This window comes from Lysinibacillus sp. NPDC093216 (genome assembly GCF_050280325.1).
In the GTDB taxonomy this organism is placed as follows: Bacteria; Bacillota; Bacilli; order Bacillales_A; family Planococcaceae; genus Lysinibacillus.
This window is the reverse complement of record NZ_JBNNVB010000015.1, coordinates 1-56,391: the sequence shown is the minus strand read 5'-3', so window position 1 is coordinate 56,391 and position 56,391 is coordinate 1. Positions and strand designations below refer to the sequence as shown.

Here is a 56,391-nt window from a genome sequence, read left to right as displayed (position 1 = left end):
ATGTCCCTGCCATTATACGATCACCAACTGCTAATTGATGTTTTCTAGCAAATCTTTCTGTAATGATCACTCCATTTTTCAAATCTCCTTTAACAGCATCAATCTTTTTTAATTGGACGTATTTTTCAACATCAATGGCCTCGAAGTTACTACCTTCTTCCCAGCCATTTTCGCCTTCAATCGTTATCCAAGGTGCTTCACTTCGTGCATAGGCATAGGCCACACTCGGCAATGCCTCAATTTCTTTTATTAGATCCGGTGTAATGGTTGGGTCATTTAATTCATTATCAATTTTAATCGATGTTTCATATTGAGAGTTAATATACTCATAGGAGCTTTGCTGAACTGATTTAAATAAAGAGCTGCCGAAAATTAAAATGACCATTAAGCCGATAATGCTAAGTATAATCGGCATATTTCTTCGTACTTGTGGCATAAGCTGCTGACACGCTAAGTATGCTTCTTTGCCGAGCACAGTACGAATAGGCTTCAATGAAAATTTAAATAATGCTGTAAAGAGGTATGGCATCAGATAAAGGAAGATTCCACTGACGAGTAATGTGCCTATTAAAATCATAAGTGCACCTTGTCCACTATTTTTTCCGATTTTATAAGCATTTAAAAACAAGAATAGGGATATGAACGCAACGCCACTCACAATAATCGATTTCCATTTTGTCCATCGTAAACTTAAATTTTCATTCTCTGTTGCGATTTGTAAAGGTAATAGACTTGAGCTTTTATGAACTTGCCACTGTGTGATTAGCTGGAGCAATAAAAAACTTACAATAGCAATCGCCAATACAAAGATCATCGGTAAATCAGTTTTTGCATCTGGCATTTTCATCAAACTAATGAGCTGTGGTAACCAACTTTTTATTATCAATAAACTGACCGCTGTCCCAAGAAATACGCCAACGCCAATGATTGTAGATAATTGCAATTGTACAATGCGTCCTACTTGCTTGGTAGAGGCGCCAAGTGCACGAAATACCATAAGCTGTTCTTTAATTTTGTAAAATAATAGCTGGAACGTTGATAGCAGTAAAACACTTGAAATAAGTAATATAAAGAATGAAAGTACAACCATAAAAATGATTAATGCTTGTAAATTTCTCTTAAATTCATCATAGTCACTCATGACATCTACACGTAATGTTTCATCAAGTTGTTTCAAATCTGTACCAACTGAGGTAGCCATATTATCTTCCGTTTTAATGAGTGCAAACATACCGGCCGTTTGTGCATTACTATTATTCATCCAAGTTTTCAACTCATCATTTTGCATAAGGATAAAATTAGGACTATCTGTGCCTTTAAGGGGTGAAAGGATTTCTTGTATCGTAAAGCTACCTGTATTTGCTTCAACAGTATCTCCAATCGTTTTATTGAAAGTAACGTTTAGCGTATCACCGACCTCTTTGTGGAAAAGACGTGCCACATTTTCAGTAATCACAACTTCGTTAGGGCCAAGATCGACATTAAAATGATAGCGGCTTTTCACTAAGTCGTCGTTTTCCACACCAACTGTATAAAATGATGTATTTTTCTCATTTTCAACATTAGTTTGAGCTAGTGACACACTCGAAACTTTTGTAACACCAGGCATTGCTTCGAAATTTTCGATTTGCTGTGAAGTTAACAGCCTATTTTGATCGGGGTTATAGCCGACCATTAAATCCATTTCGCCATATAATGCTTGTATGTCTTCTTTCATTTGACTATGGGCATTCCATATGTAAACACTCATTGTCATGACAAGGCAAATGGAAATGGTAATAATACTAATACTCGTTAATACATTGGCCCATGCTGCACGAAATAGCTTCAGAGCAATGGTACGCATCGTAAACATTACACATCACCTCTAGTAATCAGCTTGAACTTCGCTAAAATACAATCTAAATCCTCCGCTGTTTGCGTATTTTGATAGGAATCCACAATGGCACCATCATGGAAAAATAATACACGATTTGCATAAGTCGCAACATAAGGGTCATGTGTCACGAGTAACATGGTTTGATTCATAGTTTTTTGCAAGTCTACTAACAGCCCTAAAATTTCATCAGTCGTATTCACATCCAATGCACCAGTCGGCTCATCTGCCAGCAATATTGGTGGGTTTGCAATAATAGCGCGGGCTATGGCTACTCGTTGCTTTTGACCACCAGAAAGCTCATTTGGTCGATGATTTGCCCAGGCAGCAATATTTAGCTTTTCCATCATTTGCTGTACGCGTCCTTTGATGTCTTTACTTGGTACATCATTGAGGATAAGAGGGAGCGCAATATTATCTTCAACTGATAAATCCTTCAACAGATGGAATGATTGGAAGATAAAGCCGATATTCTCTTTGCGGAATTTCGATGCTTTTGGCTCTTGATAAATATCATGCGCTTCCTTTCCAAATAAGAATAACGCTCCTTCAGTCGGTTCATCGATGGCGCTAATCATATTGAGCAGTGTACTTTTACCAGAACCGCTCGTCCCCATAATGGCCACCATTTCACCTTGATAAACCGTACAATGGATATTTTTCAAAGCATTGACCGTATGATGCTTTTGTTGAAAGATTTTTGACATCCCTTCGATGCGTAACACTTCTGTTAAACGTCCTTCGGGGATCGGAATCGCATTAATAACTCCTTTCAACGGATTGAACCCATTCATCTATATATGCCCCCTTTAATTGTTGTCGTAAAGCTTGTAAGCCTCGGCGAATATGCGTTTTCACAGTGCCCTCAGGACATTGTAAAATCGCTGCAATATCTTTTACCGAGTAGTCTTGATAAAAACGTAATAGTAAAACCGTTTTGTATTTTTCCTCTAGCTCGCAGAGAGAATGCCATAGATCAAGTTCTTCTTCGATATATGTAGGTGAAGTACTATTGAGATCCTCTAATGTATGTGGTTCAACAAGCTGTACCGAGTTTTTCTTGGCAAGATAGGTTTTACAGCAATTTATAATAATACGCGTTAACCAGGTAGAAAAATATTGAGGGTCGTTTAATTTAGGTAAGCCCTCATATGCACGGATAATGGTCTGTTGAAAAACTTCTACGGCGTCATTTTCATTTTGGACATAAACATAAGCCATTCGATATAACTTATGTTGCTCCTGCTCAATAAGCTGATAAAAAGCTTGCTCATCTCCGTTTTGTGCTAACTGTACCAATGATTCTTGCTTTGTAGTAATGAAAAACGCCTCCTTCCGACTATTAGACTTGGCAAACTATCATTTCGATTCAACTTTTTTTATTTTATGGGAATTTAATGGGTCATTTCCGAAAACAGGAGATTACTTTTGTTAAAGACTATACAATGCATATCAGTTGATCTTCGTTCTTGGCGACTCCTTGGGGATTAGCGATAGGGCAAGAAGGCTAAACCTGTGATAACGCTTTCGTGACCAACATCGTGTTAGCCCAAGACCCTGGAGCGAAGCGTGTGTTTTCTGTGCAAAAGGCGTATAGCTAACGTAGCAGCAACAAAGTTTTATCTGTGCGAAAGCGCTCAGTAGGAACGGGAATCAACCCTATGTTATGGTGTTGTTCCAATTTAATAGATAAAGTCCAATTTATGGTTAAAGATTAATTTATTGCTATAATAACATTAATAGAGTGGGATTTATGGAAGTTCATGGAAAGTAAACTAAAATAACTAATAAGCTTGTTTTAAGGAGGAAATAAAGATGAAGAAAAAGCCTATTTATGTGGAGCTGGATATACGAGCACCTATCGACGAGGCTTGGAATTATACCCAAAACCCTAAGCTGCATGAGCAATGGGATTTACGTTTTACTTCTATTACATATATCGATAAAAAATCTCCTGAAGAACCTCAGCGCTTTACCTATGAAACGAAGGTGATGCCAGGCATAGCAGTTAGTGGCTGGGGTGAGAGTAAAGGAGAGCATCATAAAAAAGATGGTACGAAAACATCCTCGTTACATTTTGGTACACCCCAAAAAATATCTCCAATTGCAGAGGGGAAAGGGTACTGGCGATATATTCCTAATGACCAGGGGCTCACATTTTTAACCCAGTATGACTATGATGTTCGCTACGGGAAACTAGGGAAATTATTTGATGCTGTGTTTCGTCCCGTAATGGGCTGGGCAACAGCTCTTAGTTTCGATGTTTTAAAAAGATGGCTTGAAAAAGGAGAAAATCCTTTTTCTCAGTATCGTCGCTTCTTTTTAACTATGCTCATTAGTGTGCTTTTTTGTTTTGTGTGGTTGTACCACGGTCTTGTACCGAAAATCATCGTACAACATCCTACTGAGGTGATGATGATTGAGAAATTACTAGGCGGGGCTTATAGTCAGTTGAATGGATCAAGTAACACTAGCCAAATAGTAAACTGGATTGGACTTGCGGAGATAATCTTTGCACTGTGTTGGCTATTGCCTCGAGGAAAGCGTTTATTGTTTGGTGTGCAAATAGTGTTATTTCCGTTTTTAACATTGGGTGCCGTTCTAGCAGATAAAACGATTGCTACTGCTCCGTTTAATCCTGTAACACTTAATGTAGCATTGTGGGTATTGTCCATTATCGGGTTGATTCTAAGTAAAGATATGCCTAGTGCCAAAAGCTGTAAACGAAAGCGAGGAGAAACAACATGACGATTTATCAAACTTTATTGGGAGAGGACTTTACTCGACTCCATCCGATGCTGCAGAAGCGTTATATGTTACCTGTAGATCAGCCTTTTTATGCTACTGGCGTAATGCATAAAATTGAATCTGGTACAAAGTGGCTGCGTCCTTTTTATGCGATAGCTACCAAAACTAAATTCCTGTTTCCTGAATCAGGCGACGGTGTTCCATTCTCAATTTGTAATACTTGTCGAGTATTACCAAGTGGAGAACTTGAAGTGTTATGGGAGCGTACTTTCAATTTTTCAACCAGAACTAGACATTTCGATGCGAGAATGACGATTGATCCAGTCCGAAAAATAGTCAAGGATTACTTAGGATCACCAGCTCTTTTTTATTCAGATTTACATTTTGCAGTGACACGGGAGGGGAGATTAATCATTCGTTCTGGTGTCCAACGGTTTGTAGTTTCCAAAATGGAATGTCCAATACCAAAAATATTAGAGGGGCGTGTAATCGTCGAGGAAGGATTTGATGACAAAAGGAATGTGTTTACGATTCATGTGTCCATCCATAATCCATTGATAGGGAGGCTGATGATGTATGCTGGTGAATTTACGCAACAATCTATGTAGTCCTGTCCTAATAGTAGGGCTTATGCTGTCGGTCGTTTGTTATTTGTTTAGCCCGCAGCCTGGATATATGTTGCTACTCACAGTTGCACAGCTGATCTTTGTTCCTGCGATGGTGAAAATGGTCATTTCCTTTAACAAAGCCGGTGATGCTATTATTGTCGCGATGATGCTTGTGATTACGATGCTACATTGGTGCTCTGAAGGTTGGATAGCCATCGTTCTCGTACTTATTTATGTTCTTTATACGGCGTTTATAGCTATACAAGGTGTGAAGCGATTTTTACAACGAGGCTTTACAAACATGGCGGAGATATCGATTGATGTGGGACTTATTTATATATTGATCGGTGGACTATGGTTTTTTGCTTTTATCGCAAACATCGATACAGGTTTTTCATCGTTAATAACGTGGTTAACAGCCATCCATTTTCATTACTCAGCTTGTTTATTAGCTATTTCTATAGGTCTTTTTGGGCGAATACATAATAGTAGATGGTACAATGCAGTCGTTATTATTTTATTGACAGGCCCACTTCTTGTTGCAATTGGTATAACGTTCTCTACAATAATAGAAATTATTTCAGTGACACTTTATATCGCTGCGATTTACAGTTTATTTTTCCTTGCTCTAAAAACGAAACTTCCTCGTGGACAAGGTTTACTGTTACGCATTTCCTATGGGTCTCTATGTATTACGATATTATGGTCGTTTATATATGCATTTGGATATGTAGGGATACCAGAAATGCTAAAATTCCATGGATTTATGAATGGTATTTTCTTCGGTAGTGTAGGGGTGCTGGCTTGGGCTATAGCTATTCCGGAAACTAAATTTCAACCATTTCATTTTCCAGTTAGCCAAATTAGGGGGAAATTGCGAGAACGAAAAGACCCGCACCCTGGTTTAGTCGATGCGCTTAGTGATTTTGTGGATACGACAAAGCTGCCACACATCATTCCACATTTTTATGAAGAAACCAATCAGTATCGTTTAATGGCATCTGTAAAGTGGAAAAGCTGGTTTAAACCGTTTGCTTTGATTTATCAAGGCTTAAGTCGCTTCATGCAACAGCTGAATTTACCCTTCTCCAGTAAGCAAATTGAGATGACAGGAATGGTTGTTAAAGTAGATGAGCTGCGCGATGGACGTCCAGCTCCACGTGCATGGATTCGTAAAATAGACAAACAAACAACCTTTGTCGCAATCTATTCAAAGCATACAACAGGACAAACCACCTATATGAATATTGCACTTCCACTGCCTTTCTCAACAATGATTGGGGTGTTACATTTACATGAAGATAATGGTGCTTTATATTTAACGAGTAATTACGATGGGGATGCTGGGATTTATTTAGCCATTAACCGTTTTTTATTTCAATTACCTTTACAGGAGCATTTTAAGATAAAGGCAGAAGATGAAACAACACTAACGGCTGTGCACAAGATGCGTATTTTCGGACTTCCCTTTTTAGAAATAAACTATCAAATAACAAGAAAATAGATCCTTATTGAAGGAATCTGCCTATCTTTACTAGAAGGTCATATAGACATAATAATAAAGGGGTGATTCGTTGCGATTAACTAAAGGGATTTCAGGTTTTGATGCAGGACATCTAATTGAACAGGATATGCGATCTTTCCAGTCGATGGTTTATCATTTAGTTACAAGTGAACAACGAGCAAAAGCTATCCAATTTATTGATCAGCCTCATTTTGTTTATATGCAAGCGGTGATTCAACTGGAAGATGAACGTTTGACGATACTTCATCATAGGCTGATGCCTTATATTGCGTTTGCTAAGTTTGATGAAGAGTTAATATTCCGATTTTTAACAAAATCTCCATTACACAAATATTTTCCGATGCGTAAATGCCTTCCTGCCGATACACTAAACACATTGTTGACGCAGGATAAGGAGTTGCACAGTTTATCTGAAGTGGAATGGAAATACATTTCACGCTTTGATAGTAAAACAATCGGAGATGTTATGTTTAATTATTGGGATTAATATTTAAATAGAAGGAACAGCTTACTTTTGAGGCTGTTCTTTTTGTGTGTCAAAAGTCCTGTTTGGTTTTTTTGGGGGTAGTCCGTCTGTCTGAAAATTTTGGCTTTAATAATCCGCTGAAAATTACATGAAAATCACCTAGTTATTTCATTTAATCTAGGGAAAATTCCAAATCAATCCAAACTTGGCTCGAGAGTGTTAAATTACTAATGGTGTGCAAATTATAACAATGCACATTAGATTGCATTTGGAAAGTAAGGAGAATTTGAAATGAATTTTAAATCAATAAGTAAGAGAATCGTTTTTTCCTTCAGCATTGTAGTAGCAGTAGTGGTTTTATATATTGGTTACAATTTTTATGCAGTCAACCAAAGCAACAGCGCAACGGAACAAATTATTGATGAAGAAATGCAATTATTAATTACAGATTATGAGGAAGCTCAGACGATAGGGCTAAGAATTGCAGCAGCTAGAGGGTATGTACTTTCTGGTGATGAAAAGTATAAGAAAATTTTTGAAGATAATGTCAAGCATGCTGATGACAATGAGAAACTACGTTTAGCAATATCAGAGACAGGTGATTTCAACAAATTTGCGGAAATGGCTAAAGAATGGAGCAGTTATGTTGAAAAAGAAGTATTTACTGTTTATGACCAAGGCCAAATTGAACAAGCAACAAAAAATTTAGCAACTATGAGTGATAAGGCTACGGAAATACGTGAAGGCTTTGAGGGGTTAGCAGAGCATCGTAAGCAATTGATTAATGCGACTGGTGCAGACATTGTCAGTGCAGGCGAGACTAAGCAGCTTACAGGAATAATCGTAGGTGTTGTGATTGTTATCATTGCTATCGTGATTGCATTATTAAGTGCTCGAATCATTTCTAGACCAATCATCGCTGTGACAAAACGTATGCAACGAATTACTGAAGGTGATTTAAGTGAGCCTGCACTTGTTGTGAAATCAAAAGATGAAGTAGGACGGCTTACAGAAGCGACTAATTCGATGTCCGATATTTTGAACCGTTTATTAAAGCAAATTCAAACCGTGTCTAATGATGTAGCTGCGCATAGTGAGGAGCTCATGCAATCAGCAACAGAGGTGAAAACTGGTACGGAACAAATTGTCGACACAGTCACTGAAATCGCGAGTGGCACAGAAGTGCAGGCAAGTAATGCATCAGATGTAGCTACAACAATGACAGAATTTACGTTGAAGATAACAGATGTCAATAATAGCAGTACGGATGTTCAGCAATATTCCCAAAATGTTATGGCTTTAACGAAAGAGGGCCAAAATTTAATGGACGCATCCACAGAGCAAATGACATCTATTCATCATATTGTGAAGGATGCAGTTTGTAAGGTGGACGAACTAAGTAAACAAACTCAGGACATTTCAAAAATCGTGGCAGTGATACAGGGTATTGCTGCACAAACGAATTTACTGGCACTTAATGCAGCGATCGAAGCGGCGCGAGCTGGGGAGAATGGTAAAGGATTTGCGGTCGTTGCAGATGAGGTTCGTAAACTCGCTGAACAAGTAGCAGTCTCAGTTGACGATATCACGGATATTGTACAAAAAATCCAAAAAGAATCGAACATGGTGACATCTTCACTGGAAAACGGCTATGAAGAAGTTGAAAAAGGTACAAATCAAATTACATCTACAAACGAAACATTCGGCCACATTGCAGAGGCAGTGTACTCGATGTCAACAAACATTGATAGCATGACGACAAAGCTAGAAGACGTAGTACAAAACACTGTCAATATTAATAAATCAGTGGACGAAATAGCTGCTGTATCAGAGCAATCCGCTGCAGGCATACAGCAAACTTCCGCAACGATCGAACAAGCAGCCAGCTCGATGGATGAAATCAAAAACAGTTCATCCAATTTAGCGGAAATGGCAGAGAGTTTAAACGACCTTGTTAGGAAATTTAAATTGTAATTTTGGACATGTATTTAATGCAGAATCATAATTAGACAGTAAATGCTCCATCGAAAATTAAGAATCAGTTAAACCAGCAATTGACGAGAAAAACGTTTAATTGCTGGTTTTTTATTGTTTGGTTTAGAAGGATGAAATAGAAGATATATGTATTGTCATCGCTCTAAATAAAAACCGGTTGTAAATTATTTGTACAAAATTGAATAATAGGAAGTTCAATGGGGATATAAATAAAAGAAAACCGACAATAGGAGTGTAGAGATGGCGACACTTGTTGTAAAGAGAAGTATTATGCACCGTTACCAAAGTATTGGGCAGGCGATTCAAGTGGCAGAGCCGGGGGATTTCATTGAAATCCGGGATGGGATATATGAAGAAAGCTTCGAAATTTCCAAAAGGCTGACACTTTATGGAGTGGGGAATGTGATCATTAAAGGTGGCGTATTTATCCGCTATCAGACACTTGTAAATATGCGAAACCTGCGTTTTACTCAAGGGAAGGGAATTTACGTAAAGGGCGATTTACAGCTAGAAAACTGTATTATTGAGCAACAAATGGTACAGGCACAAGTGACCGTAAGCTTCGGTAGTTTAATGATGAAAAATGTTGATATTTTAGCAAGCCCAATCAATCATTTTGGCCTAAATATCGATAATGGCTCAAGCGTTATTCTAGTGGATACAACGATCCAGCATCATGTTAAAGCTCAAATTAATGTGCAAAATAGTGAAATCGCATTGACTAATTGCATGCTGTTAGAAGGGCGAACGAATGGCATTTATGCAATACGGGATGTAAAAATGGAGCTTGTGGATTGTGAAATTCATGGACATAAAAAGGCACAAATTGTAGCAGCCTCCAGTACAATTTCAATGACCAATACACTTATTCACCAAGGGCAAGATGTAGGGGTGCAAGTTTTCGATAGCTCGAAACTAACGATGGATGGCTGTGAAATCAAACATCATCAAGACACGCAACTGGTTGTTCATCAAAGTGAGTTGTTGGTGACAGATTCTATCTTGACTGATGGTGTAGGGAATGGGCTTTATCTTGGTGAGAAATCTAAGGCGAAATTGTATGATTGTAAGTTCCATCGACATGTCAAGTCGCAGTTGTTAATTGAAAATAGTAAAGCGGAGTTTCGTACATGTAGCATAGATAAGGGAAAGGCGACAGGCGTTACGATTGTCAACGAAGCCGATGTATCGATGACTGAGTGTGATCTCCAAGAACACCCCCAATTTCACTTTATTATCGACTCAAGCGGGTTAAAGCTCAATCAGTGCAAGATCCGATTTGGGCAGGCAGGTGGTATTTATGGCAATGATCACGCCAAGATTACGCTGCACAACACAATAATTCAAGAGCTTCACAGTCATCATATTTATATAAACAATGCTCGACTATTTACTGATAATTGTACTTTTGATCACATTAGCGGAAATGCGATTACTTGTATTGATGCTATTTTTGAAGTTGTGAATAGTGAATTTAACAACTGTTATGATGGCCCATATGCAATAGTATGGTCTGATAAATCAATGGGGCGTATTGAGCATTGTACGATTGATAAAGCAGATCGTCCATTTTTAGCGATGTCCAATCAATCTTTACTTGAAATGGTGTACACAGATCTAACTGCTGTAAAAATACCTGCTATTGTACAGGGGAAGAGTCAGTTATTTATCGAAGGGTACACTAACGAGACAATATGGAAGACTGATGCAACGTCGAGAATAGTTAATTTGCCAGTCAATACTAGTGATCAGACAAAGAACGTAATATTAAATAAAGTAGATATAGTTGATATCCGAAAATTGGATGTAAAATTACGAATACCAATTGAAAATTTACAAAAATTTAACAAAAATATTTTGAAGAATAATATTAATAAAACAATGTAATAACCGAATAATAAAGTAGGATAAGTAGTTTCAATTATTTTGAAATTACTTTTTTCATGAGTTAAAAGTACTGTGATAACGGATAGTAATGTATGATTAAGATAAAAAAATATTAAAAAATGAGTATTATATTTGTTGTCTATATTCATTCAATTATACTTTCATATTTAGAAATTTAACCTGTGCCGCAGAATGTGAAAATTCGACAAAAGGGATTGTTATTTTTATAATAGAATTAAGTGAATACCAAAAATCGTTACATATACTTCATTAAAAATTATTATTGAATAATAATGATTTTTTATAGAGGTTGGAATTTTATTAAAATAAAGTAAAATTTGGATTAATTAAGTCCATATGTTATCCTGAAAATAGGTCATAAAATGGCTGTATTAGTTAATTGTTTAAGAAACTTGAGTAATGATTGTGAAATAATGAATGGATGAACTGGAGGTGAAAAAAGTATGTTTGGGCTTTCGAAAGAAGAAATTATGTTATTGCTTGAGAAGGTAGGATTAGAAGAAAAACAAAAAAATGCAATAGCGAACATCATGCATCTTAACAATAAGCGAATAGAGCAACAACTTGCATTTATTATCGACCTAGTAATTGATGAACGCGAAAGAAATATTTCAAACAATACATATTTAAATTAAAAATGACTTAGAAAAAGAAATTTAACTTTTTGACAAATTACATATTATTTAGTATCCAAAATAAAAGGATTTTTAAGGTTTGTGCTCTATATAGATCCTTCATATATTGAAAAAATATAAATCACAAGTGTGTAAAGAAAAGCACTTGTGATTTTTTTTTTTTTTTAAAACAACTGTATACATTTTAGGGTTTAATTGGTTATATAGTTGAGTTAACTACGAAATGGATATCCAAAAGTTGGTGAAGTATGAATAATGAGTGGGAGCGTCTATTGCTAGCGCATGCAGAAGTCGTTTTCAAATATTTGATAAAAATAGGGGCTACAAAAGAAGATGCAGAGGACGTAGTGCAAGAAGCAATCATTAAAACAATTGAATGTCTGTCTACAATTCGACATGATAATTTACGAGCTTGGTTATTTAAGGTCGCCCTTAATCGTTACTATACGTTGTATAACAAGCAAAAGCGCACAACATTAATTGGTGATGATGAAATTGAAAAATTAAAAACTGTATTGGATGATGCAGAGCAACATTTTTTACAAAAAGAGAAAAATGCAAAGATTAATGAAGCCTTGTTGGCGCTACAGCCAACATTTCAGCAATTGCTTTTAATGAAATACGATATGGAGTTATCCTATAAAGAAATTGCTACGATTCTAGCGGTGAGTGAGTCGCATGTAAAAACTTATTTACAGCGAGCACGTAAAGCATTTAAAAAACAATGGGAGGCGTTAGAAGATGGACAACCTTTTTAATACAGAACAGATGAAAAAAACAATGAAAAAAGCACAACGTTGTGCAACATGGAAAACAATCATTATTACGTTATGCGTCATCATTGTGACATCGTTTGCTGGGAAATTAGCTAATGATGCAATTACTAGTTTTTTGCAATTCCATGCACAGAATTCCTTTAATACACTACATCAAGTAAAAGGAGCGAATGAGTTTATTGGGACAACGAAGAATTACCCTGGCATTTTAGGCGGTGAAACACATTATAAAACGTTTAAATACATTGAAGGTAAAATCGTTCCTACTGGAGATGACACGTATGGCTACGGTCTTTTTCGAGATGAGATACTTTATGAAGGATCTATTTCTCCTCTTCCATTTGGAAAGAGCGGCAGGGAAGGAGATTTAGATGTTCAGCGTTACAATGAGCTTGGACAGCGCGAAATGTTGTTTTTCTATCCATTTTTAAATTATAAAAAGACACGAAATGATTTAGCGTTGTTGCCTCAAATTAGTGACGATAAAATTATGGAGATTGCTCTATCTTTTGATAAAGGCTACACAGTGCAAGAAGCGCTTGCAAAGCTGCCGAAAAATGTGACTACTTCTTGGTTATGGGTGAAGGATATTAACGAATCAGATGACAATATTGTTAAGATTATCAATAGTGATGGAACAGTTGAGAAAGGGGATTATCTTTTGCGTTCAGAACAAAATGTATATGGTTTTTCACTTTTAAACATGAACGGTGATTTAGAAGAGAACCCAGCTGAGCTATTTGTGCGTGAACTAACTAGTGGAACTAGACAAAAATCAAGTTTACAAGATGAGTATAAACGGTTAGAAAAAGAAATTGGTGGTGCGGATGGTCTATCAGTAAAAGATCTTGTGATATATGGGGCTGTCGTAACTGGAAATACGAAGACACTTTCAAGCTTACAAAATCTTGATTATATTAAAGCATCCTCAATCGGAGTTATAACAGATAAGTATTGACATTTGAATAAGGTCATCCCATAGAAGGATGACCTTGTTTTTACAATTCCTTCGTAAAACAAATAATGCGGTTTGCCTCGGTGAAATCTAATTTAAGATGGACTGCTAAACTTTCGAGATTTTGCATTTCACAATCACTCGCGAATTCTTTACATCCTTTATGTTTAGCCCAATGCTCACAGCTCTCAATAAGCAGCTTTGCAAAGCCTTTCTGTCGATATTGTTTTTTTACGAAGAGCCCTTCTAAATAGCCAACTGGGCTAGAGTGGGTACCTTCAACATAATCTGTTCGGAGTTGACATTGTGCAAAACCGACTGCTTCCTCATCCTCGTAGGCAAGGAAAATCGTAGCGTTTTCAGCATTAATTAGTTGCGTCATCTCCTCACTAAATTCTTCTAACGAATGATTTGGCCAAAGTTGTAGTGCTAATAATGCTGCTGTTTGAGCATCTTCCATAGTGGCTTGTTTAATCATATTGAGTCTCCTTTTTATAAAATGGTAAAAATTGAAACTTTTGATTTTATTAAACGTAAAAAATATAAGATATAAAAATACAGGGAGGTTACTATTTTTGAAGCAAGCGTTAATGATACTTGATATTCAAAGTGATTACTTTAGTGATCAAGCTCGAATGCCTATCGCCAAGCAACAAATTGAGTCAACTATAAATTGCATTAATGACCTGATAAAAAGAGCTGAAAAGTCAAATGTCCCTATCCTCTATATTAGGAATGGATTTGAGCGAATGCAATTACTTTCCAACCTTTTAGGAAAATTCACTGCGTTAAAAGGCAGTAAAGGTGCTGAATTGGATGAATGATTATTAAGATCTAATGGTGTCTGTTTTTCAAAAAAATAAAGCGGACGCAATTATACCGAGGCATAATTGATAAGTAAAAATGACAAGGGGGAAATTTGAAATGACGCTTTTACAACGATTAATTGAGCAAGCTAAAAACCCAAGAGGATTCGTGGGCTCATTGATGTTACGAATTATGAATAAGGCTCATAGTGGTATGAATGCTTGGCTAATGAAATATGAAGCCATAAATGATGGTAATATTGTATTAGATATTGGCTGTGGAGGCGGAAAAACACTTCAATCCTTATCGAAAATTAATCCAAGTGGTAAAATCTATGGTATAGACTTTTCTGTGCAAGCTGTCAAAGACTCTATAAAAACAAATCAAATGGATGTAGCAAATGGAAAAGTGATCGTGACGCAAGCAAGTGTTTCAAGCATTCCGTACACAGATAAGTTTTTCGATACGATTACAGCGTTCCAAACGCATTATTTTTGGCCAGACTTGGCAAATGATGTGAAAGAAGTATTTAGAGTGTTGAAGGACGATGGTAAGTTTATTATAATTTCGGAGCTCTATAAAATTAATTATCATATGAAAGCCTATAAAACAAAACCTGAAATCAAGCAGTTGTTTGAAAGTGTTGGGTTTCAAACCGTTACTATACGGGAAAACACACAAAAAGGATGGCTTTGTATAACAGGGATTAAATGATACATAAAATGGAGGATATAAATGAAAAGATGTGACTGGGTAAAGTTAGATGAACCTTTATATGTTGAGTATCATGACAAGGAATGGGGTATTCCCGTCTATGATGATCAGCATTTATTTGAGATGCTCTGTCTAGAAGGGGCACAAGCTGGACTTAGCTGGTGGACAATTCTACAAAAAAGAGAGGGCTATCGTGCAGTTTTCGATCAATTTGATGCTTCGAAAATCATACTCTATACGGATGACAAGCTACAGGAGCTTCGTCAGGATTCTCGCATCGTTCGTAATAAGCTTAAAATTGCTAGTGTTGTGACGAATGCTCAAGCTTTTCTACGGATACAGGAGAAATATGGATCCTTCTCTGAATATATTTGGGGCTTTGTGGATCATCAGCCGATCATCAATGAATGGTCGTCCATAGCAGATGTACCTGCTACAACAGAAATTAGTGAACGAATGAGCAAGCAATTAAAAAAAGACGGCTTTAAATTTGTTGGAAGTACGATTTGCTATTCATTTATGCAGGCTACTGGGATGGTTAATGATCATGTCGTAGATTGTATTTGTCGCAGTGAGGGTTCAGTTAATGAAAATTGATGAAATTAAGTCACAGCTAGTGAGACAGGCAACAATCTTTAAAACAGGTGGGGTTAGACCTACACATGACATGCTAGAAAGCTGGATTGGCTATGTAGGATGGTCATTACCTGGAGAACAGAGGCCACAAGGGTTTCAGCCATTAGCAACATTATTTTTAAAGGACCTTTCTTTTGTGCCCGTATCACTAAAGCATATTGAGCTACTAACATTATTTATGAATGAAAAAATATTTGATCACCTCATAGAAGATGATTTCAGCCGTTTTTTTGAAATAAGAGCATATACATCTATAGAAGGATTAATCCAGCAAAATTGGCAGCATGACCGTATTCGCGCTTTCCCGCTTATTCCAAAACATATTGATAATGATTATCCGACATGGGATGGAGGAGGGATTCCATCTGATGTGGAGGATGAAATTTTGAGGCTAGAGCACGAGGAGGATTTTGAATACTTCGATGATATCGTAAAGGAAATATACGCTATTCATAAAATAGGTGGCTATCCAGCTTTTTGTCAAAGTGGTCATGATTACGGTGAGGACTTTCCCTTTGTATTACAGATTGCCTCAGACGAGAAGGCAAATTTCAATATCGTCGATAATGGAAATTTCTATTTCTTTTTTAATCCAGAACTAAAAGAATGGCGTGTTCATTGTGATTTTTATTAGCGGTAAAAGTATTTTAGATACATCCGTGATGACATGATTAGGAGGAATAATGATGAGGAGGCAAACTTCCGAAATTAGAAGAGTAAAGAAGGTGAAGAAAATGGAAAACAAAACAGTTATAAAGAGCGGTATTAGTTTTGGCTCCGTATTGGCCATTACTATTTCTTGGAGTGTTAATCATTCGATATTATGGGCAATCATACATGGTTGTTTTAGTTGGTTGTATGTCATCTATTATGCAGCACGCTACTAACATAAACAATGACTAGCATGTGGAATCCATTCAAAGAAGCGGGATGATGTTGAACCTAACGCTGTGCAATTGTTTAGCGATACATTGCATCATATACATACAATAGTGAATGTGTGCTATTCATAACATTTGAGCATTTAGCATAAATAACTAAGTGCTCTTTTTTCGATGAAAAGCTCATATTAAGAAAGATTGCTGACATCTTTCCATGTATCGTAGAAGAAAGGTTGATAGGATGACACATCAAGTGACCGCCACAAGCAATATTGATTTTAATGCTACAGGTGTTGATGAAATATTACAAAATGTAGCTTATATACTATCTACTTTCGTAATATCTTGCCCTTTTTACAGAGATTTTGGTTTAAAACTAGACACTCTTCCACCTTTCCAGCTTGTCAAAAGACGTAACACCGCACGTCTTTTGGAAAGCATTCAACGTTTCGTGCCACGAGCTATAGTAATAGATGTTGATTATGTTGGAGATGCATATGTAGGAAAATTAGAACCTGTTGTGAAAGTCATCGTAAACGAGTAAACGATTAGGGTGAATGTTGTCCCTTTGCCAGGCTATTTAAATGTTAGCCTGGCAAATATTATAAGGATTATTAAACAAATAGTTCATACTGGGCCAGTGGGATTTATTCATTATTTAATATGATTAGCGTATTCTATTAAAAAGATGAAATGGAGAGAAAATATGAGAGGATTAATAAAAGGCCTTTTTATTTTATTTTCCTTGGTGTTAGTAACTGCAGCATTGCTTAAGTATAATCAACCTTCATATGAAAGACCCATTCAAAAAAATCCCGATACAAATTATAGTGAAGAAATTGGTGAAAAATTACAAAGCACGAATTTTACAGAAAAAATTATAGTAGCGTTACGAGCAGCAGGCTATTTTCCAGATAGTATGATTAGCTACTTAATTGAATCTCCAAATAATCAAGTAATGACTATACAATTACATAATCTGGATAAACTTGAAAAGAGTACAGAAAGCGAAATCCAAAATATCGTCAACAGTATTGCAGAAACTAATGATCTTCAACAGTTTCTTGTTAATATCAGACTTACTGATGTTCATTAACCACGCTAAGAGACCTCTAAATAGTTACAAAAAATTTGTATGCTATAATCAAGAAAAGAGGTGATCATAGTGAGGATTTTAGTTTTAGGTGCCACTGGGCGCGTGGGTAGCCATATTGTTTCCCTAGCGTTACGAGATGAACATAGCGTTACAGCTTTAGTTCGTCACCCAAATAAGCTACAAATAAATGATGAAAATTTACATATTGTACAAGGAAATGTTTTAGAAAAACAAGATATAGAAAATGTCATGGCGAATGTTGATATTGTGATGAGTGCATTAAACACAGATGGCACTAATACATTAACTGAAAGTATGCCGCTAATTCTTGATGCAATGGAAAAAGAGCACGTAAAAAGAATTATAACTGTCGGAACGGCTGGTATTCTACAAAGTCGATTGACTCCAAGTATTTTACGTTATCAATCGAGCGAATCCAAAAGAAAAACAACCATTGCGGCAGCGGAACATCATAAAGTTTATCATTTCTTGAAGAACTCTAATACTGATTGGACAATCGTCTGTCCGACATACTTACCCGATGGTGAATATACAGGTAGCTATCGTATCGAACGAGACTTTTTACCGGATGGTGGGGTAGAAATATCTGTAGCAGATACCGCAGAGTTTGCATATCAACAAATTCAGAGTAAGGAATATGTAAAATCACGTGTAGGTATTGCATATTAGATTTTCAAACAAATGCGTAATTAAGTATAAGAAGAGGACAAAAAGAAACTGAAAAAAGGTTGGTAGAACTTTGGAGGCGTTAATCGATAAGGATTAACGCTTTTTTGTTGTAAAGAATTGTTACCTAAAAATGGAAATAAGTAAAAATCAATTAGAATGTTGATTGAACGTAAACTAAAGCTCTAATGGACTCAGTTGTTAAAAAGATGCTAGCTATAGAAAATGACTCATTTTTCGAATAAGAAGGATTCTCAGGGTATTTCTGGAATAAATAAACTGAGATGTGAAATTACATGTAAGGTCCTAAAGTTAGAAAATAGACGAATATTAAAGTAAGGAGTGGATAATATTTCTAATCGTAAAAGAAGTTTGCTTTATATCGTGACTATCTTTTTAATATTTCTTTATTATGGTGTAATTTTATTTTTGTATCTTCAAGATGTAATAGGTGGAATTTCTTTTGTTGCTTTATTATTGATTAATTTTATCATCTTATTAATAGCTCGGATCTTACTGAGAAACAAAATATATAAAAGAAAAATCACGCTCGCTACTTGCATGATGTTCTTGCTGTTTTGCTTCGAATTGCCTCTTATATTTTATGAAGGAACTTCTCATGTCGCATACATATACACTGAGCCATTACATGCCAAAGGTAGTGAAATCTATTTAATAGGCGTAAATAGAGTAGATTTTCAATTAATGGAGAGTATTCAATCTGTTGAAGATCTTTTAAATAAACAGCAAGTTCCTTTTATAGATGTGGATGAAATTACGAATTTTGTTCTGTACAAGAGCAAAAACCAGCAAATATTAAAGTGGCTTCATCTTCAAAAGAATGAAGCAGAGCAAATGAAAGACAACGTTAATCATTATCTAGGTAAAGAAGATGTCCGTATTAATGAATTTTTTAATCAGGATAATATTGGTGGAAATAGTGCTGGGTTAGGGCTAGCACTAACAGGACTCATTATACGAGGCGATTTACAAAACAACGTAGCCATTGCAGTGACTGGGGCAATAAGCGAAACGGGTGACGTCTTACCTATAGGGGTACTAAAAGAAAAAATGCTAATCGCAGAAAAATACGGTTTACCGTTTATGATTATTCCCACTAAAAATGCCGAAGAAGCCGCACAGATTCAAAAGGAACAAAATATCGACATAAAAATTTTGAATGTGACTCATATTGATGAAGCTGTTCAACTAATTAATGAAATGAACGATAAAACTAAATGAATATAAGGCGTCTTATGACGTCTTTTCTTTTTGCCAATAGGCTAAAAAATAAAGTCACCTTCAAAAATGAAAGGTGACCTCCCCAAAAAGATATAGCCGAATCATACATTTTTCTTTGCCATTCCGGTTAATTGTTGATAAATAACATCTTGATAGTTTACGTCTCGCCATAATGTAATAACATCCAATTCTGTGAGTTCTTGAAGGCTGCTTTGTATGAATTCATAAGCGATAAAATAAGCTAAGCGATTAAAACCAAATCGTTTACCTCCATTAATAGAGAACCATTCAAGAAACACTGCTCTTGCATCGAGCGAAGTTACATCGCTTAAAAACTCTTCCATAATTATTTGTTTATTATTTGAAGCAAATGTTAGCCACTCTAAGTCTTCCTCAAATGCAAAATATTCATCTTTCCTCGCACTTACCACCTTTGTAGAAAAATGCGTTGCAATGCCTTCCTGTAAAAGCCAAGTGAATGGGCTCTCCCAGTCTACCATTGCCCAATTAATACCTCTTTTTTCGGATAATAAATGGTGTGAAGCGTGCCCAAACTCATGAGCAATAATAATTTGTAAATGGCGATCTAGAGGGGAAAGTTTCTCTAAGCAAAATGCAATTTCTGGTATGAACTGTCGGTAAGTAAAAGCATTACTGCCATATAAACCTACAATCAGATGTACATCCTTTGTAAATGTAATATCGTACATCTGTTCATAGTCCCTTGCAATATCACGAATAAGCTTAGGCATTTTATCTTTTATTTCAATTAACGCTGAAATCTTTTCCTGGTGCTTTGGAATAGCCATTTTCATTTTTTCATCTACATTATGGCAATGAAATCGAAAGTATTCTTCAAAATGGCTCGCATGCTTTTTATAATAGTTCTTTAAATAATCAATGGTGGGCACATAATTATTGGTAAAATCTGCAACTGTATCATGAATGAACATATTCGTCTCCCTTTTAAGAAATCAGCCCTCAGATAGAACTAAATATCGTTTAACCACATTGTCATATTTCACGATGAAAATATCATCACGTTCTTTTACAGAATAAATCTTTGTACCAATTGGTAAAAGGTTAGCTGCACCATTTTTAAAGTCCTCAGCTTTAGTTGCATTAAATTCTATCTCACCAATATTTTTATCTTCATTGACTTCAAGTTCATCAATCCATTCTATATTGGTTTTTAAAATGTTACCTTTCCATTGAAAAATATCTGCTTTGTTGTCCAATCTTAAAACTTCTGCTGCATCAGGTTTTTTAGATTTAATAGTAGCTACTGTGCCTTTTTCATTACAACCAACTAAAAATAAACTAAACAATACCACAATTAATAAACAGGATTTTTTCTTCAATAAATTTCACTCCCAAATTAATTCGGCTGATACTTACAGTTTAATGGAAAACCTTGAAGAGGTAAATATTACAAATTTCTCAGTTGATTATGTAAAGTAATGGAAAATTAAAGAGAAGGATGATTGACAAATTGTATACATTCGTATACAGTTGAGTTGTGGTTAGAGTGTATACAAATGTATACGATAAAAGGAGGACACTAAATGAAAAGTGAAAAATTTAAGGAATTTAGAGAAGAGGGACATCATCGTGGAGGACGTCATAGAGGAAGAGACGGCTCTCAACAACGTGGAGCTAAAACTTTCCGACGTGGAAGAGCCATTGCTTTTTTAGAAATGATGAATCTAAAGCGTGCAACGATTAAGCAGCAATTAGAACAACCGGAGTTTCAATCTATTCAGCCAATATTAGTGGGTGAATTAAAAGCCATTGATATGGTCATCAATGAGTTCATTCAATTATTTGAATTACACGAAAGCGAAACGATGGCTACATCCGACAGTCAAGAAGATGATGAAAAATCTTTAAATCATGATGAGGAAGGGAATAACCTGAATGAAAATAATTAATCATTACATTGATTCCGTGTTTCATAACGAAGACTCGATTTTAGAGGAGGTCATTATATCTATTGAAGAAAACGGAATGCCCGCCATTTCCGTTTCAGCTTCCTCTGGAAAACTTTTAACAATGCTTGTCTCAATGACAGGAGCTAAAAACATTCTTGAAGTAGGGGCTCTCGGTGGATATAGTGGAATTTGTTTATCTAGAGGGTTCGGCAGTGATGGAACATTAACTTCTCTAGAATTAGAGGAAAAATACGCACAGTTTGCTTACAGTAATTTATCGAAGGCGGGTTTTGGTGAACAAGTTACATATATAACAGGACCTGCATTGCAAAGCCTTGAAAAGCTAGTGCAAAGTAATGAACGATTCGATTTTTTCTTTATCGATGCTGATAAGGATAATTATGAAAACTATTTAAATTACTGTGTACAACTAGCAAATCCCGATGCGATCATAGTTACTGACAATGTGCTTGCTGCAGGAAGTGTGGCAGATCCAACTGCCAAACCAAAACGATATACGGAAATAATGAAGAAATTCAATGAAGCAGTAGCGAATCACCCTCAATTAGAGTCGATTATTATTCCAATTGGTGATGGTATGACACTTTCAAAAGTGAAGAAATAAGCACCATATTGATACGAGAAGGCACTGACGGACGAATACATGTTAGTGCTTTCTTGCTTAAAACTTTTCATAGCCTACATAAATAAATAATTGAGTACCCATCCGGCAATCCCAACTATAATTCCTACAATAATTAAGACAAGTCCATTCTTCTTAGCATGATAATCACTTCTTAAAACGATGCCCTACAAATGGCCATAATACCACAAAATAATTGAAAAAAGAAAAGTGCAAACAAAGCATTTAACCAACCAATTGTTATGAGTAGGGATTTACAGCTTTTTTCAGTTTCCACAAAAATTCCTCTTTTCATCGTTATTTATACATATCATTTTATTGGAAAATTCTGTTTAAGTACATAATTAATTTGGATATTATCAGTTGTATAAAATAGGGGATTCAAGGTAAGTTTCGTGCTTAATTACAAAAAAGACTGAAGTCAAACTTGTTGTTATAAGTTTGATTTCAGTCAGATTTCACATTTAACTATATCGATTTAACTTATCTGAAATGTTTCTAAGTATTTCAGTTTGCTCCTGTGGAAGGGAGGGCAATTTCTCTTGTTACTTCAATCCAAGATGTAATATTGGATAAGGGCGGCCTGAACTATCTGTTGGTTCTTCACTGACAATCGTGAAACCATTTTTTAAATAAAACATCTTTGCATTTTCATTATCTTTATTAACATCAACAGACCTTATATTAAAATCTTTAATGAGTTGTTGTATTATTTGTTTTCCATAACCTTTTCCTATTTCAGTAGGTTCTAAAAACAGCATTTCTAAGTGCTGAATATTGGTACCTGAGAAACCTATCAATTTATTTTCCGCATACCAAAGTCTCACATCAAGATGTGGGAAATACATAGGAATTTCCTGTTTAATGTCTTCCTTATCTTTTAAACTTAAAAAATCGTGGGTTTTGGTAACGGATCTATCCCAAAGATTTATAATAGTTTCATAGTCATTAGTTGTTGCTTGTCTGTTTTTCATAATGTTCTCTCCTTTTTCTTGATTATCAGGCTCCTTTCTATTTTTTATTTGAAGATTTTAATGATGTAACACCAATCAAAATAAATTTTCATTTTCTATGATCCTCTCGATTTAGGGGATTTGTTCTACTTATAATTTATATGTAACAAAAATTGTAACATGTGATACAAGATAAGCGAAATAATAAAAGGGCCACATCAGTGACCCTTAGTACCAAGTCAGGAGGTGTAAGGCTAAGTTAGTTTTTCTCTACTATATATATGATGTTGAAGAAATTAACACTATCAGAAAATCCTAAACTTAACTAATTTTAGTTCCGTTTGGTACAGGCTGATCAGGAGCTAATAAAATCACATCTCCTTCTAAAGGAACTCCGCCAATCACTAAAACTTCAGATTTAAAGCCTGCTACACGACGGGGTGGGAAATTAACGATCGCAACTACTTGCTTATTAACAACTCCTTTTGGCGTATAGCGTTTAGTAATTTGAGCAGAGGATTGCTTGATGCCAATATCTTCTCCAAAATCAATTATCATTTTAATAGCAGGAACCCTTGCTTTCGGAAGCTCTTCCGCTTGGATAACTGTCCCAATTCTAATATCAAGGTTTATAAAGTCTTCTATAGTTGCCATAAAAAATACTCCTTACTTTTCAATTTGTATAAAGTCTTGTAAATTTTTTTCGATGAAAATATTTATTTTTTCTATAGTAGCTGGATAAATGTTTTCGAATATTGCATATAGCGATTCAAATGATGCATGGAGCTCTTTATTTTGATTTAATTCATCTCGAGTGATTGTAAAATTCTCTAATGTAGTAGGGTGATTATGTTGTTTTAGTTCCTGTTCAATATTTTCAAGGAGTAAAAGAAAAGATTCATCATTAAAATACTTAAAACAGGCTTTGAGAGCTGCCCATTTTTTAGACTGTGCCATGAAATAAGCACTCCACCAATAAAATTCGATAAGAGATTTATTAATATGGTTATAATAAACATGAAACATAAATAATGCTCTTTGACCTTCTGTAAGTTCCTCATAAAAACGTTCTTTTACACCGATATTAGTTTCTTCAGACATTCTTACCTTATAAATCTTAATGAGCGGCTCGAAACACCTTTGACTTAAACTGGAGCAATTAAAATCTAAATCCTCTTTCTTTACACTTATTATCAAAATAATCACACTCCTTCCAAATAATATAACATTTTTAGGATTAGAATGTGATACGTTTATTTACATTCATTTTGGATTGTTATTGGTTTTATATACAATTAAAAGAACAAAAATAAAAGCATTTTTTACTTTAAACCTCAAATAATAATGATTAGAAATAGGAGGTGAAAACTTGAGGAAATACTATCTACTGATCGCTTTATGCTTTTTCGGGGTATTTTTATTTTTTGTAAATGAAAAATCTTTTGCAGACAAGGGAAGGAAGTATTACGAAGAGGCAGGACAAATTTTGTGGGATATTAATACGGATGAAAAAGTAATCGCCTTAACCTTTGATGATGGTCCTCATAAAAAGTACACACCTGACATTTTAGATATATTAGACAAGTACAATGCAAAGGCTACATTCTTTATTGTGGGTGAAAATGCAGAAAAAAATCCAGAGCTCGCTTTACGTATACATGAAGAAGGTCACGAACTAGCCATTCACACATATACGCATCCTTTTAGAACGAATGTTTCCAATTTGATGAAAGAAATAAAACAAACACATGCAACAATTTATGGTATTACAGGTTATGTCCCTGTTTTATTTAGACCAGTTGAAGGCCAATACACGGATTCCATGATTGATGCAATAGCAAAAGAAGGGTATAAAGTTGTCATGTGGTCATGGCATTTAGATACATTTGATTGGAAAAGTCCTGGAGAAAAGAAAATTGTCAATACTGTTTTAAAGGGTGCTAAGCCTGGAAGTGTCGTGTTATTTCATGATGGCGGTGGAAATCGTGAGCAAACTGTGAAAGCATTAGAAAAAATCTTACCAAAGCTTGAAGAGCAGGGATATAAATTTGTAACGATTTCTGAGCTACTCGAGATTCAAAAGTTAAGTAATAAGGATGGAAAATAAAAATAGGCAGGGCTCATTTTTTTATGTAATCTGGGCTTTGCTTTTTTGCATTATTGAACCATTTGTATTTATTTTTGGAGAAACAATGTAAAATAAGGATGTTTATGGTTATTTTACTCTTTAATGAGCTGAAATAGTAAATTATGAAAAAGAATGTTTTAGGAATCTACAACAAGGAAAGAGGGCATCAATTATGAATGATTACATTAAAACGATGAGACAAATAATCGGGCATGAAACTCTATTGACTATTGGCTGTGGAGCAATAATTGAAGATGATAGGGGACGTATACTTTTACAAAAAAGGACTGACGGTGATATTTGGGGAATCCCAGGAGGTATCTTGGAAATCGGAGAAACTTTTGAAGAGACCGTTAAAAGGGAAGTCTTTGAAGAAACGAATCTTATTCTGAACGATATAACATTGTTTGGATTATATTCTGGTAAAAAAGGTTTTGCAGAGTACTCAAATGGAGATAAAGTATTTAGTGTTCAAATAATTTTTTACTCAAGCGATTATAAAGGTACTTTACAAATTAATGATGAAAGTAGCGAATTGTACTTTTTATCGAGAGATGAAATACCTTTAAACCTTAATCCTCACCAATCCTCATTTATTAAGGATTGGAGAAATGGTATACCTACACCAATAATAAAATGAAAAAGTTCTTAATCCAATGGGTGCGTTTCCTCTAGAAGTTTTATATAATTAGAAAATACAGTATTTTCAAAAAGGGGTGGGGGATGATGAAACAAATTATTGCATTAGGAGGAGGGGGCTTTTCTATGGAGCCTCATAATCCATTATTAGATACATATATTTTACAGCAATCTAACAAAGCCAATCCAAAGATTTGCTTTATACCTACTGCAAGCGGAGACTCGGAAAATTATATTGCAAAATTTTATTCTTTCTTTAACTCGCAACAATGCATTCCGTCCCACTTATCACTTTTTTCTCCTCCAACTCGAGATTTAGAAAGTTTTATTATGGAAAAAGATATTATTTATGTTGGCGGAGGAAATACTAAAAACCTTTTAGCTTTATGGAAAGAGTGGTCGTTAGATAGCATTTTTAAGACTGCTTGGCAAGAGGGAATCCTATTAACAGGCATTAGTGCTGGTTCAATTTGTTGGTTCGAGGAAGGAATAACAGATTCATTTGGAGGAGAATTAGAGCCGATATCATGTTTAGGTTTTCTCCCAGGAAGTAATTGCCCTCATTATGATGGAGAAATCAATCGAAGACCTGCTTATCATAATTTGGTTAAAGCTAATAAACTCTCATCTGGAATTGCCGCTGATGATGGAGTAGCCGTTCATTTTATCGATCAAGAAATCCATAAAATCGTTAGTTCAAAACCTAATGGTAAAGCATATAAGGTATCCTTGGATAATGATATCAATGAGGTAGAGTTAGCTGTAGAATATTTAGGAAGTATATAACAACTTCGAAAAATAAGCTTTTTCAAGAATCAGATCTTGAAAAGGCTTATTTTCATTCATACGAGAATAAGACGCTTCAGAAGGCACAACATCCGAAACAAGAAACCCACAATCTAAACGGAATAAAGGATCATTGACCAAACGTTTGATTAAATCCTTGATCGTTGGAATACGCTCGACAATACGAATAATCAGTGATTGAATCATCGCACCATAGTTTAGTTCACGTGGGGCACCACGCAATGTCCTTTTTAAAAACAACTGAAAAATCGGTTGTACGTCGAAAGTGGCAAAAATCGCATCGAAACGACGGGAACTTTCCATTTTCAATAATTCTTGGATGTCAAATAGGCTCATTTGTTTTACAATAGTCATAGGGCATTCACCTCATTCAGTATGGTTTAGTTTAGACGCTACCATTATACCGAATTTGGGAAGGTGCCCGTTTTTTATTGTATCGGAACCCCTGATGCTAAAGGGATTAGAATTATGAAATTAACTCAAATAGTAATAATTAATTAGGTTTAAAAAAGACAAGTTTGTGAAGAAATCTACTTAAACTATAGGGGTGCTTTACTTGAAGAACATTGAGTTGCATTAGCAGCCCCTTTTTTTCTTATTGAACTATCGGAGCAGAATAATTCAATAAAGTTTTAGTTTTAGTGGTAAAATATGTTTATAATGGGAGGGATTTAAATGACTAATTTTTTATTACCACTTATGGGAGTTTTTATCGTTATTGCAAATATCATTGGCTTTATATTCTACAAAAAAAAGAAAAATTTATATTCTGCTGCTTTTACAATATTGTTATCAGCAGTTTTCTTTGGGGCAATCGGTGGTGCATTAGCAATATTTATTATTCGTGATGCTTTTGCAGTATTTTACGGAATGCAACTAGCACAATATTTATTATTCAATAGTATCATCGTTTTCATTATTGCAATTTTAGTAACTATAATAAAAAGATATAACAACAGAACAACATAATTCACGACTATATTCAACTAACGGCTGCTTAGTTAAATATTCGATTTTCGAAATATCAAACATAAAAACAGAGTTGATTCTACACATTTTGTAGATTAACTCTGTTTTTATGTTTTAACAGCAACAATCTTTTAGAAAACAGCCTAAAAATAAGAGGCAGATTTAATCTATTTTATCCTAAAATCTCTAGTATAGAAACGGAATAATTCGCCAAGTTTTGGACTGATATTGTTTGTATTGTTCACCAAACAATGTAACAAGAATTCTCTCTTCAATTTTTATACGATACGAATACGCAAGGAAAAATAAAATGATATTTATAATAATGGCAACGAACGAAGATGAAGATATAGCAAATCCTAAAAAGGTCAAAAAAGACCCTAAATAACCAGGGTGGCGAATATATTTATATAGACCGTTTTGAATTAACTTATGTTCCCCCTGCATTCCGACATTCCTACTGTAAAATCTCCCTAAGATTTTCATTGAATAAAATCTTATCCATACACCAACTAGCCCGACAATAACACCAAAAAACAGCAATGAATTAATCTTATTTATTGTAAAGAAATAAATAATCTCTGGAATGGTTAACATCAAGGCTAAAACTACCCCGATAAAAAAACTAGAACCAAGATTTCGTTTTTCTTCTTTAATAGGTGAACTTCTATAAAATTCTAATAATAAGTAAAGAAAAATAGGTAAATATGCTATGAAAAACATGATTCATTTTCCTTTCAATAAAAGTATCTTATGATTAACTCATTATCCCTTCAGAAATATCTAATTGCTCTTCCTTGTTTGATGCTGTCAAAACAAGTTAAAACTAGCCAAAATGCTTATTCAACTAACCTGCTTCGTTCGTTGAATAGCAACCATCCTTATTTATGATATTTGTGTTGGTTATTATTCTTTGTGTGGGTAATCTATTTTAAAAATCCTTTTGGCATAAAAACGTAAAGAAGTACATATACAACTATAAATATTGGCAGTTACTATCTCCAAAGCCAAACACTGTCACTCCTAAAATTGAAAAGAAAATTAAGCAATGATTACAAAAATGAAACAAAGTATGGTAATCAAACGTAAAATAAGGATAGGGGGGATTTGAGGTGAAATATTTACTAATTGGTGTTTTCTTATCACTTTGCGGTGTTTTGATCTCGATGATGCTGTGGGGAATGGAAAAGGTTTATTTAGTTTCAGGCACGGTTGGCTGTATCTTCATTGTCATTTCAATGATTTTTTCAGGGGCCATGGTTAGTGGGGATCGGATGAGAGCAAATTTTGCTACCGAAACAACAGAACATCGGGACGAACGCAATAATATTACTTTACATTCCTTATACATTGCTTTACCAAATATTATTGTAGCGGTTTTATTTTATTATTTAAGTAAATGATATTGAATGGAAAGAAAAGTTGAACAATCTAAAATAAAAGGTCACTCGGACAAAAGTGACCTTTTTGTTTTCACTGTAGTATGTTAGGCTGGTTAGTTATCCTACTATTACTAGGTATTTGATATTTAGTAACAGAGGTTATGGAAATGATTAATTGTGACAATGATAAATAGCATTAACTTTATTCATTATAGATCTGAATAGAATCTAAAGTACTGGAAAAATTAATACATGAATGTTGTACCAACAATAATTAAAAGAATGAATAGAACTACAATTAATGCGAATGCTGAACCATGGCCTCCGCCATGTCCATAGTAACCGCCACCGCAGCCACCGCCGTAGCCGCCGCCGCCATAGCCACCACCGCCATAGCCACCACCGCCATAGCCACCACCGTAACCACCGTAGCCACCGCCACAACAGCTACCAAAATTTCCGCCGTAATATCCCATGAAATATCCCTCCCTTCTACAATCTATAATATGTCTAGGTCTAGAATGGAGGGGAGGTATTCATCTTGGTTTTACTCAGCTTGAATTAAAAATCCGGAAAATTAATGATGAGGAATTACTCAATTTCAAAAAGGGAAAGGGATAGCATGAATAGTGTTCCACGAAATTTTGAAAACTCTGTAAGTAACATTTTTACAGAATAATAAAATTGAAACTATTACAAATGTCAATCGTATAAAATAAGATAGGCTCTAGGAGGTGTTTATACTATGTCGTTTATTGGATGGGCTATTCTAACTTTTTCAATTGTCTGTTATTTACCTTTCTTTATCTGGCTTTCTGCTAGTTATCTAAATAACGGTGATCAATCAAAAAGAAAGAATAATTATTGGTTATTGTTGATGTCAGCTGGATTATTAAATTCTTTGAATACTTTCTTGTTTAAGATTCAAGATACATATTTTTTAGCAGTAACAGTCATGATCATTTTATTATTTAGCCTTTACATGTTTTTCAAAGTTCGGAAAGATAAAAGAAAAGTATCGTTTAGATAAAAGTGGTGGAATGACTAACGAAATGTTTTAGAATTACACATGGCATAAAAATGTTCCCCTTGAAGTAGACAATGTTGTCCGTGTCTAAATTCAAGGGGATATTTTTATAATTTCTATAAAGGTCTTCGTTTTAAAGACTCTTTTTAAAGTGGCTTATTTATAATTTGTTTCCAGACCAAAGTGGCTACTGTTCCTACACATATACCAACCGCATATAAAATGCCACTAATGAGACCCCAAAATTCTAGTCCAAAAGGTAATAGAAAAGTAGCGATACCTACTATGTATGAGAAAACACCAAATAGCTTAGCCAGTTTATCTTTATCACCAATAAAACTATCTTCTTGGTAACCTGCGATGAGCCACAGTTTCTTTTTTACATGGATCAGATAACCCATGAAAATAATAATGAATGCAAGAACAATACAAGTAATATATCCAGCAATCATTTTCGTCACCTCATTTATATTAGTTCTAATAAATATACGAATATAATAAGAAAAGGTTTTCCAAAATATTACTGAAGGTGTCTATAAGATCGCTACAGTCAAATTAAACGATGGAATTACAAAATAATATAAGAGTGACATTAATCTAAAAAAGTCTTCAAGGGGAAGATATGGATATAAAAGCCACAAAGTTATTGTATGTGGAACTTATGTCGGGAAGTACATTGAAGAAAATTCCATCATACAAAATCTGAGATAACTCATTGGATCATGCTTATATTTTTATCAGTACAGTTATGAAAATAACAATGAAAGATAAATAAATAAGGGTCACTCGAACCAAAGTGACCCTAAACCACAAACTAGGAGGTGCAAAGCTAAGTTAGCTTTACACTATTATTAATATGATTTAGTAGCTATGTTTGTATAGTGAAATGCCTGACAATTAGATTTAAAAAATAATAATCTACAGGTACAGTTTCAAAATTTTGTATCAATCATTTTTTCTACAGGCTCTCCTTTTTTATTTTGAGGCAATATAAGTAATAAGCATAGCAGATATAATAAAGTGCTATTAGACTAAAAACCTCCTAACATAAAGTTGCCTATGTATGAAGCTAGTCAAATGCAACTTACAAATATGAAGGCTTGTTACAGATTTTCCGAACGAGAAAGCCCATGCAGGGTGTAGCCCGTCTTTAGACATGGGATGAAAGTGAGGTCAGACAAGAGATAGCTTTTGCTACCTTAATTGTCTGAAAGGGTGTTATACTTCATGTATAGACAAGTAAAAGTCTTTAAAACACGCTCGTTCATTGAAAATTGGATATTGTATATGGTTCGATAGCCTAATTCATGCTATCGGTAAAACAATATGTGTCGTCAAGAAAAAGACGCTAAAACACATCGAACGAAACCAACTATACGCTATGGTAAAAGTAGTGTAGCCCTATCTGCTATATGCACTGGATAGGGAGGGGTAATGGGATACCCCAATCTTGAGAGCTGTTCAAAACAGAAATGGACTGCGAACGCTTAGTTACTCAGGAATCCCACTGACATTAGTCAGCTTGTCCCTTTAGGGGTGGGAGTCTCAATTAAAGCTGCTTGTAATACTATGTGTGCAAACTCATGGTCATTAATTACATAAGGTATTTCTTCCGGCTCAACCCAAATACGCGAAATCGTTTCGTGTTCTCGAAGGAATGGGAGGCACTCTTGAATGTCCATGCTATAAAACATTTGATATCCGATTAAAGGATACTTACTATCAGCATTGAATAAAGGGTTCTCTTCGTGACTGACTTCAATGGCTCCCAAATAATTGATCTGCCCCTTTACATAACCTTCTTCCAATGCCTCTCTGTGGAATGCTTCTTCAGGTGTTTCTCCTTTTTCAATATGTCCACCAGGAAAGTTAAATCCTCGCCCGTCTACATGAACTAACAAAACATTCCCTTGATAAAAACAAACTCCATGTACACTTGTTACTTTGCTGAAATCGTCAATTGTATGATTTTGTAACCATGTCAGTTTAAGATGATGCCCGCTCCAGTTCACATAAGTTTGGTTGTTCATAGGGTACCTCCCTTATTACTAATTCATAAAATCATTCTATTTCTATTTTAGCTAATTGGAAGATTTATGTATATTGATTTTTGTCTCCGGATGCAATTAAACAGTGGCATAATATTATAGTAAAGATAAGAAAAGGGTAGAAAAACAAAAATCATGTATTGAAGCGGAATCTAAGAGTTAATGGATTTCAGCTTGTAAAACTGAACAAAAATACAAAAAGAGTCACATTTAACTAGGTGTGGCTTTTTCTTATGCATCTACTAGCTATGAATAGAAGAGATGGAGGCAATCTTAATGCTATCTAATTAAGGTGCAGCTATAAGCCATATTTGTCATCAACTTTACGCAACGAAAGAGGTGGTACTATGGAAATAACAGATGGTACATGGACATTTGATTCGGAAACGATCGATGAAGCGGCAAAAAAATTGCAACGAGATGAGCAGGAGAGGGAGATGTTAAATGCTTTTGCTCGGTATGCTTACCTTCGTTACAAGCAGATTCGAGATAGTGTAAACCCTCGAAAATGTAAATACATGAGAATTGATCAAGTGCATGAACAATTAAAATCACCAGCCAAACTACGAAAAGTTAGCAGTCTATTCAATATTTCAGAAGAAGAAGTGCTTTACATTGTAGACTTTGTGAAAAAGTATTTGAAGTATGTTAAATAAATCTAAATCTCCCGGTCAAAATTTCAACCGGGAGATTTAGATTTATTAACCTTCAATTCATCACCTTAGCGCGAGATGAATTTTCCTCATGTAGTTCATTAACTCTCGCGAATTATTCTGCTAGATCGTAGATGAGTTTCATCTGTAAATAATTCTAGAAAATTCATTGCGTGCTTTGCTAAATAGCGATCTTTTGACCAAACAATATTCGCTTTTGATTGGATATGGCAATTAGAAAATTGAATGATTCGAATGCCGTGAATTGAAAATTTATCGAGACTCGTTTTTGGTAAAATCGTTACCCCCAAACCTTCACTTATTAAAGAAATAACCATCGCAATATCAATGCACTCACAAATAATATTAGGCTCAAAACCGTGACGTTTGAATTCATCGATTATAATGCGAAACGTACTACAACTACGATGACGATAAAACGAAAGAAACGGTATATCCTTTAAGTCTTCTATTTGAATGGGATTCGGTAAATGCCATTGTGCAGGTGTGGCTAGTACAAACTCCTCTAATTCTAACCCGATTGAAAAGTAATTATCATCTTCTATTGGTTGTTGCAGTATCGCTAAATCGATTTCTTTACTTACAAGACTATTCTTTAAGAAAAATGTATCTCCTTCGATAATTTTGAAACATAAATTAGGGTATCTTTCATGCATCAACTTAATTTTTTCAGGAAGGTAAGATAAACAGGTTTGATCTGCCCCAATTGATAGTACGCCCTTTAACCCTTCTCCAACTTCTTTTATTTCTGAAATTGTATCTTCGAAATTGGCTAATAGTGCTTTGCCTTTTTCATATAAAATCTTTCCTGGTTCAGTGAGCTCTAATACTCTGCCGTTTCGATCTAATAGTTTACAATTTAATTCTTTCTCCATAATTTTTAATTGATTGCTAAGTGGCGGTTGTGCCATATGCAGTCTTTTGGCGGCTTTTGTAATTTGTTTTTCTTCAACAATCGTAATGAAATAATTTAATTGTCTTAAATCCATTAATCTCTCACCCCTATACTTGAAATTAGATAGTTTATGCAATTTGTATACTTAATCTGTATAGTAACATTTTTTCACGTGTTTTCGTTAAAGTTGTTAGATATTTCTGATTTTTTAGTTAAATAATTTAGTAAAACCTAGAATTAGCAAGGGTTTCACTTATTATTGAATGACGTGTTCTTTATGGATTTTATATAACAATTAACGTACGAGTATACCGAAAACATATATATATGAGTTTTTAATGTATATATTTAGTATTTATCATTTATTAAAATACATGTTATTCTTTTGATTAACCAAAATTAGAAAATTCTGCTTAATGTAGCTTTTGATCTCCAAAAATCTATTTTTATCTATTTATTTTAATTATTTTAAAAAAATATAACATTATCAGAGATGTTTATTTTCGTTACTTCGGGGGCTATACATACCGTCATTTTAAAAGGGGATGCGGTTTCTATAGGTATAAAAATTATTAAGGGGTGTAGTGTTTATGAAAAAGACTATATTGTCTCTCTTCCTATTGATGGGGGCACTATTGATGGTGGCTTGTAGTTCATCATCGGATTCGGGGAAAGGTGATGCATCTTCCGCTAGTTCTGGTAGTGAAGCATCAGCAAATTCAATCAAAATAGCTGGAATTTTTTCTGCATCTGGTGGGGCAGCTGCTCTAGGTGAACCAGAAATGCAAACGCTGAAAATGGTAGTCGATCAAAAAAATGCGGATGGGGGAATTAACGGTCGAAAAATTGACTTAGTAACATATGATGATAAATCTGACCAAAATGAAGCCATTCTTTCCATGAAAAAAGCACTAACACAAGACAATGTATCACTCGTTATCGGAGGGACAACAAGTGGTAACTCATTAGCGATGTTACCTTTGGCAGAGCAAAATCAGGTGCCTTACATTTCTGTTGCTGCTAGTAAACAAATTTACATGAATGAAAATGGACAAGCACGCAAATGGGTATTCAAAATGCCGCAAGATGATCAACAAGCTGTGGAGAGGATTTTACAATATTTAAAAGATAATAACTTAACGAAAGTTGCCTGGTTAAACGTTGCAAATTCTTTTGGAACGGGTGGGCATGAAGAATTTGTTAAACACATGGAAAATTACGGTGTGGAATCAGTCATTGAAGATGAATTTGAAGCGACGGTAACAGATGCAAAGCCGTTGTTAACTCGTGTAAAAAAAGCAAACCCTGATGCAATAATTGTATGGGGAACCGTTCAAGAGTCAGCGGTTGTCATTAAAAATATTCGTGAATTAGCACTAGATATACCAGTTCTTGCGAGTCATGGTGTTGCAACGGACCAATTTATCGAAGTAGCAGGTGCTGCAGCAAACGATGTGATATTACCAACGGGTAAATTATTAATTGCGGACAAATTAGAAGATTCAAATCCGCAAAAAGAATTATTAATAGCGTATAACGAAGCTTTCACTGCGAAATACAATAAACCAGCAAGTACATTTGGTGCCTATGCAGCAGATGCTTTCTCGATTGCTACGAAAGCAATTGAAGCAAAAGGTAGTGATAGCGCGGCTCTTCGAGATTACATTGAAAAAGAACTCGGTGAATATGTAGGTTTGACAGGTACTTTTAACATAACTGCGGATAATCATATGGGATTGAGTCCGGATAGTTTTGCAATGGTACGTATTGCTGACGGTAAGTGGACTTTAGAAGATAAATAAAAATAACAGGTTTGTTTATTGGGGAAATATATCATTAATTTAACCGATAAAAGAATTCTTTTGTTGATATTTTGCTTATGTATGCACATTTTTATTTGATTAAAGTGGAAGACATAGGAACCGAGTTGCATGTAGTTGATTGGAGTGGAGGCTGGGCGACTCCTTGGGGATCAGCGATAGGGGAACGAAGGCTAAAACCATTACGTCCTGTGATAACGCCTTCGTGACCAACATCGGTGCTGCTGCCGCTACGTTAGCACTACGCTTTCGCGCAAAAAACATCTGTTGGCCCGAGACCCTGGAGCGAGCATCGCGAGTGAAGCGGCTCATCGGACGCCCCCAGGAAGCTTTGCTCTGCGCGAAAGCGAAGCGTCAGCGGCAAATGTTTTCTGTAGCGAAAGCAAAGCGGCAGCTACAAAGCGCCCAGCCGGAACGGAAATCAACCCCACGGTATGGTGATGAACCTAAGAAGATAAGAATGGTTAATCAACATACCTGCAAAATAATACACATTCAATGAACAGTGGTATCTCTCTATCACTGTTCATTCATTTATGAGCTTAGTAACCTCGAAAAGAATGGAGTGAAAGACTATATGGAAACATTTTCTCAAATGTTGCAATTATTATTTTCAGGTTTAACAATAGGAGCCATTTATGCATTGATTGCGGTTGGCTTTGTCATTATTTATAACGTGACAGGCATCCTTAATTTTGCGCAAGGCGAATTTGCTATGTTTGGTGCGTTAATCAGTATTTCATTGGCGAAAGCTAATCTACCTTTATGGTTAGCTATCATTTTGAGTATCGTCATTGTGGCCGCAATTGGTGCTGTATTTGAACGAACAGCAATTCATACAGCTCGTAAATCTTCCATGACAACGCTAATAATCATTACAATCGGTGTATCGATTGCATTTCGAGGTATTGCGATTTTAATTTGGGGAACACAAGCCCAAACACTACCGCCGTTTACGGATAATACACCTATTCAATTTTTTGAAGCGGTATTACTGCCACAAAATTTGTGGGCGATTGGCCTTTCAATCGTTATTTTAATCGCCATGATGTACTTCTATAACTATACATTTACAGGAAAATCATTAACAGCTTGTGTGATAAATCCATTTGCTGCACGTTTAATGGGCATCAATCCAAATAAAATGTCATTGTTTGCTGTAATTGTAAGTGCGGGTGTGGGAGCTTTAGCGGGTACAGTAATCGCGCCAATTTCCGGTGCATCCTACGATATGGGGATGATCCTTGGCATTAAAGCGTTTGTTGCAGCAGTTGTCGGTGGTTTAACAAATGCCCCAGCGGCAATTGCTGGTGCCTTTCTCATCGGAATTATTGAAGCATTTACAGAGGGATTATGGTCATCTGGTTTAAAAGATTTAGTGAGTTTCTCTTTATTGCTATTAATTTTATTTGTAAAACCAGAAGGTCTATTCGCAAAAGCTTCTGGAAAACGTGTGTAGGGGGTTACTACGATGAACAAAAAGAGCTTAAAGCTCATCTATAATAACAGCTTAGTTGGACCAAGTATTTTTTTTGCTCTACTATTTTGTATCCCGTTAGTTGGATCTAATTATACACTCGCTATTTTTACGATGATTGGCTTTTATGCATTAGTATGTATAGGTTTAACGATGTTAACAGGCTATGCTGGACAAATTTCACTAGGGCATGCGGCCTTTTATGGAATTGGTGCCTACACGTCTGCTTATATGACAGCTACATTAGGGTTATCTCCATGGTTAGCAATATTGGTAGGTGCGCTCATTTCTGCGTTTGTTGCTTTTATCATCGGGATTCCTACTTTTAAGTTGAAAGGCTATTATTTAGCGTTAGCAACTCTAGGGTTTGGCATTATTGTGTATACAGCATTTAAAGAATTAACATCTATTACAGGGGGCTCGAATGGCTTCTTTGGTATACCGGCGATTCAGTTATTCGGCTTTGAATTCGTTACAGATCAAAGTTACTTCTATCTAATTTGGCTATTTGTTTTTATGGCCCTTATTTTCTCACGGAATATTATCCACTCGAGAATTGGGCGTGGTTTACGTTCGATTGAGGGGAGTGAGATTGCAGCAGATGCCGTTGGTGTAAATTTAATGAAATATAAATTACAAATTTTTGTGATAAGTGCTATTTTCACATCTATTTCTGGTTCACTTTTAGCACACTATGTATCATTTATTAATCCGAATTTATTTACAGCCAATACCTCCATTTATTTATTGATAATGGTTATAATCGGTGGATTAAATAATATTTGGGGAGTCATTGTCGGCTCAGCTACTTATGTTCTACTTGGGGAACTATTAAAACATTTTGTACCAGTATTCTTCCCTAATATTGGAGGGGAATTCGAAATCGTTTTCTTTGGTTTATTGCTAGTTTTAACGTTGATTTATATGCCTAATGGTTTAGTTCCTCAATTTCTGAAAATTATCGGGAAGTTTCAGAAGAAAGAGCGCCCTGCACCGATAGCGTTCACAATCGATAGACAAGCTACAGGAGGGGAAGCGAATGACTAATAAAGAGCTTATCTTAAGTGTAGAAAACTTAACGAAAGTATTCGGAGGAGTTGTTGCTGTAGACAATGTATCCTTCACTATTAATAAAGGTGAAATATTCGCAGTTATTGGCCCTAACGGTGCAGGAAAAACAACACTTTTCAATATGATAACAGGGGTATTGCCAAGTTCATCAGGGAATGTTTATTTCCAAGGGAAGCGGTTAACAAGAAAAAAGCCGTATCAGATTGCGCAAGCCGGTGTAACAAGAACATTTCAGAACTTAGAAGTTTTCGATAATATGACCGTGATCGAGAATGTCATGATCGGTGCACATATTACGATGAAAACTAATATTTTAACGGCCGGTTTACGCTTACCGAATGTTGTGAAAGAAGAAGTTTATACGATGGAGAGAGCATTGCAATGTTTAAAAGATGTAGGTATTGCTGAGTTTGCTTATGAAATGTCTGATAAATTACCTTATGGGTGCCAACGACTTCTTGAAATTGCACGCGCAGCGATTTCAAAACCTCAACTCATTTTATTAGATGAACCAATGGCGGGCCTAAACGCTGAGGAATCAAGGCAATTAGTCGATGTCATATTAAAAATGCGCGCAGAGGGAATGACTTTTTTATTCGTCGAGCATGATATGGAAACCGTTATGTCTATTTCAGATCGTTTAGTTGTTGTCGATAACGGGGTTAAGATTGGAGAAGGTACACCAGAAGAGATCTACAAAAATCCAAAGGTTGTAGCAGCGTACTTAGGCGATGATGAAGCGGAAGAAGGTGTTGTCTATGCTTAAAGTTGAAAATTTACATACTTATCACGGGCATTTACATGTTCTTGAAGGTATTGAATTTGAACTAGTAGAAGGAGAGTTATTATCGATTGTCGGATCAAATGGTGCGGGGAAAAGTACGCTCCTCGGTACATTAGCAGGTGTGTATTCACCAAGTGAAGGGAAAATTGAATACAAAGGGTTAGATATTACGAAAGATGGTGTACAAAAGACAGTTGCCAATGGCATATGTTTAGTGCCAGAACGAAGACAGATTTTTTCTTCTTTGTCTGTCAAGGACAATCTGATGCTCGGTGCTTATCACCGTTATAGTCGAGATAAAAAAACTGTGCATCGAGACTATGAGGAAATTGTGGAATTATTTCCTCGACTAAAGCAAATGCTTAATCGCCCGGGTGGTTTACTGTCAGGTGGAGAGCAGCAAATGGTAGCGATTGGGCGAGGTTTAATGGCCAATCCAAAAGTGTTGATGCTTGATGAGCCATCATTAGGACTTGCTCCTCTAATCGTCAAAGACATTATGACTATTTTACGTAGATTGAGTGATGAACGAGGTGTCACGATTATTTTAGTCGAGCAGAATGTGAAAGCTGCATTGAAGGTGGCTGATCGTGCATGCGTTTTAGCCCATGGGAAGATGGCCATTTCAGGTACAGCACAAGAGTTGTTGAATGATCCAAAAATCCAAGAAGCATACTTCGGTAAACCACAGACGACGCCGAAGGATATTATGCAAGTATAAGATAGCATCATCGAGATTCCTCCTTGTTGTAACAATTGAGGGATTTTACGATGTCAAAAAAGATGTGAGCAGCCTATTTAACACAGGTTACTCACATCTTCCTCTTATTCGATGAAATTTTCATTTTTACGATAAACCATCGCCTCCATTGTTGCGCATAATTCATCGTTGCTCCAAACATGGATCTGATACCAAGCTAAACGGCGTGTTTTTTTAACCTCTTTTGCGATAGCTATTAGTTGGTGATCTGCCAAACCTGCGCTCATGTAATGTATGGTATTCGTTACACCAACAGCTGTTTTGCCGTAAGAATTACTAGCGGCTGCAAAGGCATAGTCGGCTAAAGAAAAAATAATACCTCCATGTACAGTCCCGTGTGTATTGAGCATGTGAGGTGTTGGAGAAAGTGTCACTTTTGCAAAGCCTGCTTTTAATTCTACTAATTCCATCCCTAAATAATTTGCAAATGGTTCATTTGATAAAGCTTCAAAAATATCATCATAATATTTCTCGTGTAGTTGTGCCTCAGTTAATGTCAATGTGAATCCCCCTTTGTTTATAAAAATTATTTATACCATTTGTGTATATGTATAATATAGACAAATCATACATACAAATTAAAAACGATTGAAATTAAAATGAAATATAAAATCAATTTAACACCTATTTTTGGGAAAGTAAACGTATTAACGTAGTTTTATAGAATTATTTTGCATTTACGATTTATTTTTGTGTATATTATTTGATTATCTCTTATTAATAGCGAGTTTAAAGGGGATATATGAAAATAGCTTTTTGTGTTTGTGAACAAATAGTATTTAAGCTAAAACGTTCGAAGACGACTAATTAACCAACTTTAATTAGAAATAATAAAATATATTGACAATTCGGACAAATAAGTTTATCTTAATCTTAATTACGAAAATATAACTATCGTAATTTATTTGTTATATAAAGGGAATTGTAATAGCATAAAGGGGGGGCTAGGGAATGTATCATCTAGAAATAGAAACAGCTTCAAGGGGAGAAATGGCAAAGATTCAGCTGGAGCGATTAAAAGCAACAGTAGAAAAAGTGTATAACAATACACCTTTCTATAAGAAACTGTTTGATCAGCTTGGCGTTAAACCAGCTGATATTCAAAGCTTAGAAGATATTCGCAAATTGCCATTTACTAAAAAAGTAAATTTACGTGAGCAATATCCATTTAAACTTTTTGCAGTACCGATGGATGATGTAGTCCGCATTCATGGTTCTTCGGGAACTAGTGGAAAGCCAACAATTGTTGGTTATACAAAAAATGATATCGAGATGTGGTCGGGACTTTTAGCTCGCGCTATTGTTACCGCAGGGGGACGCAAATCAGATATCTTTCATAATGCTTACGGCTATGGTCTATTTACTGGCGGGATGGGTTTACACTACGGAGCCGAAACTTTAGGCGCAGCAGTTGTACCGGTTTCAGGTGGAAATACTGAGCGTCAAATTACATTAATTGAAGATTTTAAACCACGAGGCATCGCAGGGACACCTTCTTATATTTTAACCATAGCTGAAAAGATGGAGGAAATGGGAATCGATCCAGCGACGAACGGGCTTGAATATGGAATTTTTGGTGCAGAGCCTTGGTCAGAGGAAATGCGCCGTGCCATAGAGGATAAATTAAAAATTCGCGCAATGGATATTTATGGTTTAAGTGAAGTGCTAGGTCCTGGCGTATCGATTGAATGCTATGAAGCGCAAGATGGTTTACATATAGCGGAAGATCATTTCTTCGTAGAAGTGATTGATCCAGATACATTAGAACCTGTAGCTGATGGAGAAGATGGAGAATTGGTTATTACTAGTTTAACAAAGGAAGCGCTTCCAATTATTCGTTATCGTACTGGTGATATTACTTCGATTACACGTGAAAAATGTAAATGTGGACGTACAACAATGCGAATGGCACGTGTTAAGGGACGTACAGATGATATGTTAATTATTCGTGGAGTCAATGTTTTTCCATCTGAAATCGAGCGTGAGTTACTGCAAGTAGAAGGGTTGGCACCACACTATCAAATCCATGTATTGAAAAAAGGAAATATGGATGCGATTGAACTACATGTTGAGTTAACGCCGAAATTATACGAAAAAGTAGGAGGTGACCTCAGCCATCCGCTTATACAATTACTGACAAAGGAGATCAAGCACGATTTAAAAAATGCCTGCTTAGTTTCCGTTAGTCTAGTCATTGAAAATAGAGGTGCTATTCCACGCTCTGAAGGAAAAGCAATTCGTGTCATTGATAGAAGAATGGAACAGAAGGAGGTTCTTCAATGATTGATACTGAGCAAATAAAAGATGTGACCATTATAGGTGGAGGGCCTGTTGGTATGTTTGCCGCCTTCTATGGTGGTATGCGAGGCATGAGCGTCAAAATTCTCGAAAGTCTTCCTCAATTGGGCGGCCAGTTAGCTGCTCTTTATCCAGAAAAATATATTTATGATATAGCGGGTTTTCCGAAAACTCGCGCACAAGATCTTATCAATAATTTAAAAGAACAAATGAATACTTTCCCAGTAGATGTCTGTACGAATGAATCTGTACAAACTATCGAAAAAGATGAAAACGGTATTTTTAAAATTGTTACTACGAAGAGTACGCATTATTCTCGCACAATATTGATCACTGCTGGAAACGGTGCGTTTAAAGTTCGAAAGCTTGAATTAGATGGGGAAGACAAGTATGCACAATGTAATTTACATTATTTCATTGATGATCTCAATGCTTTTAAAGATCGCCACGTGATGGTGTTTGGTGGCGGTGATTCAGCAGTCGACTGGGCGATGATGCTAGAACCAATTGCTAAAAAGGTTTCTATTGTCCATAGACGGGATAAGTTTCGTGCGCATGAACATAGTGTAGAAAATTTAATGCAATCAACTGTTGAGGTCATTACACCTTATGTACCCGAAGAACTCATAGGAGAAGAGCACATTACACATGTTAAATTAAAGCATGCAAAAGACGAAACCATCCAACCAATCTATGGTGTCGATGATATTGTCGTAAACTTTGGTTTTGTTTCGTCTTTAGGGGCCATTAAAGACTGGGGCTTGGAAATTAGTAAAAATGCCATCGTCGTTAATTCACGTATGGAAACTAACATTCCGGGAATTTATGCGGCAGGTGATATTTGCACATATGATGGGAAAGTTAAGTTAATTGTTAGTGGGTTTGGAGAGGCGCCTACTGCTATTAGTAACGCAAAAGTATATATTGATCCGACATCTAAAGTGCAACCGTTGCATAGTACGAGTTTAATGGAAGAGAAAAAGAAACAGCTTACCTAATGCTGTAGGTTGTGAAAGGAATGAGTGTATGGCGAAATTCACTAGAGTAGATCAAGATACATGTATTGCTTGTGGCGCATGTGGCGCATCGGCTCCGGATATTTTTGATTATAATGACGAAGGAATCGCCTTTGTTATTTTAGACAATAACCAAGGTTGCAAAGAAGTGCCGATCGATTTATATGATGATTTAGAGGATGCGATGGAAGGTTGTCCAACAGAATCAATTAAAGTAGCGAACGATAATAAAGTCTTGTTGGAAGTGTGATTTTTTTTGCCCTTCAACATAACATAATAGTAACGATTATCGAATAATAGTTATATAAGGAGGTTTTTTACTATGAGTGTCGTTGCTCAAGTATCTGAACAACAATTACAAGAGCAATTCGAGGCGCGGATTGCTGAAGGTGAAAAGATTGAAGTAGATGATTGGATGCCAGAAGAATACCGTTTGGCACTAATCAAATTAATTTCGATGCATGGTATTAGTGAAATAATGGGTGCTCTTCCTGAGAAAGAATGGGTTCCAAAAGCTCCAACATTATATCGAAAACTAGGGATTATGGCGAAGGTTCAAGATGAGATGGGACATGGTCAATTATTATTACGCGTAGCAGAAGATTTACTAAAACCATATGGTAAAGATCGCGGCGATATAATGACTGATTTATTCGAAGGGCGTCTTAAGTTCCACAATGTATTCCATATGGAAACAAAGTCATGGGGGGATGCGGGTTTGATTGGCTGGCTTGTAGATGGTTCTGCCATTATCTCGCAAACAAACATGTTAGGTTCTTCGTATGGTCCTTACGCACGTGCTTTACAACGTATTTGTGCAGAAGAAGTATTCCATGCACAACACGGTGAAGCCATTATTATGGCGTTGGCAGAAGGTACACCTGAACAACGTGCACTTGTGCAAGACGCGTTAAATCGCTGGTGGGAATCACTATTATTTTTCTTTGGTCCAGCATCAAAGGACACAACAGGTTCTAGCAAACAAGATTTGACTATTAAATATAAAATTCGTGTCTTAACGAATGAAGAATTACGTCAAAGCTTCTTAACAAAATACGTTCCTCGTATTCAATCAATAGGCTTAACTGTGCCAGACCCAACTTTGCATTTTGATGAAGTGCAAAATAAATGGATTTACCAAGAGCCAAACTGGGAATATTTCAAAAAAATCCAACGCAACGAAGGTCCATGTTCTCAAGAACGCTTAGCACTTCGTCGTTCATCATACGAAAATAACGCTTGGGTACGGGAAGCATTAACGGCTCTAGTAAATTAACGCTATAGAGAGGGGGTATCATCGTGGAAAAACAATCTTTCTATCAAGAATTCGAAGTATTTAGTAAACGAACACCAACATCACATTTCCAGCATCAATTTAGTCTTTTAGCACCGAATGGAGAAATGGCGCTAGTTATGGCTCAGGAAAACTTTATGCGTCGTGAGCCTGTGGTAGACATTTGGGTAGTCAATCGTAAACATTTACACGGACTATCCCAAGACAATAAAAAAGCGCTAAAACGACTAGACAATAAAGATTACCGTACAACAAAAGGCTACGGCTACTTAAAGAAAAAATGGCGTCACTATGAACAAGTCATGCTGGACGAAAAAGAAATTCTATCTTGGGGCGGAGGAGGGAAGAAAGATGACTAACGAAGTAACGCCTGAATATAAAAAGGCAGTTATTACAATACTTTATCAATTAGCGGATGATGATTACTTATTTTCGTATCGTGGCTCTGAGTGGCTTGGGCTAGCGCCGCATATTGAGGAAGATGTAGCATTCTCGTCCATAACACAAGATACAATGGGACACGCAAAATTATATTATACGCTTTTAGAAGAGCTTGGCGAAGGCGTTGCAGATTCATTAGCACAGCTTCGACCAAAAGAGGAGCGTTGTAACAGTCTACTTGTAGAACGTCCGAATGGAGAAGGTTACTACAAAGAAGCGCCGAATTATGATTGGGGATACGCAGTAGCACGTAATTTTGTCTATACAACGGCGAAAAAAGCAAAGATTGATGCACTCAAAGCGAGCAGCTATGTACCAATCCGAGAAGTGGCTGTGAAAATTAGTACGGAACTTTATTATCATCAGATGCACTGGACAGCGTGGTTTACGCAATTATGTACAGCAACAGAAGAATCACGTTCACGTATGACGAAAGCATTACAAGAGGTAATAAAAGATTCTGGGGATTTATTGTCATTGGGCAACACAGCTGAGCATATAACAGCATGTGGACTGATTGAGTCAGAAGCGGCCATAAAGGAACGTTGGTTGGCCATTGTAAGTCCGATTTTTGAAGCAGTAGAAATCGCAATACCTGTATTACCAGAACCGATCATCAATGGTCGCCTCGGACAACATACAGATGATTTAACTTCGGCTATTGAAACAATGTCAGAGGTGTATCGATCAGATTTAGCGGCAAGCTGGTAACGATCTATTGCAAAAAAAGGGGGATAACGATGGCAACTACGGGTCTGCACGAAGCACACATCTATGAAGTACTCGATACAGTGAAGGACCCTGAAATTGATACGGTGAGTATTATTGACCTTGGCATGGTTGAACGTGTGCAAGTGAATGATGGTCATGTCCGTATTGAAGTGCTACCAACATTTTCAGGATGTCCTGCATTAACAATTATTCAACAAAATATAAAAAAAGCAGTCGAACGACTAGAAGATGTTCGGGAAGTGAGTGTTGTGTTTATTAATCATCCTACCTGGACTTCTGATCGTGTAACAGAAAAGGGACGAGAAGGACTAAAGAAATTCGGTATTGCACCGCCACCTCGTTTTTTAAAAGAAGACGGCTCTTGGCATGTAGATTGCCCATACTGTGGCTCTACCTATGTCACGCTAGAAAACATTTTTGGTCCAACAGCTTGTCGTAGTATTTTGTATTGCAAAAGCTGTAAAAATCCATTTGAAGCAATGAAAATAATTTCTACTTCCATGTAGACAAAGGAGCGTATTTTAAGATGGCAAAATTAATCGCGTTATACAAACACCCTGTTGATAAGGTGGCATTTGATGAGCATTACGAAAAAGTTCATACACCGATTACTGCGAAAATACCAGGCTTACGTGAAATGAAAGTAACAAAATTTAATTCAACTCCGATGGGTACAGAAACGCCATATTACTTAATGTGTGAAATGACATATGATAGCCCAGAAGATTTAAAGAATGGACTACGGTCACCAGAAGGGAAAGCGTCGGGCAAAGATTTAATGAGCTTTGCGAGTGATATCGTCACATTAATCATCGGTGAAGATGCATAATGACAGCATTCACATTTATTGAAGTAACGATTGACAGTGGGATCGGGTTTATTAACTTAAACCGCCCTCGCCAATACAATTCATTAAATCGTGCCATGGTACGAGAAATTATGCAGGCGATGGAATTGTTTGATCGTGACGAAGGCGTACAGGTTATCGTTTTAGCCGGGAATGGAAAAGCGTTTTCATCCGGTGCAGATATTGATGAAATGGCGGCAGACAATACAGTGCGTTTAGAACTATTAAATCAATTCGCTGATTGGGATCGCATAGGGCAAATTAAAAAGCCTATTATCGGTAGTGTTAAAGGATTTGTTTTCGGAGGTGGCTTTGAATTAGCCCTTTGTTGTGATGTATTAATCGCCGCAGAGGGTACAGAATTTAGCTTCCCTGAAATAAACCTTGGCGTTATGCCCGGTGCGGGTGGTACACAGCGCTTAACAAAATTAGTAGGGCGAACGAAGGCATTAGAGTGGATTTGGAGCGCAGCGAGGATTACTGCTGATGAAGCGCTCGCATATGGCATCATCAACAAGGTTGTACAACCAGAGATATTAATAGAAGAAACACATAAAACAGCGATGATGCTCGCACAAAAACCTGCCCTCGCTTTACGTCTTATTAAAGAAGCTGTCAACAAAGCTGTCGACTACTCGCTCTATGAAGGGATGCAGTTTGAACGGAAAAATTTCTATTTATTATTCTCTTCAGAAGATCAAAAAGAAGGCATGCAAGCATTTGTTGAAAAACGTCAACCGAACTTTAAGGGGAGATAAGTATGTTTGAAACTATACAATACGAACTAAAAGAATCCGTAGCTTATATTTCATTAAATCGTCCCGACACATTAAATGCATTCACTGCACAGATGAATCATGAAATTCGTACTGCCGTCAAACAAGCATCATTAGATGATGAAGTACGTTGTATTGTACTTCGTGGTGAAGGACGCGCATTTTGTTCAGGTCAAGATCTTTCGGTTATTGGTGAAGATACTAAACTTGGTGATATTTTAACAGATGACTATGGTCCGATGGTTCAACAGTTACATAGCTGTGAAAAACCAATTATCGCAGCTGTGAATGGTGCAGCTGCAGGTGCTGGCTTTAGTTTAGCGCTTGCTGCCGACTTTCGTGTAATGTCGGAAAAATCTTTCTTTATGAATGCCTTTATCCATGTAGGGTTAATTCCTGATTCGGGGAATTTATACTACTTAAAAAGATTAGTAGGCGATGCTAAAGCGCTTGAAATTTCAGTACTCGGTCAACGCATAAAAGCAGAGGAAGCCAAACAATTAGGTTTAACAACTGCTGTCTATAGCAATGAAACATTTGAAGATGACGTTCATTCATTCGCGCAACAAATTGTCCAGTTACCGACAAAAGCAATCGGCCTTATTAAACGTAATATCAAGGCAGCAGAACACTTAAAGTTCGAAGACTTCCTTGTTTACGAAGCACAAAGCCAAAGTATTGCTGGAGCGACTGATGATCATCAAGAAGGTATGAAAGCATTTGCAGAAAAAAGACAGCCTCAATTTAATGGACAATAAAAAGGAGTGAATGATAATGACACAACAAGTACAAGAGAAAGTATTAGTGAAACGCGATTTTTATCATTTAATTATTAACGGTGTAAAGGTAGAGAGCAGTAATGGTGAGACATTCGAAACGATTAATCCTGCGACAGGTGAAGTCGTAGCGACTGTTGCAAAAGCTTCGCAGGAAGACGCAGAGCGTGCAGTGCAAGCAGCTCGCCAAGCATTTGATTTCGGGAAGTGGAAGCAATATCCAGTTAATCGTCGTGCACAGGTGCTCCATAAGATTGCTGCTATTATGCGCTCTCGCTTTAATGAAATCGTAGAGCTTGAGATGCTTGATACAGGGAAATCTCTTGGCACTGCGCAAGGCCAAGTAAACCAAGCAATAGAAGATTTCGAATTTTACGCAGGTGCGATTGTTGGCCATCGTGGTGCCGTAAATAATATGCCAGGTCAATTTCATAATTACACAGAAAAAGAGCCTGTCGGAGTATGTGCACAAATTGTTCCTTGGAATTACCCACTCATGATGGCTGCTTGGAAAATTGCCCCAGCCATTGCTGTTGGTTGTTCCGTTATTGTTAAACCAGCTTCTTTAACGCCACTAACAGCGATCGTGTTAGGTGAAATTTGCCTAGAAGCAGGTGTCCCAGCAGGGGTTGTCAACATTATTCCTGGTTCAGGTAAAGATGTGGGGAACTACTTAGTGGAGCATCAGCAAGTCGATAAAGTGGCCTTCACAGGTTCCACACCAGTCGGTAAAGGAATTATGGAAAAAGCTTCTCAAACATTAAAACGCATTACATTAGAGCTAGGCGGGAAATCACCAAATCTAGTGTTTGAAGATGCTGATATTGATGCGGCGGTAGATGGTTCATTGTACGGCATTTTCTATAACTCAGGGCAATCTTGCGAGGCACGATCACGCTTATACGTGCACAAAGACATTTATGATGAGTTTTTAGAGAAATTTGTTGCGAAAACAAAAGCAATTAAATTAGGTGATCCATTCGATAAAGGTACTCACATGGGGGCAATTATCGATCAAGACCAATTAAATACAATCGATGGCTATGTGAAATCAGCCATTGAAGAGGGTGCAACCATTTTAACAGGTGGTAAAGTGGCGGCTGTAGAGGGCTTTGAAAATGGTTTCTGGTATGAGCCAACTATTATTACAGACGTAACGCAATCCATGAAAGTTGTGCGTGAAGAAATATTTGGTCCAGTAGTTGTTGTTATGCCATTTAGCGATGAAAAAGAAGCGATTCGACTAGCAAATGATTCAGAGTTTGGTTTAGGCTCAGCAGTCTGGTCTAAAGATGGGGCACGTGCTACTCGTGTTGCGAATCAAATCCAAGCAGGAATCGTAATGGTCAATTGCCCATTCTCCGCAATGCCAGGTACCCCATTTGGCGGGTATAAACAATCTGGTTTCGGACGTGAGCTATGCATCGAAACATTAGATTTATATACAGAGACGAAAAGTATCATTTCATATTATGGTAGCCGCCCACTAAATCCACTAGGCGTCTAACCACCACAAAAACCATATGCGATGAGATATCTTCACTCGTCGTATGTGGTTTTCACAATAAGGAGGTTGCTTTCATGAAAAAAATTATTGTCATCGGGTCAGGGGTTATGGGTCGCGGCATTGCCTACGTTAGCGCAATAAGTGGCTTTGAAACAGCTATTATAGACATTAATGAACAGGCGTTACAAAATGCGCAAAATGAAATTACATCCATTTTCGAAAAATCTGTTGTACGAGGAAAATTAACAACGCAACAAGTTCAGGAAGCAACATTACGTCTGACTTATGTGACAGATTTAGCTACTGTCGCCAATAAAGCAGATTTAATCATTGAAGCCGTACCCGAAAAAAGGGACATTAAACGGGCTGTCTTCGAGCAGATGGAACAGTTTGCTTCACCACATTGTTTATTTGCCACAAATACTTCAACGATGAGTCCAACAGAAATTGCTTCCTACGCAAAACGACCTGAACAAACGATTGCGATGCACTTTTTTAATCCTGTGCATAAGATGGAGCTCGTGGAGATTATTAAAGGTTTGGAAACAAGTGATGAAACAGTCCAAAACATTTGCGAAATTGCTGAACAAATGGGCAAACAAACGGTCGTCATCAATGAATTCCCAGGTTTTGTTACAAGCCGTATTAGTGCACTCGTTGGGAATGAAGCATTTTATATGTTACAGGAAGGCTTAGGTAGTCCTGAAGACATCGATAAAGCTATTAAACTAGGCTTGAATTATCCAATGGGACCGTTCGAACTGGTCGATTTAGTCGGTCTTGATGTACGTCTGAATAATTTGCGCTATTTACATGAAAAGCTCGGTGAAAAATACCGCCCAGCCCCACTGCTTGAACAATATGTACAAGCTGGACGTCTAGGTCGAAAGAGTGGAAAAGGGGTTTATGACTATAGCGAGCAAAAAGAGGTGGTGAAAAAATGACTGAAGTTGTAATTGTAGATGCTGTTCGTACACCAATTGGTCGTTATAAAGGTGCATTAAAAACTGTTCGGCCTGATGACTTAGCTGCGACTGTCATAAAGGCGCTTATAGAGCGTAACCCAAAAGTACCAGTCCAACAAATTGAGGATGTTATTTTCGGAAATGCCAACCAAGCGGGAGAAGATAATCGAAACGTCGCCCGTATGGCTGCATTACTTGCTGAGCTACCAATAGAGGTCGGGGGAACTACCATTAATCGACTTTGTGGTTCAGGCATGGATGCTATACATTATGCAGCACGTGCTATTAAGAGTGGTGAGGGCGATATTTTTATCGCGGGTGGTACGGAAAGTATGACACGTGCACCTTTTGTGATGGGGAAACCGGAAGTGGATTATCCGAGAGGCGATCAAAAGATGTTTGATACAACGATCGGCTGGCGTTTTACGAATCCAAAATTGCAAAGCATGTATGGAGCGGAGACAATGCCCCAAACTGCTGAGAATGTCGCCAAACGTTTTAATATTAGTCGCGAGGAACAAGATGCATTTGCATTTGAAAGCCAACAACGTGCAAAAAAAGCGCTTGCCACAAACCGTTTCGCCGAAGAAATTGTACCTGTATACGTGAAAGATAAAAGAGGCAATGAAATCATCGTGGATACAGATGAACATCTACGCCCTGATACAACCTTAGAAGCACTTGCTAAACTACGACCTATTTTTGAAAATGGGACTGTGACAGCCGGTAATGCTTCTGGTGTGAATGATGGTGCCTCGGCATTATTATTAATGAGTGCAGAAAAAGCAAAAGAGTTAGGTATAACACCACTTGCACGATATATAACAGGTGCTGTTACAGGATTAGAGCCTGCTGTTATGGGTCTTGGCCCTATTTATTCTTCAAAAAAAGCATTACAACGTGCTGGCCTAACAACAAATGACATTGGTTTATTTGAAATAAATGAAGCATTTGCTTCTCAAGCGATAGAATCTATTAAGCAGCTTGAACTAAATCCAGCACAAGTCAATGTTAACGGAGGCGCTATTGCATTTGGTCATCCGCTAGGTGCAAGCGGTGCCCGAATAGTGACTACATTGCTTTACGAAATGAAAAAACAAAACGTACAATATGGCCTTGCTTCGATGTGCATCGGTGTCGGTCAAGGGATTGCAACGATTATTGAAAATATTGAATGACCTTTATAAACGGCACAAAAATGTGCCGTTTTTTTCGGAAAAAATCGAATAGAAAAGGAGAGTTTGCAAATGAAAAGTATTTCATTTAGAATAGAAAATTATATTGCTTATGTAACAATAAATCGTCCAGAGGTGTTAAACTGTTTTAATTATGATACTTTAAATCAACTGCAACAAGTAGTAGACGAATTACATATAGCTGAGGATGTCCGCGCTGTCATTTTTACAGGTGCGGGCGAAAAGGCATTTAGTGCGGGTGCAGATTTAAAAGAACGAAAAACATTAACGACGCAAGAAGTACGTCGGAACGTACGCGCAATCCGAGACGTGTTTAATAGTATAGCAAATTTACCACAACCAACTATTGCAGCAGTGAATGGGCATGCACTAGGTGGTGGATTTGAATGGTTATTAGCATGTGATTTTGCGATTGCAGTTAACGAGGCACTACTAGGTCTTACTGAAACAAGTTGGGCAATAATTCCTGGTGCAGGTGGTACGCAGCGATTACCACGATTAATCGGTGAAATGAAAGCTAAAGAAATGATTTTAACAGCAGCGAAAATAACAGCTACAGAGGCAGAAGCTCTAGGCATCATTTTAAAAGCAGTGCCTCGGGAGGTGTTGTTAGACGAATGTGAATCACTCGCAATGCGCATTATGCAAAATGGCCCTGTCGCTGTTCGTCAAGCAAAATATGCCATTACACAAGGAATGAATACCGATCTACAAACGGGTCTTGCAATCGAATCGAAGGCATATGAGTTAGTCATTCCGACAGAAGATCGTCTCGAAGCTTTACAGGCGTTCAGCGAAAAAAGGCAACCTGCATTTCAAGGAAAATGAGTTAGAAAGTAGAGGGAGAGAATGGGCGCAAATACACAGTCGATGATTTTTACGCTCTATGGCGATTATATTATGCATTACGGTTCAAAAATTTGGATCGGTAGTTTGATTCGTTATTTAAAAGAATTCGGTCACACAGAGCAAAATGTACGCGTTTCTGTATCTAGAATGGTGAAACAAGGATGGCTACAATCAGAAAAACGAGGGAACCGTAGTTATTATTTTTTAACAAAACGCGGTGAAATACGGATGCAAGAGGCGGCAAATCGTATTTTCAAATTAAAACCGACTCAGTGGGATGGGAAATGGAGACTTTTAATGTACTCTATTCCAGAAGACAAGCGACAAATTCGAGATGAATTACGTAAAGAGCTCTTATGGAGTGGATTTGGCTCCTTTTCGAATGGCTGTTGGATATCCCCGAATAATTTAGAAGAAGAGGTTAAACTCCTCATTCAAAAATATGATATTGCTAATCATGTAGACTTTTTTACGGCTGAATACATCGGCCCTCATGATCATGAAGCACTAATCGAAAAAAGCTGGTCGTTGGCTGAAATTGAGGCACGTTATGAGAAGTTTATGGATCAATATAGTAAGCAATATATTATTCATCAAAGTGCAATCTCAAGACAAGAAATGTCAGATGCCGAGTGTTTTGTAGAGCGTACAAATCTTGTTCATGAATATCGTAAATTTTTATTTATCGATCCAGGACTGCCACAAGAATTGTTACCGCCGATGTGGAGTGGAAATCATGCTGCGCTATTATTCCAAGAATATTATAATTTATTGGAAGGCCCATCATGCCGTTTCTTTGAAGAAATATTCCATGCAGATAATTAAAAAACGAAATAAGGAGGCAGGGGCATAAGTATATTTTAAAAGCAAAATTTAAAAAATTCACATCAAAAAAGCGCGAGAAATCAAAATTTCTAAAATTGATTTCTCGCGCTTTTTAAGGTTTTGACAAGTTTTGTCCCAGCCTCTTCTTTTGCTCTTGGAACGGTGGATGTCGATAAAATTCAGAAGTTGGGTGATAAAACGTAAAAGTTGGTAGATAAAATTCAAAAGTTGGTAGATAAAACTTAAAAGTTGGTCGATAATGCATGGAAGTGTTTCGATAAACTAAGAAGTTGGATGACATTTTGTTAAAATGTGTGTCATGTGAATCAGTTGATTCGGGCGGACTTGATGACATAAGCTTTTTTTGTTCTTTGGAAGGTGGATGTCGATAAAATTCAGAGGTTGGGTGATAAAACGTGAAAGTTGGTAGATAAAATTCAAAAGTTAGTAGATAAAACTTAAAAAGTTAGTAGATAAAATTAAAAAGTTGGTAGATAAAACTTAAAAGTTGGTCGATAATGCATGGAAGTGTTTCGATAAACTAAGGAGGAACACTTACTCATTGAAGCGAAAAAGGTTATTATCTATTTTCGCTATTTTTCAAAATAATCGAGTTCTGTCTCAGGCTCTTTTGTTGTGTTAAAATATGTTTTTTCTGTAAAACGAGGGGGTGATTTCCGTTCCGGCTGGGCGCTTTGTTGCTGACGCTACGCTTTCGCACAGAAAACATTTGCCGCTGACGCTTCGCTTTCGCGCAGAAAACATTTGCCGCTGACGCTTCGCTTTCGCGCAGAGCAAAGTTTCCTGGGGGCGTCCGATGAGCCGCTTTGTTGTTGCTGTCGCTACGCTTTCGCACAGATAAAACTACGTTAGCACAACGCTTTCGCATAGAAAACATTCGCTTCGCTGCAGGGTCTCGGGCAAACACGATATTGGTCACGAAGGCGTTATCACAGGACGTGATGTTTTTAGCCTTCGTTCCTCAATCGCTGATCCCCGAGGAGTCGCCCAGTCTCCACTCCAATCAACCACTGAACTTTAGCATGAATCTTCTGGCATGTTACTCTAATTTATAGTGATAAAAAGAAACTTCGGCAACTCATAATGTTCACTTTTGAAATAAGCCCATAGAAAAGCGAAAAGCCTGGGGCGGAAATCATTCTTATTAAAGCGCGACAATACTTACAAATATTTTCCCGACTATTTTTTTCGACACAACGAGAACGTATTCATTTATAGGATCATGATAGAAGATGTTATTTTGGTGGCACACTGTCCATTTTGAGAAACGGTTGCTTCCACATAACATGTTTTTCGGCCTTGCTTGACAATTGTTGATTCAACCGTAGCCATTCCGATGAAAAGAGGTCGTAAAAATGTTGTTTGTAAATTGATCGACGCAAATCCTTGATTACTTTCTAATATTGAAGCCATCGAATAGGCCATCGTAATATCTGCTGCAGAAGTAATGAATCCTCCCATAACGACTTGATGCCCATTTAAAAAGCGTTCATCGACGTTCCAAGAGCAAACGGCTTTACCGGCAATAGCTGATTTTACATGAATACCTAATGTTTTATCACATGCCGGTGGTTCAATTTCTCCATCAATCACTCGCTTTAAATCGATCATAGTCGTCATAATTGAACACCCCTAACTGAGTTTTGGAAAGTATTCAGTAATGTCCGATTTAGACATTGCTGAGCATCATCCATCATAGTCTCGATAAGCGTCGTAACGGTCGGTAGGTCTTGAATTATCCCTGCGATTTGACCGCTATTCATAAAACCACCTTGCTCATTTCCTTCCATAGCACCTTTTATATGATAGGTTTCGGATGTACGTTCTTGGTAGTCAGCAAGTGTTATACCTTTTGCTTCATCAGCAAGAAGCGAAGAGGTGAAAGGTGAACATAACACACGGCGAACCTGTCCAACCGAACGTCCTAGTATGACCGTTTCCACATCAGTTGCATCAACTAGTCTTTGTTTATAGGTCTGATGTACTGGCATTTCCTGTGTAGCAATGAAGCGAGTTCCCATTTGAACACCGGCTGCACCAAGCATTAACGCAGCTGCTAATCCGCGACCATCACCAACACCACCTGCTGCTACAACAGGTACGGAAACCGCATCAACTACTTGAGGAATTAATGTAAAGGTCGTCAATTCTAAATCGGAGTTAATTCCTGCAGCTTCATAACCTTCAGCAACAATCACATCTGCACCGCCTTGCTGGGCCTTAATCGCATGTTTAACAGATGCTACAACAGCTATCACTCGAATATGATGAGCATGCAATTTCTCTATATATAAAGTTGGATTACCTGCCGATAAAGAAACGACCGGTACTTTATGTGTAATAGCTAATTGCAATAATTCCTTTGTATAAGGGTTGACATTGATTGGCACATTGAGGGCAAATGGTTTTTGCGTTAATTGCTGCGTTGCAACAATGCGTTCTTCAACTTCTGCAGGTGTCATTGTCCCACAGCCGATTGTCCCTAAGCCACCTGCATTCGATACAGCTGCCACGAGTATAGGACTACTGATATTACCCATTCCCCCTTGGATAATAGGGTATTTTATTGCTAATACAGAACATAATTGATTCAAAAATAGCACCCCCGTTAAAAATATGTTATACTAAATTCTAGCAAAATATTCAGAAGATTGAAAGGATGATTTTAATGGAGATTACATACGCTTTAAAGAAGCCAAATGTTCATGAATCAGTTTTTCAGGCGCCAGGCACGTATATTATTGGAGATGTTACGGTTGGTGAACAATCGTCTATTTGGTTTAATGCTGTACTACGCGGAGATGAAGATAGTATTACCATTGGAAAACGTTGTAGTATCCAAGATAATTCAACCATTCATTTATATGAAGGGGCTCCAGTTGTTGTAGAGGATGAAGTAACAGTAGGTCATCAAGTAGTTTTACATGGTTGCAAAATTGGTCGCCGCTCGATTGTTGGTATGGGTTCTGTTATTTTAGATCATGCTGAAATTGGGGAAGAATGCATTATTGGTGCAAACACACTTATTACACAGGGCTCAAAAATCCCACCACGTTCATTAGTTGTTGGCTCACCAGGGAAAGTCGTACGTCAGCTACAAGACAAAGACATCGAGTTAATTCAGTTATCAATCGACACATACGTCCAAAAGGGAAAAGAATTTAAAGAAATAGTAGAGGGTTAATTTGCTTTTGAGACTCCCACCCCTAAAGGGACAAGCTGACTAATGTCAGTGGGATTCCTGAGTAACTATGCGTTCGCAGTCCATTTCTGTTTTGAACAGTT

At 36.7% G+C, this 56,391-nt stretch carries 65 protein-coding genes and 1 pseudogene (1 of these 66 only partly in view); 48 read left to right on the top strand and 18 right to left on the bottom strand.

Annotated elements, in window-relative coordinates; all coding sequences use genetic code 11:
• The 3 genes in view from ACQKOG_RS16470 to ACQKOG_RS16460 are tightly spaced (at most 52 nt apart) and all read right to left on the bottom strand, a layout consistent with a single transcriptional unit that may run on beyond the window.
• Positions 1-1,855 carry the 5' portion of an ABC transporter permease gene (locus ACQKOG_RS16470; protein WP_427447445.1) on the bottom strand. 650 nt of this gene lie to the left of the window's left edge, so 1,855 of the gene's 2,505 nt are visible here — the first part of the coding sequence; the start codon lies at positions 1,853-1,855; its stop codon lies off the left edge, out of view.
• Complete coding sequence (locus tag ACQKOG_RS16465) at positions 1,855-2,583, bottom strand: ABC transporter ATP-binding protein (RefSeq protein ID WP_427447488.1); 729 nt, start codon at positions 2,581-2,583, stop codon at positions 1,855-1,857. Before ACQKOG_RS16465 ends, ACQKOG_RS16470 begins: the two co-directional genes overlap by 1 nt.
• A gap of 52 nt (positions 2,584-2,635) precedes the next feature.
• Complete coding sequence (locus ACQKOG_RS16460) at positions 2,636-3,175, bottom strand: sigma-70 family RNA polymerase sigma factor (protein WP_370078628.1); 540 nt, start codon at positions 3,173-3,175, stop codon at positions 2,636-2,638.
• A gap of 516 nt (positions 3,176-3,691) precedes the next feature.
• Between ACQKOG_RS16460 and ACQKOG_RS16455 the strand changes: the two genes are divergently transcribed.
• The 9 genes from ACQKOG_RS16455 (at position 3,692) to ACQKOG_RS16415 (ending at position 13,495) form a co-directional block, all read left to right on the top strand.
• The gene (locus ACQKOG_RS16455; protein WP_427447443.1) at positions 3,692-4,624 is read left to right on the top strand and encodes a DoxX-like family protein; all 933 of its coding nucleotides are present in this window, start codon (positions 3,692-3,694) and stop codon (positions 4,622-4,624) included.
• Positions 4,621-5,232, top strand: a complete 612-nt coding sequence (locus ACQKOG_RS16450) for a DUF4166 domain-containing protein (RefSeq protein WP_427447442.1) — start codon at positions 4,621-4,623, stop codon at positions 5,230-5,232. The genes ACQKOG_RS16455 and ACQKOG_RS16450 overlap by 4 nt, the downstream gene beginning before the upstream one ends.
• Positions 5,201-6,736 carry a YndJ family protein gene (locus ACQKOG_RS16445; protein ID WP_427447441.1) on the top strand — a complete coding sequence of 512 codons (1,536 nt, stop codon included), beginning with the start codon at positions 5,201-5,203 and terminating at the stop codon, positions 6,734-6,736. The genes ACQKOG_RS16450 and ACQKOG_RS16445 overlap by 32 nt, the downstream gene beginning before the upstream one ends.
• Before the next feature lie 70 nt (positions 6,737-6,806).
• The gene (locus tag ACQKOG_RS16440; RefSeq protein WP_370078636.1) at positions 6,807-7,244 is read left to right on the top strand and encodes a hypothetical protein; all 438 of its coding nucleotides are present in this window, start codon (positions 6,807-6,809) and stop codon (positions 7,242-7,244) included.
• 270 nt (positions 7,245-7,514) lie between these two features.
• Positions 7,515-9,197 (top strand): methyl-accepting chemotaxis protein, encoded by a 1,683-nt coding sequence (locus tag ACQKOG_RS16435; protein WP_427447440.1) that lies wholly within the window; start codon positions 7,515-7,517, stop codon positions 9,195-9,197.
• A gap of 261 nt (positions 9,198-9,458) precedes the next feature.
• Positions 9,459-11,105 (top strand): right-handed parallel beta-helix repeat-containing protein, encoded by a 1,647-nt coding sequence (locus ACQKOG_RS16430; RefSeq protein ID WP_427447438.1) that lies wholly within the window; start codon positions 9,459-9,461, stop codon positions 11,103-11,105.
• A 464-nt stretch (positions 11,106-11,569) separates the two neighbouring features.
• Positions 11,570-11,761 (top strand): hypothetical protein, encoded by a 192-nt coding sequence (locus tag ACQKOG_RS16425; RefSeq protein ID WP_370078642.1) that lies wholly within the window; start codon positions 11,570-11,572, stop codon positions 11,759-11,761.
• Positions 11,762-12,009: 248 nt separating this feature from the next.
• Positions 12,010-12,519: an RNA polymerase sigma factor gene (locus ACQKOG_RS16420; RefSeq protein WP_427447436.1), complete on the top strand. Its 510-nt coding sequence runs from the start codon at positions 12,010-12,012 to the stop codon at positions 12,517-12,519.
• Entirely contained in the window at positions 12,503-13,495 is a 993-nt protein-coding gene (locus ACQKOG_RS16415) for an anti sigma factor C-terminal domain-containing protein (protein ID WP_370078646.1), read from the top strand. Before ACQKOG_RS16420 ends, ACQKOG_RS16415 begins: the two co-directional genes overlap by 17 nt.
• 40 nt (positions 13,496-13,535) lie before the next feature.
• On the opposite strand, the gene aac(6') is transcribed toward ACQKOG_RS16415, so the two are convergent.
• Complete coding sequence (aac(6'), locus tag ACQKOG_RS16410; RefSeq protein WP_402871726.1) at positions 13,536-13,970, bottom strand: aminoglycoside 6'-N-acetyltransferase; 435 nt, start codon at positions 13,968-13,970, stop codon at positions 13,536-13,538.
• Positions 13,971-14,067: 97 nt separating this feature from the next.
• On the opposite strand from aac(6'), the gene ACQKOG_RS16405 reads away from it, so the two are divergent.
• From ACQKOG_RS16405 to ACQKOG_RS16365, 9 genes are all read left to right on the top strand, one after another.
• Positions 14,068-14,316, top strand: a complete 249-nt coding sequence (locus tag ACQKOG_RS16405) for an isochorismatase family protein (protein WP_427447433.1) — start codon at positions 14,068-14,070, stop codon at positions 14,314-14,316.
• A gap of 100 nt (positions 14,317-14,416) precedes the next feature.
• The gene (locus ACQKOG_RS16400; protein WP_402871720.1) at positions 14,417-15,013 is read left to right on the top strand and encodes a class I SAM-dependent methyltransferase; all 597 of its coding nucleotides are present in this window, start codon (positions 14,417-14,419) and stop codon (positions 15,011-15,013) included.
• A gap of 21 nt (positions 15,014-15,034) precedes the next feature.
• The gene (locus ACQKOG_RS16395) at positions 15,035-15,610 is read left to right on the top strand and encodes a DNA-3-methyladenine glycosylase I (protein ID WP_402871717.1); all 576 of its coding nucleotides are present in this window, start codon (positions 15,035-15,037) and stop codon (positions 15,608-15,610) included.
• The gene (locus ACQKOG_RS16390) at positions 15,600-16,283 is read left to right on the top strand and encodes a DUF1963 domain-containing protein (RefSeq protein ID WP_427447431.1); all 684 of its coding nucleotides are present in this window, start codon (positions 15,600-15,602) and stop codon (positions 16,281-16,283) included. The genes ACQKOG_RS16395 and ACQKOG_RS16390 overlap by 11 nt, the downstream gene beginning before the upstream one ends.
• 52 nt (positions 16,284-16,335) lie before the next feature.
• Complete coding sequence (locus tag ACQKOG_RS16385) at positions 16,336-16,536, top strand: hypothetical protein (protein ID WP_402871711.1); 201 nt, start codon at positions 16,336-16,338, stop codon at positions 16,534-16,536.
• A gap of 235 nt (positions 16,537-16,771) precedes the next feature.
• Positions 16,772-17,074, top strand: a complete 303-nt coding sequence (locus ACQKOG_RS16380; protein WP_402871708.1) for a hypothetical protein — start codon at positions 16,772-16,774, stop codon at positions 17,072-17,074.
• 162 nt (positions 17,075-17,236) lie between these two features.
• Complete coding sequence (locus ACQKOG_RS16375; protein ID WP_402871705.1) at positions 17,237-17,626, top strand: hypothetical protein; 390 nt, start codon at positions 17,237-17,239, stop codon at positions 17,624-17,626.
• 69 nt (positions 17,627-17,695) lie between these two features.
• The gene (locus tag ACQKOG_RS16370; RefSeq protein WP_370078664.1) at positions 17,696-18,316 is read left to right on the top strand and encodes an NAD(P)-dependent oxidoreductase; all 621 of its coding nucleotides are present in this window, start codon (positions 17,696-17,698) and stop codon (positions 18,314-18,316) included.
• A 339-nt stretch (positions 18,317-18,655) separates the two neighbouring features.
• Entirely contained in the window at positions 18,656-19,555 is a 900-nt protein-coding gene (locus ACQKOG_RS16365) for a S16 family serine protease (RefSeq protein ID WP_402871702.1), read from the top strand.
• A gap of 101 nt (positions 19,556-19,656) precedes the next feature.
• Here ACQKOG_RS16365 and ACQKOG_RS16360 read toward each other — a convergent pair whose 3' ends face one another.
• Entirely contained in the window at positions 19,657-20,508 is an 852-nt protein-coding gene (locus tag ACQKOG_RS16360; protein ID WP_427447427.1) for a hypothetical protein, read from the bottom strand.
• Between the two features lie 21 nt (positions 20,509-20,529).
• Positions 20,530-20,916, bottom strand: a complete 387-nt coding sequence (locus tag ACQKOG_RS16355) for a hypothetical protein (protein ID WP_402871696.1) — start codon at positions 20,914-20,916, stop codon at positions 20,530-20,532.
• A gap of 204 nt (positions 20,917-21,120) precedes the next feature.
• On the opposite strand from ACQKOG_RS16355, the gene ACQKOG_RS16350 reads away from it, so the two are divergent.
• Together ACQKOG_RS16350 and ACQKOG_RS16345 are read left to right on the top strand one after the other, a co-directional pair.
• The gene (locus tag ACQKOG_RS16350) at positions 21,121-21,486 is read left to right on the top strand and encodes a hypothetical protein (RefSeq protein ID WP_402871693.1); all 366 of its coding nucleotides are present in this window, start codon (positions 21,121-21,123) and stop codon (positions 21,484-21,486) included.
• Positions 21,473-22,111 carry an O-methyltransferase gene (locus tag ACQKOG_RS16345; protein ID WP_402871690.1) on the top strand — a complete coding sequence of 213 codons (639 nt, stop codon included), beginning with the start codon at positions 21,473-21,475 and terminating at the stop codon, positions 22,109-22,111. Before ACQKOG_RS16350 ends, ACQKOG_RS16345 begins: the two co-directional genes overlap by 14 nt.
• A 563-nt stretch (positions 22,112-22,674) precedes the next feature.
• On the opposite strand, the gene ACQKOG_RS16340 is transcribed toward ACQKOG_RS16345, so the two are convergent.
• From ACQKOG_RS16340 to ACQKOG_RS16330, 3 genes are all read right to left on the bottom strand, one after another.
• Complete coding sequence (locus ACQKOG_RS16340) at positions 22,675-23,103, bottom strand: GNAT family N-acetyltransferase (RefSeq protein ID WP_402871687.1); 429 nt, start codon at positions 23,101-23,103, stop codon at positions 22,675-22,677.
• A gap of 300 nt (positions 23,104-23,403) precedes the next feature.
• Positions 23,404-23,736, bottom strand: coding sequence for a chaperone CsaA (csaA, locus tag ACQKOG_RS16335; RefSeq protein WP_402871684.1), 333 nt, complete (start codon positions 23,734-23,736; stop codon positions 23,404-23,406).
• Between the two features lie 12 nt (positions 23,737-23,748).
• Positions 23,749-24,183, bottom strand: coding sequence for a hypothetical protein (locus tag ACQKOG_RS16330; protein WP_427447424.1), 435 nt, complete (start codon positions 24,181-24,183; stop codon positions 23,749-23,751).
• A gap of 268 nt (positions 24,184-24,451) precedes the next feature.
• Between ACQKOG_RS16330 and ACQKOG_RS16325 the strand changes: the two genes are divergently transcribed.
• From ACQKOG_RS16325 to ACQKOG_RS16315, 3 genes are all read left to right on the top strand, one after another.
• A complete protein-coding gene (locus ACQKOG_RS16325) occupies positions 24,452-25,189 on the top strand; it encodes a polysaccharide deacetylase family protein (RefSeq protein WP_402871678.1) in 738 nt (245 codons plus the stop codon).
• 193 nt (positions 25,190-25,382) lie between these two features.
• The gene (locus tag ACQKOG_RS16320) at positions 25,383-25,850 is read left to right on the top strand and encodes an NUDIX hydrolase (protein WP_427447421.1); all 468 of its coding nucleotides are present in this window, start codon (positions 25,383-25,385) and stop codon (positions 25,848-25,850) included.
• A gap of 86 nt (positions 25,851-25,936) precedes the next feature.
• Positions 25,937-26,635, top strand: a complete 699-nt coding sequence (locus ACQKOG_RS16315; protein WP_402871672.1) for a Type 1 glutamine amidotransferase-like domain-containing protein — start codon at positions 25,937-25,939, stop codon at positions 26,633-26,635.
• 57 nt (positions 26,636-26,692) lie between these two features.
• Here ACQKOG_RS16315 and ACQKOG_RS16310 read toward each other — a convergent pair.
• Positions 26,693-27,010: pseudogene (locus ACQKOG_RS16310) on the bottom strand (transposase); the annotation flags it as partial.
• 321 nt (positions 27,011-27,331) lie between these two features.
• Between ACQKOG_RS16310 and ACQKOG_RS16305 the strand changes: the two are divergent.
• Positions 27,332-27,625 (top strand): 3-isopropylmalate dehydrogenase, encoded by a 294-nt coding sequence (locus ACQKOG_RS16305; protein ID WP_427447419.1) that lies wholly within the window; start codon positions 27,332-27,334, stop codon positions 27,623-27,625.
• Positions 27,626-27,811: 186 nt separating this feature from the next.
• On the opposite strand, the gene ACQKOG_RS16300 is transcribed toward ACQKOG_RS16305, so the two are convergent.
• Positions 27,812-28,348 carry a methyltransferase family protein gene (locus ACQKOG_RS16300; RefSeq protein WP_427447417.1) on the bottom strand — a complete coding sequence of 179 codons (537 nt, stop codon included), beginning with the start codon at positions 28,346-28,348 and terminating at the stop codon, positions 27,812-27,814.
• A gap of 389 nt (positions 28,349-28,737) precedes the next feature.
• Between ACQKOG_RS16300 and ACQKOG_RS16295 the strand changes: the two genes are divergently transcribed.
• Positions 28,738-29,028, top strand: a complete 291-nt coding sequence (locus tag ACQKOG_RS16295) for a DUF5316 domain-containing protein (RefSeq protein WP_427447416.1) — start codon at positions 28,738-28,740, stop codon at positions 29,026-29,028.
• 224 nt (positions 29,029-29,252) lie between these two features.
• Here the strand turns inward: ACQKOG_RS16295 and yjcZ are convergent, their stop codons facing one another.
• Entirely contained in the window at positions 29,253-29,483 is a 231-nt protein-coding gene (yjcZ, locus tag ACQKOG_RS16290; RefSeq protein ID WP_427447414.1) for a sporulation protein YjcZ, read from the bottom strand.
• 269 nt (positions 29,484-29,752) lie between these two features.
• Here yjcZ and ACQKOG_RS16285 point away from each other — a divergent pair, with 269 nt between their 5' ends.
• Positions 29,753-30,037, top strand: coding sequence for a hypothetical protein (locus tag ACQKOG_RS16285; protein ID WP_427447412.1), 285 nt, complete (start codon positions 29,753-29,755; stop codon positions 30,035-30,037).
• A 143-nt stretch (positions 30,038-30,180) separates the two neighbouring features.
• On the opposite strand, the gene ACQKOG_RS16280 is transcribed toward ACQKOG_RS16285, so the two are convergent.
• Together ACQKOG_RS16280 and ACQKOG_RS16275 are read right to left on the bottom strand one after the other, a co-directional pair.
• Complete coding sequence (locus tag ACQKOG_RS16280; RefSeq protein ID WP_427447410.1) at positions 30,181-30,486, bottom strand: DUF3784 domain-containing protein; 306 nt, start codon at positions 30,484-30,486, stop codon at positions 30,181-30,183.
• 1,065 nt (positions 30,487-31,551) lie between these two features.
• Entirely contained in the window at positions 31,552-32,064 is a 513-nt protein-coding gene (locus ACQKOG_RS16275) for an NUDIX hydrolase (protein WP_427447408.1), read from the bottom strand.
• Positions 32,065-32,429: 365 nt separating this feature from the next.
• Between ACQKOG_RS16275 and ACQKOG_RS16270 the strand changes: the two genes are divergently transcribed.
• Positions 32,430-32,738, top strand: a complete 309-nt coding sequence (locus tag ACQKOG_RS16270; protein ID WP_370078708.1) for a hypothetical protein — start codon at positions 32,430-32,432, stop codon at positions 32,736-32,738.
• 98 nt (positions 32,739-32,836) lie between these two features.
• On the opposite strand, the gene ACQKOG_RS16265 is transcribed toward ACQKOG_RS16270, so the two are convergent.
• Positions 32,837-33,745: a LysR family transcriptional regulator gene (locus ACQKOG_RS16265; RefSeq protein WP_427447406.1), complete on the bottom strand. Its 909-nt coding sequence runs from the start codon at positions 33,743-33,745 to the stop codon at positions 32,837-32,839.
• Between the two features lie 496 nt (positions 33,746-34,241).
• Between ACQKOG_RS16265 and ACQKOG_RS16260 the strand changes: the two genes are divergently transcribed.
• From ACQKOG_RS16260 to ACQKOG_RS16240, 5 genes are all read left to right on the top strand, one after another.
• The gene (locus ACQKOG_RS16260) at positions 34,242-35,453 is read left to right on the top strand and encodes an ABC transporter substrate-binding protein (protein ID WP_427447404.1); all 1,212 of its coding nucleotides are present in this window, start codon (positions 34,242-34,244) and stop codon (positions 35,451-35,453) included.
• A 595-nt stretch (positions 35,454-36,048) separates the two neighbouring features.
• Positions 36,049-36,930, top strand: a complete 882-nt coding sequence (locus ACQKOG_RS16255; RefSeq protein WP_427447402.1) for a branched-chain amino acid ABC transporter permease — start codon at positions 36,049-36,051, stop codon at positions 36,928-36,930.
• 12 nt (positions 36,931-36,942) lie between these two features.
• Positions 36,943-37,995, top strand: a complete 1,053-nt coding sequence (locus ACQKOG_RS16250) for a branched-chain amino acid ABC transporter permease (protein WP_427447400.1) — start codon at positions 36,943-36,945, stop codon at positions 37,993-37,995.
• Entirely contained in the window at positions 37,988-38,785 is a 798-nt protein-coding gene (locus tag ACQKOG_RS16245; protein ID WP_370078718.1) for an ABC transporter ATP-binding protein, read from the top strand. The genes ACQKOG_RS16250 and ACQKOG_RS16245 overlap by 8 nt, the downstream gene beginning before the upstream one ends.
• A complete protein-coding gene (locus ACQKOG_RS16240) occupies positions 38,778-39,524 on the top strand; it encodes an ABC transporter ATP-binding protein (RefSeq protein WP_370078720.1) in 747 nt (248 codons plus the stop codon). The genes ACQKOG_RS16245 and ACQKOG_RS16240 overlap by 8 nt, the downstream gene beginning before the upstream one ends.
• Positions 39,525-39,628: 104 nt before the next feature.
• Here the strand turns inward: ACQKOG_RS16240 and ACQKOG_RS16235 are convergent, their stop codons facing one another.
• A complete protein-coding gene (locus tag ACQKOG_RS16235; RefSeq protein ID WP_370078722.1) occupies positions 39,629-40,063 on the bottom strand; it encodes a PaaI family thioesterase in 435 nt (144 codons plus the stop codon).
• A gap of 451 nt (positions 40,064-40,514) precedes the next feature.
• Here ACQKOG_RS16235 and ACQKOG_RS16230 point away from each other — a divergent pair, with 451 nt between their 5' ends.
• The 15 genes from ACQKOG_RS16230 to paaX all read left to right on the top strand — a co-directional run bounded on the left by ACQKOG_RS16230 (position 40,515) and on the right by paaX (position 53,085).
• Positions 40,515-41,846 carry a phenylacetate--CoA ligase family protein gene (locus tag ACQKOG_RS16230; protein WP_370078724.1) on the top strand — a complete coding sequence of 444 codons (1,332 nt, stop codon included), beginning with the start codon at positions 40,515-40,517 and terminating at the stop codon, positions 41,844-41,846.
• Positions 41,843-42,859, top strand: a complete 1,017-nt coding sequence (locus ACQKOG_RS16225) for an NAD(P)/FAD-dependent oxidoreductase (RefSeq protein WP_427447397.1) — start codon at positions 41,843-41,845, stop codon at positions 42,857-42,859. Before ACQKOG_RS16230 ends, ACQKOG_RS16225 begins: the two co-directional genes overlap by 4 nt.
• A gap of 28 nt (positions 42,860-42,887) precedes the next feature.
• Positions 42,888-43,127 carry a ferredoxin gene (locus ACQKOG_RS16220; protein ID WP_370078728.1) on the top strand — a complete coding sequence of 80 codons (240 nt, stop codon included), beginning with the start codon at positions 42,888-42,890 and terminating at the stop codon, positions 43,125-43,127.
• Positions 43,128-43,199: 72 nt separating this feature from the next.
• A complete protein-coding gene (gene paaA, locus ACQKOG_RS16215) occupies positions 43,200-44,153 on the top strand; it encodes a 1,2-phenylacetyl-CoA epoxidase subunit PaaA (protein WP_427447394.1) in 954 nt (317 codons plus the stop codon).
• 23 nt (positions 44,154-44,176) lie between these two features.
• Entirely contained in the window at positions 44,177-44,530 is a 354-nt protein-coding gene (gene paaB, locus ACQKOG_RS16210; RefSeq protein WP_370078732.1) for a 1,2-phenylacetyl-CoA epoxidase subunit PaaB, read from the top strand.
• A complete protein-coding gene (gene paaC, locus ACQKOG_RS16205) occupies positions 44,523-45,323 on the top strand; it encodes a 1,2-phenylacetyl-CoA epoxidase subunit PaaC (RefSeq protein WP_427447392.1) in 801 nt (266 codons plus the stop codon). The genes paaB and paaC overlap by 8 nt, the downstream gene beginning before the upstream one ends.
• 29 nt (positions 45,324-45,352) lie before the next feature.
• On the top strand, positions 45,353-45,850 hold the full coding sequence (paaD, locus tag ACQKOG_RS16200; protein WP_370078736.1) for a 1,2-phenylacetyl-CoA epoxidase subunit PaaD: 498 nt from the start codon (positions 45,353-45,355) through the stop codon (positions 45,848-45,850).
• 20 nt (positions 45,851-45,870) lie between these two features.
• Positions 45,871-46,173, top strand: coding sequence for an EthD family reductase (locus ACQKOG_RS16195; RefSeq protein WP_370078738.1), 303 nt, complete (start codon positions 45,871-45,873; stop codon positions 46,171-46,173).
• Positions 46,173-46,949 carry an enoyl-CoA hydratase/isomerase family protein gene (locus tag ACQKOG_RS16190; RefSeq protein ID WP_427447389.1) on the top strand — a complete coding sequence of 259 codons (777 nt, stop codon included), beginning with the start codon at positions 46,173-46,175 and terminating at the stop codon, positions 46,947-46,949. Before ACQKOG_RS16195 ends, ACQKOG_RS16190 begins: the two co-directional genes overlap by 1 nt.
• A 2-nt stretch (positions 46,950-46,951) precedes the next feature.
• The gene (locus ACQKOG_RS16185) at positions 46,952-47,725 is read left to right on the top strand and encodes an enoyl-CoA hydratase-related protein (RefSeq protein WP_427447387.1); all 774 of its coding nucleotides are present in this window, start codon (positions 46,952-46,954) and stop codon (positions 47,723-47,725) included.
• Positions 47,726-47,741: 16 nt separating this feature from the next.
• Positions 47,742-49,250: an aldehyde dehydrogenase family protein gene (locus tag ACQKOG_RS16180; protein WP_427447385.1), complete on the top strand. Its 1,509-nt coding sequence runs from the start codon at positions 47,742-47,744 to the stop codon at positions 49,248-49,250.
• A gap of 74 nt (positions 49,251-49,324) precedes the next feature.
• Positions 49,325-50,194: a 3-hydroxyacyl-CoA dehydrogenase gene (locus tag ACQKOG_RS16175; RefSeq protein ID WP_427447383.1), complete on the top strand. Its 870-nt coding sequence runs from the start codon at positions 49,325-49,327 to the stop codon at positions 50,192-50,194.
• Positions 50,191-51,393 carry a thiolase family protein gene (locus tag ACQKOG_RS16170; protein ID WP_427447381.1) on the top strand — a complete coding sequence of 401 codons (1,203 nt, stop codon included), beginning with the start codon at positions 50,191-50,193 and terminating at the stop codon, positions 51,391-51,393. The genes ACQKOG_RS16175 and ACQKOG_RS16170 overlap by 4 nt, the downstream gene beginning before the upstream one ends.
• A 69-nt stretch (positions 51,394-51,462) precedes the next feature.
• Entirely contained in the window at positions 51,463-52,239 is a 777-nt protein-coding gene (locus ACQKOG_RS16165) for an enoyl-CoA hydratase-related protein (RefSeq protein ID WP_427447379.1), read from the top strand.
• A gap of 21 nt (positions 52,240-52,260) precedes the next feature.
• Positions 52,261-53,085, top strand: a complete 825-nt coding sequence (gene paaX / locus ACQKOG_RS16160) for a phenylacetic acid degradation operon negative regulatory protein PaaX (RefSeq protein ID WP_370078751.1) — start codon at positions 52,261-52,263, stop codon at positions 53,083-53,085.
• Between the two features lie 1,233 nt (positions 53,086-54,318).
• Here the strand turns inward: paaX and ACQKOG_RS16155 are convergent.
• Together ACQKOG_RS16155 and ACQKOG_RS16150 are read right to left on the bottom strand one after the other, a co-directional pair.
• Positions 54,319-54,726: a PaaI family thioesterase gene (locus ACQKOG_RS16155; RefSeq protein ID WP_427447377.1), complete on the bottom strand. Its 408-nt coding sequence runs from the start codon at positions 54,724-54,726 to the stop codon at positions 54,319-54,321.
• The gene (locus ACQKOG_RS16150) at positions 54,723-55,700 is read right to left on the bottom strand and encodes an NAD(P)H-dependent flavin oxidoreductase (protein ID WP_370078755.1); all 978 of its coding nucleotides are present in this window, start codon (positions 55,698-55,700) and stop codon (positions 54,723-54,725) included. The genes ACQKOG_RS16155 and ACQKOG_RS16150 overlap by 4 nt, the downstream gene beginning before the upstream one ends.
• Positions 55,701-55,774: 74 nt before the next feature.
• On the opposite strand from ACQKOG_RS16150, the gene ACQKOG_RS16145 reads away from it, so the two are divergent.
• On the top strand, positions 55,775-56,290 hold the full coding sequence (locus ACQKOG_RS16145) for a gamma carbonic anhydrase family protein (protein WP_370078757.1): 516 nt from the start codon (positions 55,775-55,777) through the stop codon (positions 56,288-56,290).
• The last annotated feature ends 101 nt before the right edge of the window (positions 56,291-56,391 follow it).

Excerpts from the sequence above, each read along its gene's own strand:
- ACQKOG_RS16400 (WP_402871720.1), top strand. The coding sequence starts at position 14,417 with ATGACGCTTTTACAACGATTAATTGAGCAAGCTAAAAACCCAAGAGGA.
- paaA (WP_427447394.1), top strand. The coding sequence starts at position 43,200 with ATGAGTGTCGTTGCTCAAGTATCTGAACAACAATTACAAGAGCAATTC.
- ACQKOG_RS16220 (WP_370078728.1), top strand. The coding sequence starts at position 42,888 with ATGGCGAAATTCACTAGAGTAGATCAAGATACATGTATTGCTTGTGGC.
- ACQKOG_RS16420 (WP_427447436.1), top strand. The coding sequence starts at position 12,010 with ATGAATAATGAGTGGGAGCGTCTATTGCTAGCGCATGCAGAAGTCGTT.
- ACQKOG_RS16445 (WP_427447441.1), top strand. The coding sequence starts at position 5,201 with ATGCTGGTGAATTTACGCAACAATCTATGTAGTCCTGTCCTAATAGTA.
- ACQKOG_RS16360 (WP_427447427.1), bottom strand. The coding sequence starts at position 20,508 with ATGTTCATTCATGATACAGTTGCAGATTTTACCAATAATTATGTGCCC.
- ACQKOG_RS16395 (WP_402871717.1), top strand. The coding sequence starts at position 15,035 with ATGAAAAGATGTGACTGGGTAAAGTTAGATGAACCTTTATATGTTGAG.
- ACQKOG_RS16230 (WP_370078724.1), top strand. The coding sequence starts at position 40,515 with ATGTATCATCTAGAAATAGAAACAGCTTCAAGGGGAGAAATGGCAAAG.
- paaD (WP_370078736.1), top strand. The coding sequence starts at position 45,353 with ATGGCAACTACGGGTCTGCACGAAGCACACATCTATGAAGTACTCGAT.
- ACQKOG_RS16195 (WP_370078738.1), top strand. The coding sequence starts at position 45,871 with ATGGCAAAATTAATCGCGTTATACAAACACCCTGTTGATAAGGTGGCA.
- ACQKOG_RS16250 (WP_427447400.1), top strand. The coding sequence starts at position 36,943 with ATGAACAAAAAGAGCTTAAAGCTCATCTATAATAACAGCTTAGTTGGA.
- ACQKOG_RS16305 (WP_427447419.1), top strand. The coding sequence starts at position 27,332 with ATGACTAATTTTTTATTACCACTTATGGGAGTTTTTATCGTTATTGCA.
- paaX (WP_370078751.1), top strand. The coding sequence starts at position 52,261 with ATGGGCGCAAATACACAGTCGATGATTTTTACGCTCTATGGCGATTAT.
- ACQKOG_RS16265 (WP_427447406.1), bottom strand. The coding sequence starts at position 33,745 with ATGGATTTAAGACAATTAAATTATTTCATTACGATTGTTGAAGAAAAA.
- ACQKOG_RS16390 (WP_427447431.1), top strand. The coding sequence starts at position 15,600 with ATGAAAATTGATGAAATTAAGTCACAGCTAGTGAGACAGGCAACAATC.
- ACQKOG_RS16225 (WP_427447397.1), top strand. The coding sequence starts at position 41,843 with ATGATTGATACTGAGCAAATAAAAGATGTGACCATTATAGGTGGAGGG.
- ACQKOG_RS16190 (WP_427447389.1), top strand. The coding sequence starts at position 46,173 with ATGACAGCATTCACATTTATTGAAGTAACGATTGACAGTGGGATCGGG.
- yjcZ (WP_427447414.1), bottom strand. The coding sequence starts at position 29,483 with ATGGGATATTACGGCGGAAATTTTGGTAGCTGTTGTGGCGGTGGCTAC.
- ACQKOG_RS16180 (WP_427447385.1), top strand. The coding sequence starts at position 47,742 with ATGACACAACAAGTACAAGAGAAAGTATTAGTGAAACGCGATTTTTAT.
- ACQKOG_RS16425 (WP_370078642.1), top strand. The coding sequence starts at position 11,570 with ATGTTTGGGCTTTCGAAAGAAGAAATTATGTTATTGCTTGAGAAGGTA.
- ACQKOG_RS16170 (WP_427447381.1), top strand. The coding sequence starts at position 50,191 with ATGACTGAAGTTGTAATTGTAGATGCTGTTCGTACACCAATTGGTCGT.
- ACQKOG_RS16330 (WP_427447424.1), bottom strand. The coding sequence starts at position 24,183 with ATGTCTGAAGAAACTAATATCGGTGTAAAAGAACGTTTTTATGAGGAA.
- ACQKOG_RS16280 (WP_427447410.1), bottom strand. The coding sequence starts at position 30,486 with ATGATTGCTGGATATATTACTTGTATTGTTCTTGCATTCATTATTATT.
- ACQKOG_RS16185 (WP_427447387.1), top strand. The coding sequence starts at position 46,952 with ATGTTTGAAACTATACAATACGAACTAAAAGAATCCGTAGCTTATATT.
- ACQKOG_RS16340 (WP_402871687.1), bottom strand. The coding sequence starts at position 23,103 with ATGAAAAACAGACAAGCAACAACTAATGACTATGAAACTATTATAAAT.
- csaA (WP_402871684.1), bottom strand. The coding sequence starts at position 23,736 with ATGGCAACTATAGAAGACTTTATAAACCTTGATATTAGAATTGGGACA.
- ACQKOG_RS16145 (WP_370078757.1), top strand. The coding sequence starts at position 55,775 with ATGGAGATTACATACGCTTTAAAGAAGCCAAATGTTCATGAATCAGTT.
- ACQKOG_RS16300 (WP_427447417.1), bottom strand. The coding sequence starts at position 28,348 with ATGTTTTTCATAGCATATTTACCTATTTTTCTTTACTTATTATTAGAA.
- ACQKOG_RS16415 (WP_370078646.1), top strand. The coding sequence starts at position 12,503 with ATGGACAACCTTTTTAATACAGAACAGATGAAAAAAACAATGAAAAAA.
- ACQKOG_RS16165 (WP_427447379.1), top strand. The coding sequence starts at position 51,463 with ATGAAAAGTATTTCATTTAGAATAGAAAATTATATTGCTTATGTAACA.
- ACQKOG_RS16380 (WP_402871708.1), top strand. The coding sequence starts at position 16,772 with ATGACACATCAAGTGACCGCCACAAGCAATATTGATTTTAATGCTACA.
- ACQKOG_RS16240 (WP_370078720.1), top strand. The coding sequence starts at position 38,778 with ATGCTTAAAGTTGAAAATTTACATACTTATCACGGGCATTTACATGTT.
- ACQKOG_RS16320 (WP_427447421.1), top strand. The coding sequence starts at position 25,383 with ATGAATGATTACATTAAAACGATGAGACAAATAATCGGGCATGAAACT.
- paaC (WP_427447392.1), top strand. The coding sequence starts at position 44,523 with ATGACTAACGAAGTAACGCCTGAATATAAAAAGGCAGTTATTACAATA.
- ACQKOG_RS16245 (WP_370078718.1), top strand. The coding sequence starts at position 37,988 with ATGACTAATAAAGAGCTTATCTTAAGTGTAGAAAACTTAACGAAAGTA.
- ACQKOG_RS16375 (WP_402871705.1), top strand. The coding sequence starts at position 17,237 with ATGAGAGGATTAATAAAAGGCCTTTTTATTTTATTTTCCTTGGTGTTA.
- ACQKOG_RS16285 (WP_427447412.1), top strand. The coding sequence starts at position 29,753 with ATGTCGTTTATTGGATGGGCTATTCTAACTTTTTCAATTGTCTGTTAT.
- ACQKOG_RS16385 (WP_402871711.1), top strand. The coding sequence starts at position 16,336 with ATGAGGAGGCAAACTTCCGAAATTAGAAGAGTAAAGAAGGTGAAGAAA.
- ACQKOG_RS16175 (WP_427447383.1), top strand. The coding sequence starts at position 49,325 with ATGAAAAAAATTATTGTCATCGGGTCAGGGGTTATGGGTCGCGGCATT.
- ACQKOG_RS16450 (WP_427447442.1), top strand. The coding sequence starts at position 4,621 with ATGACGATTTATCAAACTTTATTGGGAGAGGACTTTACTCGACTCCAT.
- ACQKOG_RS16275 (WP_427447408.1), bottom strand. The coding sequence starts at position 32,064 with ATGAACAACCAAACTTATGTGAACTGGAGCGGGCATCATCTTAAACTG.
- ACQKOG_RS16350 (WP_402871693.1), top strand. The coding sequence starts at position 21,121 with ATGAAAAGTGAAAAATTTAAGGAATTTAGAGAAGAGGGACATCATCGT.
- ACQKOG_RS16430 (WP_427447438.1), top strand. The coding sequence starts at position 9,459 with ATGGCGACACTTGTTGTAAAGAGAAGTATTATGCACCGTTACCAAAGT.
- ACQKOG_RS16465 (WP_427447488.1), bottom strand. The coding sequence starts at position 2,583 with ATGTCAAAAATCTTTCAACAAAAGCATCATACGGTCAATGCTTTGAAA.
- ACQKOG_RS16345 (WP_402871690.1), top strand. The coding sequence starts at position 21,473 with ATGAAAATAATTAATCATTACATTGATTCCGTGTTTCATAACGAAGAC.
- ACQKOG_RS16455 (WP_427447443.1), top strand. The coding sequence starts at position 3,692 with ATGAAGAAAAAGCCTATTTATGTGGAGCTGGATATACGAGCACCTATC.
- ACQKOG_RS16315 (WP_402871672.1), top strand. The coding sequence starts at position 25,937 with ATGAAACAAATTATTGCATTAGGAGGAGGGGGCTTTTCTATGGAGCCT.
- ACQKOG_RS16435 (WP_427447440.1), top strand. The coding sequence starts at position 7,515 with ATGAATTTTAAATCAATAAGTAAGAGAATCGTTTTTTCCTTCAGCATT.
- ACQKOG_RS16255 (WP_427447402.1), top strand. The coding sequence starts at position 36,049 with ATGGAAACATTTTCTCAAATGTTGCAATTATTATTTTCAGGTTTAACA.
- ACQKOG_RS16270 (WP_370078708.1), top strand. The coding sequence starts at position 32,430 with ATGGAAATAACAGATGGTACATGGACATTTGATTCGGAAACGATCGAT.
- ACQKOG_RS16260 (WP_427447404.1), top strand. The coding sequence starts at position 34,242 with ATGAAAAAGACTATATTGTCTCTCTTCCTATTGATGGGGGCACTATTG.
- ACQKOG_RS16155 (WP_427447377.1), bottom strand. The coding sequence starts at position 54,726 with ATGACGACTATGATCGATTTAAAGCGAGTGATTGATGGAGAAATTGAA.